Below are 40971 nucleotides of genomic sequence, written 5' to 3'. Positions count from 1 at the left end.
ATATTATGAAAAAGTTATTTGTAGCAGCTATCGTAGCATTCGCAGGATTTACCGCAGTTCAAGCCCAAGCATCAGTTAGCAAAGTAGAAATTGTTAGCGTACAAGATAGCGTCGTTAAAACTCCTATTAAATTAGAAGAATTACCAGAAGCCATTAAAACTGTTCTACAAACAGACCCATATAAAGCATGGACACCAACAGCAGCATTCAGCGTAAAAGATGGCAGCAAGTCATACTTCCAAGTTGATGTGAAAAAAGAGCAAGAAACTGCTTCTCTAAAATTCGATGCTGAAGGTAAACCAGTAGAATAATTTCAAAACACATCGTTAAAACTAAACCAATAAGCCAGATTTATTCTGGCTTATTTTTTTGCCATTTTTTTTTAAAAGTGTCGTTTAAAGAAAATGCCCCAATGGCGGGAACAACGTTCTTTGGCTTTATCGCGATGTTTGGCTTCCCCATCAAACGTAAACTTTAAACAGTTCTAAATATGATATAGAGCTACCTAAAAATATCAAGCGACTTCGACGAGATTACTATCTGACCTACTAACAAAAAACACGCTCAGGTACCTGTTTCTTTCGGTAACATTTTGTAGAGAAACTCCACATTCTCATTTCGAACCATAAAAAATAAAACACTAATAATCAATAACTTAAATAAAATATAAGCTTTGGCATCATTATGAAACCTTATTCAGTATAATTCACAAAATGTATTAACTTAAAATTTAGATATTATGAAAAAGTTATTTGTAGCAGCTATCGTAGCATTCGCAGGATTTACCGCAGTTCAAGCACAAGCGTCAGTTAATAAAGCAGAAGTTGTTAGCGTTCAAGATAGCGTGGTTAAAACTCCTATTAAATTAGAAGAATTACCAGAAGCCATCAAAACTGTTCTACAAACAGACCCATATAAAGCGTGGACTCCAACCGCAGCATTCAGTGTAAAAGATGGCAGCAAGTCGTACTTCCAAGTTGATGTGAAAAAAGAAGAAGAAACTGCTTCTTTAAAATTCAATGCTGATGGTAAACCAGTAGAATAATCAACTATCTACATTTCTTAAAACTAAATAAAGGAAAAGCCAGTTATATAATACTGGCTTTTCTTATTTTTGTATATATGGCATCTGTTTTAATTATTGAAGACGACAGCACTTTCGCTCAAATTATTGAAGGCTTTTTAACCAAAAACAATTTTGAAGTTACCACCGTTAGTAATGTTGCCAAAGCTCTCAAGTTAATTGCCCACGAAGATTTCCAACTCTTATTGATTGATTACCGACTGCCTGACGGCACTGGCATCGATGTACTGAACCACCGACGTGAAACTGGACTAACCGTACCTGCCATCATCATGACTTCCTTCAATGATGTGCGCACAGCCGTAAAGGCCATTCAACTAGGAGCAGCCGACTATATCACCAAACCCATTAACCCTGATGAGTTATTGATGATCATCAGCAATGCGTTACAAAAAAAGGAAAAGCCCAAAACTACTTCGAGCGACAATTTTATTAGAGGAAAAAGTGAGGTAGCCAACCGATTATACCAACACATTGATTTAGTCGCCAGCACCGACATGTCGGTAATTATACAAGGCGAAAGTGGTACTGGGAAAGAATTTGCCGCCCGTACCTTACACCTACAAAGCAAACGCAAAAACAAACCTTTCATCGCCATCGACTGTGGGGCACTATCCAAAGACCTAGCCGCCAGCGAACTATTTGGCCATGTTAAAGGTGCTTTTACTGGGGCCGTTGCCGATAAAAAAGGTTCATTTGAAGCAGCCAATGGCGGCACTATTTTCTTGGACGAAATTGGCAACCTCAGTTACGAGGTACAGGTAAAACTTTTACGTGCACTACAAGAACGTGTGATACAACCTCTTGGCAGCAACAAACAAATTGCGGTTGACGTGAGGGTAATTACCGCTACCAACGACGACTTGGCCAACAGCATGAAAAACGGTGAGTTCAGAGAAGATCTTTACCATCGTTTAAACGAATTCAAGATACAATTACCTCCGCTACGAGAAAGGGGCATTGATTTGGAACTTTTCATCGACCTTTTCGTGAAGCTATCCAACCAAGAATTGGACAGAAATGTGAAAGAAATTGACAAAGACACCAGATCGCTACTGCTCAAATACGATTGGCCAGGCAACTTACGCGAGCTCAAAAATGTCATCAAACGCATGGTACTGCTTACCTCTAGCACCGTAGCTACCGCCGACAGCCTGCCCGACGAAATGAAGATTGCCGTGGCTACCGAAGTGCCTCTAGACAATCCTTCTGACCTGAAAGCGGTTAACGAAAGCAACGAACGAGCGCTCATTACCGAAACCCTGGCCAAGGTAAAATACAATAAATCCAAAGCCGCCAAGCTGCTCAACATAGACCGTAAAACGCTTTACGCCAAAATGGAGCGCTACGGAATTGATTAGTTTTTGAAAAGCCACTGTAAAGCTCTTATCCCCCGAAAGCCCTTCTTTCCGCTGTAGTCCAAAGCTCTCCAGCTCGCTGTGGAGCTGCCGCTTCAATAAGGTTTAGCAAACAAATATTTGTGGTGCTTTGGAGAAAGCACTGGTAGTGCGTTACGGCATGGACACAGCAAAAGAACAAAAAAGCACTAACTCACCTATAACTGCTCTCTCCCTATCAGGGAGAACCGAAGCGCAGCGAGCTCATTGATGCCAAAACACAATCAACAACGATCAATAGATGTCCAAAGGACAGAGAGGGTTATTAAATAAGAAAGAAAAACCTCTCTCTAACTCTCTCCTTAAAAAGGAGAGAGGACTGGAAGTGCGTTATAGCCTCTCTTACAGAAGAGAGAAAGGAAGTGCTCCAAGGCAGTACTCCCTACAACACCCCAAAGTGTTTCAATGCATTCCAAATACCATCACTATCTACGTCATCGGTAATATAATCAGCAATGGCTTTCACTTCTGGATTGGCATTGCCCATGGCTACACCTATATTTACGTGTTTCAGCATCTCAATATCGTTTCCACCATCGCCAAAGGCCATGGTTTCGGCCAAGTTAATACCAAAATGCTCACAAAAAACATCAATCCCTACTTTTTTACTTTGGCCTAGCGGGTTAACATCGGCAAATAAAGGTGTCCACCTAGAAGCTACCGAATTGGGCATTACCGCTTGCATGAAAGCCGCTTCTTGCTCTGGCCCCAAAAAGATATTGGTTTGCAATACCGAATGAACGTCAACATTATCCATATCAACCAAAGGTGGTACTGGCAAATTCAAGTGGGCATACATGCCCGCAATTTCGGGTGTTACATCATGTATACTGATTTGCTTCTCCGACATGAAAGAAAAACTCAAGGCATTTTCCTTCGCATAATTTAAAATCGCTTGGATATCCGCAGCATCAATGCATTTCTTAAACAATACATCGCCTTGCGGTGCTACACAATAACCACCATTAAAGGTGATAAAGCCATCAAAATCTAAATATTTGATATGATCTATGCTGTTAATGGATCGTCCTGTTGATAAAATGGTTTTAATTCCTTTTGCTTGCAGTGCAGCTATCGCTTGTTCTGTTGACTCGGAAATTTGATGCGTTTTAAAACTTAATAAGGTGCCGTCAATATCAAAAAAAACAGCTTTAACGGATGGATTTTGCATATCGCAAAGGTAGCAAAGCATATTTCGGCACACAAAATCAATGCAAAAGATAACATTCCTTTAACGTAACTGCCACCGATATGGTTAGACTTGGTAGTTTTCCTGGCAGATCCAAAGGATTTCTGGTCGAAATTGTTTCTTTACTGACCAGAAAAATATCTTTGCAGGTCGGAAAAACTTCTTTGCTGACCAGAAAAGTTTCCTTGCAGGTCGGAAAAATTGTTTTGCTGATCAGAAAAACTATTTCGCTGACCAGAAAAATATCTTTGCAGGTCAGAAAAACTTCTTTGCTGACCAGAAAAGTTTCCTTGCAGGTCGGAAAAACTTCTTTGCCGACCAGAAAAGTTTCTTTGTAGACCAGAAAAGTTCTCTTGTTGGATAGAACATTAACCCTACTTACGAAGTTTTGACCTTAAGCGGCACTGATACGCAATTTAATAGTCTGCAACAATAACTGTAACTGCTGCATTAATGTGGTGATCTTGGTTTTCAACACTTCATCAATACCGTTTAAATTAGCTACTTCCTGTTCAAGCTGTCTAAAAGCAGCACCTAGCTCTTTTGCACCAATTTGCGCAATACGACCTGCCAAACGATGCACAACCAACCTTGCCTGCGCCTGATTTTGATCTTCAACGGCCTGTTCCAACAATTCCTGATCGTCTTTACAATCCTGCATAAAGCTGGCCAGTATCTTTGCCATCATGGCTTGGTCGCCCATCGTCATTTTATGTAAAGAAGTATCGTCAAAATCCACACTTTGGACCTCATCAGTGGGCAATGCAAATAAGGCTAACAAATCTTCGGCCTTAAAAGGTTTAATAATCACCCCTTCAAAACCCTGATCAAGTACGGCTTGTTGTTCATCAGGCAATACCTGTGCGGTAATGGCGTAATATTTTACCTCCTCTGGCAACTGTTTGCGCAATTGGTGGTGCAGTTCGATCCCTGTTACTCCTTCCAAACGCATATCCAATAACACATAAGCCAAATTTTGGTCTACAGGTTGGGCCAATACCGCCTCGGCAGTACTAAATGTTTTAAAAGGAATTTGATGTGTCGAAAAAATCAGCTCACACAAATCTAAAATCAATCGATCATCATCAACCACCCATACCGCTTTACGATGATCAATCGCATTTTCATTCTCCAAACTGATCGTTTCTGTTGGCATTTGCGCTGGCTTAAATTGCAGGTAAACCACAAAAGAAGTTCCTTTTCCAAGTTTACTTTTAGCATTAATTCTTCCGCCCTGCGCATCAATCAAGGTTTTTACAATGGCCAAGCCTAACCCTGTTCCATTTTGGTTAATCACTTGGTGATTGGGGTTTCCTCCTTGCTCAAATTCCCTGAAAATTTTCTCTTGGTCTTCTTCCGAAAAACCAATACCTGTATCCTCTACCGTAAAGTAACAATGCAGGTTATCGTCGTGCTGTTTACAATCTACCGTAAGTTTCACGTGCCCCTTTAAAGTAAATTTAATGGCATTGCCCAACAAATTGTACAGTACTTGTTTCAACCTAAACGGATCGCCGTTCATCCAATGCTGTGCAGCTAAATTAAATTGTACCAACAGGCTGATGCCTTTCTTCTCCGCAAGGGGCTTCATGGCATCTATCACCTCGTCCAGCAATCTTTTCAAATCAAAATCAGCCTTTTGAAAGCTGAACTCGCCAGAAGTAATGCGGTTATAATCCAATACTTCGTTTACAATTTGCAGTAAATGAACCGACGAGCGATGAATGGCCTCTACGTGTTTCTTATTAGGATTTTCTTGCTTGGCGATAAACTCGGCGTAACCCAAAATGGCCTGTAAAGGCGTTCTAATTTCATGGCTCATGTTAGAGAGGAAACGCTGCTTTGCCCTGCCGTGATACTCAGCCTCTTCTTTCGCCTTTTCCAAAGCTAATCGATATTTGTTGTTCTTGGTAATATCAGCCAAAATGAGCGAGCCCAAAATCAGTGTAATGACAAAAAAGGCAATGATGATGACCTTGATCTGGAAAACACCTTCGTTAACAATCCCCTTAGCCTGCTCCCCATTTAAGTCAATTTGCATAAGAGCCTCGGCCTCCACTTCCTTGAGCACGTTGAGCATTTGCTTGGTTAAGGCACTGCTTGAGCTGGCCAGTTCTGCTTCCTTTTTTAGGAAACGTTTGCTCTTTTTTTGTTGTTCGGTTTCAATAGTTTTAAGGGTAGCCTCAACATTCTGTATCAGACTATCCTGCACCTGCGGATTTAAGGTATCCCGCTTCACCTTATACTCTTCGCTAATGATTTTGTAAACCTCAGCTTTCTTCTTACCAAATAGCCTCGCTAAAAAACCTCTCGATTTTTGTTCTTCTTCAGGCGCTACGGTGGTGGTAGAAGTTGAGGTTTCTGTCGTAAAAACAGCACTATCCGCTTCTCTAGTACGCTGCGTAAACAATTCGTTCAGCTTTCCCACTTCTTCTGAAAACGACTGTGTGTTCACCAAATTCTCTTTTACTTCCAGATAAAGCAAAAATTGCTTGTCCCTATCTTTCAGGAGATTTTTTAAAGTCTTAATCCGTTTCAGCTGTTCGGGGTCATTGTCGTACAGCGTCGTTAGCGTGTCCAGCGTTCGGCTGAGCTTTTGTGTAGCGGCAAAAAAGCTAACGTTGTTTTTGGGTTCTCCCTGTAACTGATCAAGTGAGGCAATTTGGTGCGAAAGCTTGTTGACAATCCGCAGCTTATCATTAGGCGCCGAAATTTTTTCTACGGTGACTAATATTTCGCCAAACACAAACCTACTCACCCCCCATGCCAACAACAGGGCCAAACCAGCGAATAAAAAGCCAAGCACAACTTTACCTTTGGTAGCCGTAAAAAAACGTTTTTGGGAGGGAGCTGCTGATTTGATAGCCATATTAACAATAACCACAAAATACGCACCGAAAGTGTTTTAACTATTTAAAATAATTGTAACAATTCTCCATCAATTATAAATTCAACAAAGGTTGCGAGCCAAGCCTACGCCTTTTATATTTGTGTTATGAACAGAATAGATCGGCTTTTTGGAATTCTTATTTTACTGCAATCTAAAAAGCATGTAAGTGCCGAAACCATTGCCGATAGGTTCGAAATTAGTGTGCGTACGGTTTACCGCGATGTGAAAGCATTGGCTGAACAAGGGGTTCCATTAAGCTTTGAACCCAACAAGGGTTACTTTATTGTGCAAGGCTATTTTTTACCTCCAGTTTCGTTTAATACGGATGAGGCTGGAGCCTTACTCATGATGGAACGCTTTTTAGAAAGCTTTGCAGATAGATCCATCAAACAACATTACCACAGCGCTTTGGACAAAGTAAAGAACGTTCTTAAAAGCAACCAGAAAGAAATGCTGGAAAGCCTGAACCAAAACATTAAACTACAGCTGCCCGAGCGGTTAAAGAATGATTTTGAGTATTTGGCCCAATTGCAAAATGCCATTAGCGCCAAACATTGCATTACCATCGGCTATAAAAACAATAAGGAAGAAGTAAGCAAAAGAGAGGTTGAACCCATCGGGTTGATCTTTTATGCCTTTGGCTGGCATTTGATTGCTTGGTGTCATTTACGCAATGAGTACCGCGACTTTAAGGTAGATCGGATCAAGGATATCACGAACCGTTGCGAACCTTTCAAGAAAGAAAAACACATGCCTTTAGAGGAGTATATGAAGTTTTTACCCGTTGATTTTTAAAAATTAAAAAAATATTTTCATCCCAAAAACACACTGCCATAGGGTTGTCAGTAGCAGGTCGCAACTTTGTTTTAACAAAACAATTTAGACATGAATACGATCAATCAATTAAAAGAAGAGTTGGCAAACGAAACTGCAACTACCCTTAAATTTTTAGCTTTAGTTCCTTTCGAAAAATCAGATTGGGCGCCACACGAAAAAAGCATGAAAATGAAAGACCTTGTTACTCACATTGCTGATTTAAGCAGTTGGCCTAAGTTAGGTATTGAAACCGAAGAGCTTGATTTTGCTACTGCTCCGTACAATCCAGCGACGGCTGACAATAACGACCAATTGGTTGCCTTAATGGAGAAAAATACCAAAGAAAGTTTGGAAAGCCTTTCGACCTTAAGCGAAGCAGATTTAGACAAGCCTTGGATATTGCGCACGGGTGAACAAATTCATGCCGAAATGACCAAGTATGGCATCATTAGGGTATCCCTTAATCAAATTACACACCACAGAGCTCAGCTAGGGGTGTACTTACGTTTGTTAGATATTCCTATCCCAGGTTCATACGGTCCAAGTGCCGATACGTCTTTCTAAATCACTTTCATAACATAAAGGCCTACGAAGTTTGAACCTCTCTCAACACTCTCCTTAGGGAAGAGAGCTAACATAATTGAACTTCGTAGGCCTACTTATCATCATATCCCGATTAGAATTGGTTAATTTGTAAATCAATACCAAAGCTAATCATGGAACTTACTACACGTTTAAATAGATACATCAGCGAAAGCGGACTTTGTTCAAGAAGGGAGGCCGATAAATTTATCGAATTGGGCCAAGTGTTTATTAACGGTAAACGGGCTAAAGTTGGCGACAAGGTAACTGTTGGTGATGTAGTAAGTGTAAATGGGCAAAAAATAGCTGCTCGCGAAGCCGAAAACGTCATCATTATTGCATACAATAAACCTGTAGGGGTAACCAGCACCACCGAAGCTGGGGTTAAAGATAATATTGTGGAACATGTCAATCATAGTGAAAGGATTTTCCCGATTGGCAGGCTCGACAAGGATTCACAAGGCTTAATCTTTTTGACCAACAATGGTGATCTGGTGAACAAAATTTTGAGGGCAGGCAACAATCACGAGAAGGAATACCTTGTTACCGTAAACCAACCTGTAACCGAACAGTTTGTAGAGGACATGAGCAAGGGTGTTCCTATCTTAGGTGTAATGACCAAAAAATGCAAGGTCAAAAAAGAAGGCAGCCATATTTTCAGGATTACCCTTATCCAAGGATTGAATAGACAGATCCGCCGCATGTGCGAATATTTCGGTTATGAAGTGACCAAGCTAGAGCGCGTGCGCATCATGAACATTTCTCTTAAGGGTTTACCTATCGGCGATTGGCGTGAACTGGATGAAAAGGAACAAGCAAACCTTTACAAACTATTAGCAGATTCCAGTTCGGAAACGGCGAAAGCACCAAAATCATCGGTAGCAAAACCATCAAGGAATTTCAGTAAGGCCAAGCCGAATAACGCAGGTTCCAATGTAGACAGAAGATCGAGGTCTACCTCTTCCTCCAAATCTGGCAACAAATCCAACAATAAAAGCACTAAAGGAGGCCACGCCAAATCAAAACCCAACCATTCTAATTCAAGAGGTAAAAGAAGGTAAAAACACACATTTGTTAGCGTTTTTTCCTTGGATAGCTTTCAAAAATCGGCTTTTTTAATTACTTTAGCCAGAAACCACAACAAGCAATCTATGGACGCACTAAACAATCTTGAACCCTTACTTAGGGTGTTTTGGTATTTAGCAATACCTGTAAGCCTTGTCTTTATCATTCAAACCATCATGACTTTTATCGGTGCCGATTCGGGGGATGGCATCGATGCTGATTTTGATGGAGATTTAGATCATGCTAATGCCCCTTTCCAGCTCTTTTCATTCAGGAACCTAATTAACTTCTTATTGGGTTTTAGCTGGACAGGTATTTCATTTTATAGCTTAATCACTAATAAGCCTATACTCATTATCCTTTCTGTAGTGATAGGTGTTGCCTTTATTCTGATTTTCTTTGCCATCATCAGGCAAATACAGAAATTGGCCGAAGACAATTCCTTTAAAATCGAATCTTTACTACATAGAAGCGGTTCGGTTTATCTTCGCATCCCCGAAAAAAGAACTGGTATGGGAAAAATTCAGGTAAGCATTAATGGCTCATTTAGGGAAGTTGATGCCATTACCAATGATGACCAGATTGCCAGTGGCGCTGCCATCAAAATCGTAAAAATAGAAAGTAACAACTTAGTACTCGTAGAAAAAATATAGTATGGAAAACCTTTTACAATCGCCTATTACCATTATTTTAATTGCTGTTATCGTTGTATTCGTAACGCTATCAGCCTTATTAGCAAGATACAAACGCTGTCCATCTGACAAAATTTTAGTGATCTATGGAAAAACTGGAGGCACTTCTGCCAAATGTATTCACGGTGGTGGTGCATTTATTTGGCCAGTAATCCAAGACTTCGCTTACTTAGATTTAAAACCAATTTCAATCGAAGCCAACTTAGTAAACGCCTTAAGTAGACAAAATATCCGTGTGGACGTTCCTTGTCGATTTACCATCGCCATCTCTACCGAAACAGACAGCATGAATAATGCTGCTGAACGTTTGCTAGGCTTAGCTCCTGCCGATATCCAAGAACTTTCAAAAGATATTTTGTTTGGCCAACTACGTTTGGTTATTGCCACCATGACCATTGAAGAAATCAACTCAGATCGTGATAAGTTCTTAGATAACATCTCTAAAAACGTAGATACAGAGTTGAAGAAAATCGGTTTGAAACTCATCAACGTAAACGTAACCGACATCAAAGACGAATCGGGCTACATCGAAGCGTTGGGTAAAGAAGCTGCTGCAAAAGCAATCAACGAAGCTATTATCAGCGTTGCCGAACAAACCAAAATTGGGGAAACGGGTAAAGCTATTGCCGATAGAGAAAAAGATGTTCAAATTGCCGAAACACAACGTGAGCGTGATGTGAAAATCGCCATCACCCAAAAAGATAGGGAAATCAGTATCGCGTCTGCATTTAAAGATGAAGCCATTGGTAAAGCAGAAGCTGAGCGAGATACCCGTATCAAAACTTCGGAAGCGAATGCTATTGCCGTAAAAGGGGAAAATGAGGCAAAAATAGAAATTGCAAGTTCTGATGCCTTGCGTAGAGAGAAAGAAGCAGAAGCATTGAAAATTGCTGTATCCGCAGAGAAAGTGCAACAAGCGAAAGCCTTGGAAGCATCATATTTAGCGGAGCAAAAAGCAGAGGAAGCCCGTTCTGATAGAGAAAGAGCTACACAAATTGCCAATATTGTGGTACCTGCCGAAATAGCCAAACAAAAGGCGATTATTCAGGCACAAGCTGATGCAGAAACCATTAGAGAAAACGCTAAAGGTGAAGCCGATGCGATTTACGCCAAAATGGAAGCCGAAGCGAAAGGTTTATTCGAAATCTTAACCAAACAAGCCGAAGGTTATCGTGAAGTAGTAGCCGCAGCAGGTGGCGATCCAACCAAAGCCTTCCAATTATTGTTAATTGAGAAACTACCAGAGTTGGTTAAAACACAGGTTGAAGCGGTGAAGAACATCAAAATTGATAAAATTACGGTTTGGGATTCTGGCAACGGAACAGGCGAAAATGGAGCAGGTTCTACTGCAAACTTTGTTTCGGGCATGATGAAAACTGTACCACCTTTGAATGATTTATTTAACATGGCTGGCTTAAACTTGCCAACCTATTTAAAGGGCGAGGATAAAGATGCAGAAATTACGCCGAGCATTGATGCAAACAGCACTAACCCTAAAGCGTAAAACTTAAATAAATGCACCTTTTGAGGCTTCGGAATTAGGTTTTCGAAGCCTCAATCTTTTTAAGTAACTTTGTAGCCTCATGCAAAGTACAAAAAAGATAGACATCAGGTCACTAAATCCAGAACAGTTAGCCCAACATTTTAAGGAGATGGGCGAGCCTGCTTTTAGGGCTAAACAAGTTTATCAATGGCTTTGGGAAAAATCTGCTCGCAATTTTGAGGAGATGAGCAATCTGTCGAAAGACCTGCGCAAGAAGCTTGATGATGGCTATGCGATCAACACCGTAGAGATCAGCAATGCTCAGTTTAGCAACGATCACACCATTAAAAATGCTTTTAGGCTATACGATGGCAACATTGTAGAAGGTGTTTTGATTCCAACAGACGAAAGAATGACGGCTTGCGTAAGTTCACAGGTGGGCTGTAGTTTAACTTGTAAGTTTTGTGCCACGGGTTACATGGAACGTAAACGTAACCTCAATGCCGACGAGATTTACGACCAAGTGGTTTTAATTGATCAACAAGCTAAAAAGAACTATAACATTCCCCTTACCAATATTGTGTACATGGGCATGGGCGAACCGTTGCTGAACTATGCTAACGTGTTGAAGTCGATTGAGCGCATTACGGCTCCCGACGGGCTGAACATGTCGTACAAACGCATTACCGTATCCACTGCTGGTATTGCCAAAATGATTAAAAAGCTGGGTGATGATGGTGTGAAATTTAACCTTGCACTTTCTTTGCACGCCGCCAATGACGAGAAGCGACATGAGATTATGCCCATCACGGAACACAACTCTTTAAAAGCCTTGGCCGAAGCCCTGAAGTATTACTTCCAGAAAACGAAAAACCCAGTCACTTACGAATACATTGTCTTTAACAACTTTAACGACGAGATACAAGATGCCATAGAACTAGCCAGGTTCTGTAAACACGTACCTTGCAAGGTAAATATCATTGAGTACAACCCTATCCAATTTGCCGACTTCATTAATGCCGAAGGGGATAAGATCGATGCCTTTGCCGCCTATCTGCGGAAGCAGGGCATTACCACCAACATTAGAAGAAGTCGTGGTAAAGATATTGACGCAGCTTGCGGACAGCTAGCAGTGAAAGAGAAAGCTTAAAGCATACTTTCAATTAATTTTTTGAGTTCAGTGGATGATGGCGCTGGTGCATCTAACACCAGTATTTCGCCTTTTTGATTTAAGATCATATATCTCGGAATGGTGGTAACAACCAATTCTTCATTAAGAAACTTTCTAGTTTCGTTCGAAAGATAATAACTGTTCTTTAAACCTATTTTTTTACTCTGCTGCTTCCAATGCTTATCATTAAAATCGTAGGAAAGAAAAACATAGCTCACTGATTTACCTTCCAGCTCCTTTGCAAGTTTCAAAGCCGCAGGCATATCTTCCATACAAGGTACACACCATGTAGCCCATATATCAAAAACGATTAATTTACTGTCGGCATACTTCCCATAATTAAAGCCTTTGTCGTTTACATTAAAAGCATTAACGGCTAATTTCTTGATATACTTCTTTTTTAATTTCTCTAGCTGTTCCGCTCGTTTAGCAAAATATAGGCCGTACCAGCTCTTTCTGTATGTTCTATTTGCCTTGTTGTACAGCAGCTGATAGAAAGCTAGGTTACTTTTTAGGTCTGATCTTTTTGACAACAGGTACATGGACACGTCGCTGTTAGGGTTGTTAGCAATAAAATTCCTGATTACTATATTGTGGGTTGTTTTACCTAAATTTTCCTGAAACCTTAGGGAATCCGTATACAAGGTAAACAATGAATCATTTTTAGCCAATAAAGCTTTGTCTTGTTTTTTACTGAGGGCTTTAAACTTTGCCTGGTTAACCTCTCTATCTTTTTTTAGTAAAGATTGGTAGTTCTCATAATCGATCTGGCTTTTGGAGCGGCCTAATATCTTATAATTACCAAAATGCAATAAGCCCTCTATCGAGTCGGCCACAACGGTTATCCTGGTCTCTTTATCATCGGTAAATAAATTGATATGAGGCCAGTTTCTGAGCAACAAACCTTTTGCTGTTTTCTTCAGCACAGTATCTTTAAAAGACAGACCAATCAATCTATTATTGGGCAGCTTTGCTAGCATTTCAAATTTTCCGTTTTTAATGGTATCCGTCTTCAGTACCTTATTATCAAGTGTCAAAGCAACCAACACATTCTCCATATTCTTGAATTTGCCTGCTATGGTCACAATGTTTTCTTGGTTGCATGATAGTAGGAAGAAACAAACACTAAGAAGTAGGAAGAGCCTTTTCATTATAGCGAGCATTAAGGTTAAGCTCTAATATAAGCGTTTAACAGATAAAATTATCCCTTAAATTTAGTAACTTGTATCATGTTTACCTTAAAACGTTATACCGAAGATCTGATTAGTCTGCTATTTCCAGAGCTGTGTTATGGTTGCGGAAATTTGTTGTACCATGGAGAAAAGGATGTTTGCACTTCCTGTCTCTACGACCTCCCTTACACTGATTATCATATTTATCCAGACAACCCATTGGCCAAACAGTTTTGGGGCCGCCTGTCTTTAGAAGCAGCCATGGCCATGCTTTATTTTAAAAAGGGCACCAAAGTGCAAAACCTCTTGCATGGGTTAAAATATAAGAGCCAAACCAACATAGGCACCTATTTAGGGAAATTGATAGGACAAAGGCTTTCCAAAAGTCAATTTTATGTAGATATTGATGCGATTATCCCTGTTCCGCTCCATCGAAAGAAACTTAGGTTAAGAGGTTACAATCAAAGTGAGTATATTGCAAAAGGTTTGGCCGAAGAGCTTAAGGTTCCGATGGATACCAAGAGTTTGACAAGAGGTACAGCCACTGAAAGCCAAACCAAAAAAGCTAGATACACCCGGTACGAGAATATGCAAGGTGTTTTTTGCGTTAACCATGCGGAGGAACTAGCTAACAAACATATTTTGCTGGTGGATGATGTAGTGACCACTGGTGCTACTTTGGAAGCTTGCGGAAATATACTGCTAAGCCATGGGGTTAAAAAATTAAGTGTTGCAGCGATAGCATTTGCGGAACAATGAAACATAATTACCTACTTCTTTTAATAGCAATGCTTACTTTGTCTTTTGCGGCTTGCAATAAAGACGAAGACATCACTTTTGATCCAAATGCTAAACTTAATTTCTCCACGGACAGTGTTTTGTTTGATACCGTATTTACTTCCATAGGCTCTACTGTTCGTCGGGTTAAAGTTTTTAATTATAATGACAAGGCTATTAATATTGAAAACATTAAAATAGGTGGAGGCGCAAATTCGCCTTTTAGCATTAATGTAAATGGCCAACAAATGGTTGAAGGTAGGAATATCAAAATCAACGGGAAAGATTCCATCAATATTTTGGTAAAGGTGATGATTAACCCTACTACCCAAAACCAGCCTTTCATTGTAGAAGATTCCATCCTGGTATTCTTCAATGGCAAGAAGGAAAAAATGCCACTGGTGGCCTACGGGCAGAATGCCAATTTCCTTAAAAGTGCAACCATCAACAGCAATACTACGTGGGACAGTAAGCTTCCGTATATCATATACAACTCATTAACCATACCTGAAAACGTTACCTTAAGCATTGCAGCAGGCAGTAGAATATTCTTTCATAATGGTTCTACCATGAACATTAAGGGGACACTAACGGCAGTAGGCACAGCAAAAGACAGCATTTTGTTTGCTAGCGACAGAACAGAACGTATTTACGAAGAAGAACCAGGGCAGTGGAATGGTTTACATTTTTATGGTAGCAGCAAAAACTCTGTAATTAACCACGCCACCATTAAAAATGGGATTGCAGGCATTACGGTCGATTCGCTTTCGGCAAATAGCAACCCGAAATTGGTATTGGCCAATACTGTGGTTAAAAATATGCAAGTAGTGGGTTTTTTGGGTTACCACACCCAATTGGTTGCTTATAACAATCTCTTTTACAATTGCGGCCAATATTTAATTTATGGCATTGGGGGCGGTACTTATGATTTAGCTCAAAATACATTTGGTGCTTTTAACTATAATTTTGCACGTAGAACACCAGCTGTGCTTCTTTCTGATTTTATTAGTACTACTGAATTTGCTTCCTTAAATGCCACGTTAACCAATAACATTATTTGGGGTAGTTTGGAAGATGAGCTTACCGTAGAAAAGAAATCTAGTGCGGTTTCCGTCGTTGAGGTTAAAAACAATCTCATCAAAAGCAGCCAGCAAACTTACGTCAATAATGGCAACTTGATTAACGTAGACCCTTTATTTATCAACTCTCGACAAGGGAACTTTAAGATCAGCGATACCAGTCCAGCAAAAAACAAGGGGATTAGCTTGCTTACTCACCCTTATTTTTCAAGTTATTTATCAAAAGACATCCTAGAAAAAGAAAGATTATTTCCTTCTGAATTAGGATGTTATGAGAAAAATTAATTTTTTTCACTTTTTCAAAAACTTTTCGACCCTAGTTCTCGTTTATTATATCGAGAGCGTTAATTTAGATGGTAAGGGTCGATAGTTCCATTCGGGATATCGGCCCTTTACTTTTAGGATAAATAGTGAGCCAACACCTTCTTGATCTCACTTGGATTGAAAGGTTTCAGTACATGCCCATTCATGCCACTTTCCTTAAATTTATTTTCCTCGTCGTGCAGTGTAGAGGCTGTTAGCGCCACTATGGGCAGATTTTTATAATAAGCATCATCCATTTCTCTAATGATAATGGCCGTCTCAAAACCGTTAATTCCTGGCATTTTGATATCCATAAATACCAAATCATATTTGTTTTTGGTAATGGCTTCAATAGCGTTATAACCGTCGGAAGCAAAATCTATATTTAAGCCCCATTTCATTAAAATGCGTTTGGCGATGAGGATATTAATTTCATTATCGTCAACCACCAGCACCTTCTTCCCTTCAAAAATTACAACTTTAGATTGTTCTGGCAATTCAGTCAGTGGCGATTTTTTAAAATTAATGGTAAACGAAAAGGTAGTACCTTCTCCTTCTGCACTATCTACTTTAATATCGGCACCGTGAAGTTTCAATAACTTTTTAGTAATGGCCAAGCCAAGTCCAGTACCTCCGTACTTTCTTGAAATATCGGCCTTTGCTTGCGTAAACGTTTCAAAAATATAGTCTTTCTTATCAGATGGAATGCCTATACCATTATCATTTACTTCAAAATAAACGGCCAGTTCATCCGCTCCTTCATTAAGCACTTCTACCGAAAGTTCTACTTTTCCTTTAGTCGTAAATTTGATAGCATTACCCAACAAGTTCATCAATACTTGATAAAGTCGGGTTTTATCTGCCAATACTAAAGCGGGCACTTGATGATCAAAGTTTAAACTTAGCTCATTATATTGCTTATGCGCATTTACTTGCAACGAGCTAATGATATCATTGCAGAGGTTTTGCAGATTGACAGGCAAAAATTCCAAATGCAGGTTTCCTGTCTCTATTTTAGTGAAGTCTAGTACATCGTTGATGATATTCAATAAATTCTCACTAGAAAACTTCAGAATATTTAAATCTTCTGTTTGCGAAGGTTTAGGATTGTTTTCAATCAGTAGATGGGTCATGCCGATAATGGCATTTAACGGTGTCCGTATTTCATGACTCATCACCGATAGGAACATTTCTTTTGCTTCACTTAGCTGCAACGCCTGCTCTTTTGCGAAGAGAATATCCCGTTCGGCTTGTTTCCGCTCGGTAATATCGGTAATCAGTTCAATGTAACGTTCTAAAACCCCTTTATCATTAAGGATCGGTGTATTAGAAACAGACAACCAAATGGGTATACCATCTTTCTTCTGTGCAAGTACTTCGATAGAGAAAGATTTTTTATGTTCTGAAGCCTTCCTGGCCTCTAAAATCACCCGCCTGTCTGTTTCATCCGTAGAAAGCACATCGCCCAACATTTTACCTGATAGTTCTTGAGCAGAATAGCCAATCAGTTGCTCCAAAGCTTCGTTTACCCAAGTAATCTCTCCATTTTGGTTACAAATGGTTACACCTGTATGGGTTTTACTCGCTACAGTGGACAGCACCTCCAATTCCTGTTCAACCATTTTCTTTTCGGTAATATCGATAATGATCTCTATCTCCGTTTCCACTTCACCGTCAGCACTTAAAATAATGGTACTATAAATGGATAGCCAAATTTTCGTTTTATCTTTTCTGTACGCAAGAACATCAACCGTAAATGACTTTTTCTCACTGATTAGTTTTCTGGCATTTTCAATCACCGACCAATCAGTTTCGGGGCCTCTAATTAAATCACCGAGTGGTTTACCTTGGATATCTTCCAGCGTAAAGCCCGTAATTTTTGTAAAAGCATCATTAGCCCAACTTACGCGATTATAGTCGTCGCTAATGACCACGCCATTATTTACCTTGCTGGCTACAAAAGACAGGTGGGTAAGCTCTACATCTAATCGTTTCTTTTCGGTGATATCACGCCCATAGCTGTACCAAGTATCTTCTTTAGATACCATGCTCCAACTTAACCACTTGATATGTTTTGCTTTGTCTACTATTCTAAAGTCGAGGAAAAACTGCTTGTTTCCCTGCTTTAACCCCTCTTCAATATGAGTAGCTATCCTTAAAATATCTTCTTTATAACAAAAGCTCCACATGCTTTTTCCCAATACCTCTTGTGGACTGTACCCCAACATGGTTTCAACCGCTTGGTTGACGAACATGATATCGCCATCTCTGTTTAAGATACAATGAATTTCTGGCGACGCTTGAAATACGTTAACAAAATCCTCTGCTCGTTTCGTTTGAGCAGCCAATTGAAGATTTTTTCTGCGAAGTGCTAGTTGGGCGATAATTTGAACAGAAAGGGTTTGTAGTGCTTCAACTTGTAGAGAAGTGAGCTGTCTTTCGCAATCATCTACGATACACAAACATCCCAAAGCGAAGCCTTCGGCATCAACCAAAGGTACACTGGCATAAAAGACCAAGTTCTCTTGCGAAAGCAGTAACGGGCTACCGATAAAATCATCATGTATCCTAATGTCTTCAGCAATATAGAAATCCTGATACATCGCATACTGACAGACACTGTCGCTTCTTTTAAATATGCGCTCTTTGGTAATCAGACCATAAGTGGCCTTAAAAACAATGGTATCTTCAGCAACAAAACTGATATAAGCTTTTTTTACTGAAGTAATTTGGGCGGCAAGCTTTACTAGATTATCAAGCTCGTTTTCAAGACCTTCTCCAAGCACGTCATAAGAATGAAGGGCGGCCAAACGCTGCTCTTCCAGATTATAGCTTGGAGAAGGGACTTTTAGCATATTAGTTAATAATACCTAATATAACTATTTATAAAGTGGAAAACGACTTACTAACGCCTGAACTTTTGTTTTTACGTTATTTAATGTTTGTTCATCTTCTGGATTGGTCAATACCTCGTCAATCAAATCAACGATAGTTGTCATTTCGGCTTCTTTAAGACCTCTTGAGGTAATCGCTGCAGTTCCTACTCTAAATCCAGAAGTCACAAACGGCGACTTATCATCGAAAGGAACCATGTTTTTATTCACCGTAATGTCCGCTTTCTCTAAAGCGTTTTCTGCTAGTTTACCTGTAATATTTTTATTTCTTAGGTCGATAAGCATTAAGTGATTATCTGTACCGCCAGAAATAATGCCGTAACCTTTAGCTACAAAAGCCTTTGCCATTGCCTGTGCATTAGCGCCAACTTGTTTGATATAATCGCCATACTCATCCGTTAAAGCTTCACCAAAAGCGATGGCTTTAGCGGCAATAATATGTTCTAATGGACCACCTTGTGTACCAGGGAAAACCGCCATATCCAACAAAGAAGACATCATTCTCACTTCGCCTTTTGGTGTTTTTAAACCAAATGGATTTTCAAAATCTTTACCCATCATGATCATACCCCCACGAGGACCTCTTAAGGTTTTGTGTGTAGTAGTGGTCACAATATGGCAGTGTGGAAGTGGGTTAGTCAACAATCCTTTGGCAATAAAACCAGCTGGATGTGAAATATCAGCTAATACCAAAGCACCAATTTGATCGGCTACTTTACGGATAAAAGCATAATCCCACTCTCTTGAATAAGCAGAAGCTCCACAAATAATCAACTTTGGTTTTTCAGCCAAAGCAATTTCTTCCAATTTTGCATAGTCAATTAAACCATCTTCCTTTTTTACGCCGTAAAATAATGGTTGATACAGTTTTCCTGAAAAATTAACTGGAGAACCGTGGGTCAAGTGACCTCCGTGAGACAAATCGAAACCTAAAATTTTATCACCAGGTTGAATTACCGCCAACATTACCGCAGCATTGGCTTGTGCACCTGAGTGCGGTTGCACATTTACCCACTCCGCACCAAAAAGCTGTTTTGCTCTGTCAATGGCAATGTTCTCAATCTGGTCTACCACTTGGCAACCTCCATAATAGCGTTTTCCTGGTAGTCCTTCAGCGTACTTGTTGGTCAATACTGATCCTGCCGCTTCCATAACTTGCTTGCTTACAAAATTTTCTGATGCAATAAGCTCTAATCCGTGTTCTTGTCTGTCTAGTTCTTTGTTAATTAAGTCGAAAACTAATGTATCTCTATTCATTATTGGAATTATGTTTGTTCGGTAAAAATACTCAAATTATTAGGTTATACAATGATGTAATTCGTATAACTAAGTCATTCTCATCAACATTGAAAAGGCCCTCTCTGTAATTTGAAATTATTCTTCATAAATTTATTAAACAAAATGCCGTAATTTGTGCTTTTATAATATTACATGGAAGTTAAGACAGGCCCTTTACTATCAACGATAAACTATCCAGCGGATTTAAAAAAATACAACGAGCAGGATCTTGAGCAAATTTGTCAAGAACTTCGCCAGTATATTATTGACGTGGTGAGTGTTAATGGCGGACATTTTGGTGCCAGCTTAGGTGTGGTTGAATTAACGGTGGCACTACATTACGCTTTAAATACGCCTTACGATAAACTCATTTGGGATGTAGGACATCAAGCTTACGGGCACAAAATCTTAACAGGAAGACGTAACCAGTTTCATACTAACCGGATCATTAACGGTATTAGTGGCTTTCCGAAAATCAGCGAAAGCGAATATGATACCTTTGGCGTTGGGCACTCTTCTACTTCCATTTCAGCGGCTTTAGGGATGGCTGTTGCCTCGCATTATAAAGGCGAAAAAGACAGACAACATGTTGCCGTTATTGGTGATGGTGCCATGACCGCGGGTCTTGCTTTCGAAGGCTTGAATCACGCAGGCATCGAGAAATCAAATGTTTTGGTGATTTTGAACGACAATTGCATGTCTATTGATCCAAACGTTGGTGCGCTAAAAGAATACCTTACTAGCATTACCACTTCTAAATCATATAACCGCTTTAGAGATGATGTGTTTAACGTTTTGACCAAACTTTCGGAGCTTGGTCCTAACGCACAGAAATATGTAAAGAAAATACAAAAAAGCATCAAAGGAACGCTACTTAAACAAAGCAACCTTTTTGAAGCTTTAAACTTCAGATACTTTGGTCCAGTAGATGGTCATGATGTAAAACGCTTGGCTGCTATTATTAAGGATTTAAAAGATATTCCAGGACCAAAACTGTTGCATTGTGTTACCGTAAAAGGTAAGGGCTTTGCATTGGCAGAAAAAGATCAAACCAAATGGCATGCCCCTGGCTTATTTGATAAAATTACTGGTGAGATTAAAAAACCAGTGATAGACAAGCCTCAACCACCTAAATATCAGGATGTTTTTGGTCATACCATGGTTGAACTTGCGGAAGCAAATGATAAAATTGTAGGGATCACTCCCGCCATGCCATCGGGCTCTTCGCTTAACATCATGATGAAAGCGATGCCCAATAGAGCGTTTGATGTGGGTATTGCCGAACAACATGCCGTAACTTTTTCAGCTGGTTTAGCTGCACAAGGTCTAATTCCTTTCTGCAATATCTATTCTAGCTTTATGCAAAGGGCTTATGACCAAGTTATCCACGATGTGGCCATACAAAACCTAAACGTGGTATTCTGTTTAGATAGAGCAGGTTTGGCTGGTGCTGATGGTGCAACTCACCATGGCGCTTATGATTTAGCCTTTATGCGCTGTATCCCTAACATGGTGGTGGCATCACCGATGAACGAGGAGGAGCTACGCAACATGATGTATACCGCTCAACAAGAAAACATGGGACCTTTCACGATCCGTTATCCGAGAGGTAGCGGTGTTTTACCAGATTGGAAACGTGCGTTAAATACTTTACAGGTTGGAAAAGGACGAAAAATATGCGATGGAGAAGATGTTGCCATTTTAACCATAGGTCACGTAGGCAACTTTGCAGTTGAAGCTTGCAAAGAACTGAATAGTGATGGCATTACCCCTGCGCATTTCGATTTACGTTTTGTTAAACCTTTAGATACGGCATTGCTTCATGAGGTATTTACCCGCTTTAAAAATGTAATCACGGTAGAAGATGGTTGTTTACAAGGCGGAATGGGAAGCGCTGTACTGGAGTTTATGGCCGATCACAATTACAAAGCAAACGTAGTGAGACTAGGTATTCCAGATGAGATCATTGAACATGGTGAACAACCTGAACTTTGGGCATTATGTGGTTACGATACAAATTCAATTATTCAGGCAGTAAAGAAGATAGCAGTAAGCAGAACCACTAAAATAATGGCTTCTTAGCCCCTGCTAAACTTAACAATTACCATCACATTGGAAAAGCATTCTAAAATTTTTGTAGCAGGCCACCGAGGAATGGTTGGCTCTGCTATTTATCGTAAATTACAAAAAGAGGGTTATCAAAATCTTATCACCCGTACTTCTAAAGAAGTAGATTTAAGAGATCAGCAAGCTGTTGCTGCTTTTTTTAATGAAGAAAAACCAGACTATGTTTTTTTAGCTGCGGCAAAAGTTGGGGGTATTGTAGCTAACAATACTTACCGTGCTGATTTTCTTTATGAGAATCTTGCGATACAGAACAATGTTATCCATCAATCCTATGTAAATGGAGTGAAGAAATTGATGTTCTTGGGTTCTAGCTGTATCTATCCAAAGTTAGCACCACAGCCCCTCAAAGAGGAATATTTATTAACTGGATTATTGGAGCCCACCAATGAGCCTTATGCTATCGCTAAGATTGCAGGTATTAAAATGTGTGATGCTTACAGAGATCAATATGGCTGTAATTTTGTTTCAGTGATGCCAACCAATCTTTATGGCTACAACGACAATTATCACCCAGAAAACTCTCACGTATTACCTGCATTGATTAGGAAATTTGATGAGGCAAAGCACAACGGCAGCAAAGAAGTAACCATTTGGGGCACTGGATCACCAATGCGTGAATTCTTATTTGCGGATGATTTAGCTGATGCTTGTTATTTTCTAATGGAAAACTATAGCGAACCAAATCTCATCAACATAGGTACTGGAGAAGATTTAACGATTAAGGATTTGGCTTTAGCTGTTAAAGAAACGGTTGGATTTGAAGGAGAATTAGTATTTGATACTAGCAAACCAGATGGTACACCTCGCAAGTTAATGGATGTTTCTAAACTCCATGACTTAGGATGGAAGCACAAAATAGCGCTTAAAGAAGGATTGAAATTAGCTTATCAAGACTATCTCAGCAAGAAATAGAAAAGGCCCGATTTAAAATCGGGCCTTTTCTATTTTAGATAAAACTTTATAAGACTAAAAATCGTAATATAAGTTTCTAAAGCTGGTTCGTAAACCAAAAGTCACCATTGCAGTGTTATTACTACCCAAGCTATTCTTTTCTTGTCTCAATACACCACCCAATTCTAGCCTCAAGTTATATTTTGGATTAAGCAAGTAAGCAACTTTTCCTTGCAACATATAAAGTTCTGTTAAAATGCCCTGTCCTACGTGACTTCCGTATTGCACAGACCTAGTGTCGTAGCTCTTAAAAATATCTTTCCCAAAGTTAGCACCTGCAGGGTCTAAGCCATAAGCCGCGTATAAACCTTGCCCTTGAAAATCAAACTTCTTCACACTATAGTTCAGGATTCCTAAAAACTCTCTAAAGTTTGCCCCAAATGGATGTGCCAAAGGCTGATTGTAATTTGAATAGTTAGATAACCTATCGAAGTGAGCATAGGTATAAGGACGTGCCGTATTAAACTCTGCCAGGTAGTTTAAGCTTTTTACTTTGAACAAGTCTGAACCTCTTAAGCCTAGCTGTACCGCCCATTTATTTGCCCAATAGCCATTGCCTTTAAAAAATTCTTTGGCAGTAAATTCATCAAACATAAACTGTCCGTAAACTGCAGTTTTTTCCAATACCTCGTACTTCACATTTATTCCCAGCCTCATTTTGTCTGGGGAAGTTGTATTTGTATTTTCAACAGGTCTTAGGAACATAAACGGATGGATATAATTAAAATCAAATCCTCGTTTACCTTCTACTTCTGCATCAGCCCAGGTTACTGCTTGGAAAAAACCGATCGACAATCTTTTAGTAGCATTCCAATCTAAATAATGCGCAGCCATCCATTTTCCCCTGTCTCCTAGCCTTCTATCATTGGCTAATTTCGGAGCTCCTGGATCAAGCATATACGCATAAATGGTTTGGTATTGTAGACTACCTAAACTAGCCCTTAACCTGAAAAAGGTATAATTTGAAGAAACATCAGAAAGTAAAACCGAACGGTAACCATCTCCAATAAAGTTTTTATCATATCCGAGTGCAAAATTCAGGTATTTGTTAGGGGTATAAGAAAGCAAGGCCGTCACATAAGCCCAGTCTTGCTTATCAGTAGCTAATTTTCCATAACCCTGCCCTGGCACTACTTGATTGCTCACAATATAGTTGTTCACATAGTCAGCAAACTTTCCTTGATTTTCAAAGCCATTCAAATAAAAGGAAAATTTCTCACCTACATTTCCTCCAACTTGAAATCCACGAGTGTTCAACCAAGTTGTTCTGTCGCCTTTAAAATCTCTTCCTATTTGAAAATCTCCAAGGAAATCCGCGTAGATATGATACTCTTCATTCTTCACTTCTATCAAATGTTCCTGAAAAAGTTTTCTATGTACCCAACTTCTTCTATTCAAACTATCAGTACCGTAATTCATCAATGAATCATAGGTCGTTTTAAGTCTCTGATCATCCGAATAAAACCCTCTAATTGAAGAGTGGAATTTGGTATTGGTATCGTAAACCGAACGATTTAGCTTTTGATATAATTGATAGTCGTGCAGTATATTTTGATTTGCGGTTGCTGGTTTTTCTTGTGCCCCTGCGTCTAAAATAAAAAAGGCCATAAATGTGGCCAATATAGTATACTTCTTCATTAAATTTTTATTCATTTATAGCACCATCCAATTCTTCAAAAACTGAATTTTTGCTTTTAAATTCGGTTACGATTTTCTTCATCATGATCACTACCTTTCTATCATCATTGACGTTAGCATGTTGCAATAATGTATAGATCTGTTGTTCTACATCATCAAATACATATTCCCTCACTTTACCAATCATAATTTGCTCATGATGCGTTGGCAAGGTATTTTCATTGTCATTTAACAGTTCTTCGAAAAGCTTCTCTCCTGGCCTTAAGCCTGAATACTGGATTTTAATATCTTGATTAGGAGTCAATCCAGCCAAACGAATCATTTTCTTGGCTAGTTCTACAATCTTCACCGACTTACCCATGTCAAATACATAAATCTCTCCACCGTTGCCCATGCAGCCTGCTTCGAGTACCAATCTACAAGCTTCTGGGATTGTCATGAAGTATCTGGTAATTTCAGGATGAGTAACTGTTACTGGTCCACCCTTCTCTATTTGTTGTTTAAAGCGAGGAATTACCGATCCGTTAGACCCCAACACATTCCCAAAGCGGGTAGTAATGAATTTAGTGATTGGCTTCACTTCTAAATCATTGATATAGCTTAATCCGTTACTAAATATAAAATTCTTTTGTGTTAGAGAGTTATTGAGCGACTGTACATAGATTTCTGCAATGCGCTTGGAAGCCCCCATAACATTGGTAGGGTTTACCGCTTTATCCGTAGATACCATTACAAACTTCTGTACGCCATATTTCACAGAAAGATCAGCAATCATCTTGGTGCCATGTACGTTGTTCTTGATCGCTTCTGATGGATTATCTTCCATTAAAGGCACATGCTTGTAAGCAGCAGCGTGATAGACATAATGAGGCTTGTACATCTCAAAAAGATGCTTCATCCTCTTTTCATCTTTTACATCGCCAATAAACGCATGGAAATTGTTATGCTTATAATTCTCTTCTAATTCTAGATAAACATCATGCAAGGCTGTTTCTGATTGGTCACAAAGGATAATCAATCCCACATCAAATTTGATTAGTTGACGAACAATCTCACTTCCAATAGAACCAGCAGCACCAGTAATTAATATTCTCTTATCCTTCAATTGTGCCTGTAAGCTTTTCACGTCGATCTCTATGGGCTTTCTGTTCAAGAGATCCTCGATATTGATATTTTGTATTTGAGACTTGTTGAGTTTACCACCTTCCCACGCATCAGCAGGAGGAATATTGAGCACCGTTACATCATTTTCTAAACACACATCTACAATTCTATTCTTCCTTTCGGGAGGGATCGTATAAGAGGCAAAAATTACTTCATCAACCTCATGCTCACGAATAAGCTCTTCTAAACGTTGAGCACTTAAGATCTTAATCCCATCGATGGCTTTTCCCACTTTACGTTCATCATCATCTACAAAGGCCATAATGGTTTTATTCACTTTGCCATCGTGGTCAAAAGTTCTCTTAGTGGCCAGTCCAGCCTCTCCTGCCCCATAAACAATCACTTTACGCTTATCAAGGTTTAAGTTTTTGATGTACATGAAAAAATACTTGATCAGTACCCGATAAGTAATCAATAAAAGAAATGAGGTTAAGAGGTTTATGATCAGCACCGTATTAGAAATATACGGATGGTAACCTAGTGCTGTAATGACAAAGTTTAAAAACGAAAATACACCATTGCTTATTAATACCGCAAAAAGTATTCGAAAAGTATCTTGAGCACTGGTATAGCGAATAATGCCCGCATAAGTTTTTACATTGAAAAAGACAATAATGTTAATTGCCGTAATGATCAATATATTTCTACTAAACTCTACTACATTGACGTCAGACAATGCCAAGTTCAACTTAACAGCATATGCCACAGTGAGCGAAACTAAGCAAATGCCCAAGTCTAAAAGAAAGATAATCCACCGAGGGACGATATTTATTTTACCAAACAAAATAGGCTATTTTAAATAAAGGTACAACAAAACCATGGTCTAACAAAATTTTTACATTTGTGAACTATGCTTATCGTAAGAGAGCAACAGCCTTTTTTTCCCTTCAAGCTTGAACCTTAAAAAAAGATATATCACCATAAAGGTAAAGAACAGAAGTAAAGTGTAAATCATAGTTTCGTTAGTTAGTTCAATTAATAAGACATTTATCAATAATTGCGCCACTATATATAAAAACGAAACTAATAAATGCGAATATTTGCGCTGATTGGATAGATATTGATAGAAATGACTCCTGTGCGCCTCAAAAATATTTTCTCCTCTTATTTTACGAAACAACACCGTAAACGCAGTATCTGTTCCATAAATTAATAATAAGAAGATGTAGGATACATTATGCGTTTTTAGAATTAATTGTCCAATTAAAAAGACGATGATGAAAGCAATACTTACGCTTCCTACATCTCCAGCAAAACATTTCGCTTTTTTTCTAAAATTGAAGAAATTGAACACTACTAACGCCAACCCAACGATAATTAAAAGCTCATTGGATGTAAAACTGATTATGTTTTGATTGATATAGTACAGCGTTCCAACGGTTAGTAAGCTGTATCCCCCTGTAATACCGTTGATACCATCCATAAAATTGTAGGCATTGATGGTTGCGATGACAAAGATCAATGCGGTTAACACCCAATACCAACTTAGGCTGAATAAATCCCATTGAAAAAACAGCAACAATACTGAGGTTAGATGTACACTTAAGCGTACTTTATTATTTAACGTTAAAATATCGTCCAAGAAACTGACCGTTGATATTGCCAACAGCCCTACCACGAAATAAATATCCTGAAAATCATTAAACAGTGCATATACTAAAATAGACAAAGGAAAAATAATTCCTCCGCCGCGAATGGTGATACTGGTATGTGAGCTGCGATGGTTTGGTTTATCGATGATATTAAATCGATCTGCAATTTTGAAGTAAATCAGCTCCAGCGCAAAAAAGAGGATGAAGTATAAAATGAAATGTAAATTTGGCATTCGTTTAATGAATTTATTATGCAAGCATAATTTAGTACTCTCGTAGTACTCTATCCCTACTTAAAGGGTACTTGAAACCTACTTGAGAGGTGCTTGAAACTTAGCTGAGTTAGGGATGACCTTTTTTATATCTTAAATGCGTCCAACACGGAACGAGGGGACCAACCCAATACCGATCTTGCTTTATCGTCATTAAATGTTAAGTCAGCTGTAATTTTATGAAGCTTTTTTGAGTTCAACGGAAATTCAGGAAGTAAATCACCTATTTTAGCTAGTCCCATGGCTATACTTTTTGGCATATTAGATACATATTTTTTCCCTAGTTGATTAGCAACATGCTTTGATAGCTCATCAAAGTTTGGATGATAACCGTCCGTTAAGTTATACACACCACCTGTTTCTGCAAGCTTAGGAAGAATTTTTGCTACATCTTCTGCCATCACCATACTCTTACGCGCCTTGCCTCCAGCGATATTAAAATAGTATCCTTTTCTAATTCCTTTGATCATAGCTCCTAAATTGCCAGGAGGATTTGCGCCAACCAAGAGCGGCAATCTTAGAATACCACAAACGACGTTATTTTTAGCGCACCAATCGGCAACTATTTGCTCAGCTTGGATTTTGCTTTGTCCATATGGATCAGATGCATTTAAAGGCTGTTCCTCATCAATATCAGTTCCACTTTCCATACCATAAACCGATACTGAGCTAATGAAGATGAATGATTTAGGTAATGAGGGGGCTCGCTCTAACCCCTTGAGCAAATTTTCCGTTCCTATTGCGTTAACGTTAAAGAATTCTTGCTTTTCGGATTCAGTTTTAGGAACGGAATGGGCTTTACCTGCTGAGTGGATAACTACATTGACACTTGGAATATGCGGAATTTGTAATGACAAATCGCAAATAACGTCAGAATACTTCCGGCCTAAAGAAATCCGGTCTTGGGTTCTTGGGGCGCCAAAAATAGCTCGACCAAGAAAACCATTAGCTCCTGTTAGTAAAATCATTACTTGTTTAATGCTTAATTGAACTTGTTACCAAATGACTTGATGAAGTTTGCAGAAACTTCTTTAATTTCTTGCTCCTTCGCTTTCGGATAGACAAGCAACACATCATCATCTATCACTATGTAATCTTCCAAACCATCTATAATTACTGCCTTATAGTTATTTGCACTAACAATGCAATCTTTCGTATTATTTAAGAGAGTTATTATTATCTTTTTTTAGTTACCTTATGTGGATGCCCAAGTTCCTAAATCACGCCATCCAATATCTGCTGGAATAGTTAATATGTTTGTTGCTTTTTCCATCACTGCAAAATCAATGGAAATATTTTCCGCAGTTGGGTAGTTCAAATTAATAAATTCCGCTTCCTGCTCAGTGCCATAGATAGCCAAACCACGATTAAATAATTCGTATATTAAAGGCGAATGAATTGCTAGTGCCTTACTAAACGACCTTGCCGACCAAATAAATATACCTGTATTCCATAAATAATCGCCACTTTTAAGATATTCCTCGGCTACCTCCAATTACGATTTTTCTACAACTTTACCTCATCTCCTCGCTCCTTGTTCTTTACTCCTTGCTCATTCTCATGCTTGATATATCCGTAACCTATATCTGGACGAGTAGGCTTAATTCCTAAGGTAATCAACGCATTGTTAGCTTCGGCGCAAGTCAATGCCACTCCGACCTTCGACAAAAACTCATCTTCTCTTAAAATAAGATGATCTGATGGAGTGACCACAATAGTCGCTTCAGGATTAAGTTTACTGATTTTTGCATTTGCATAGGCAAGACAGGGAGCGGTATTGTTTCTAGACGGCTCAACGATTATATTGTCCCTGTCTAAAGACAATTGATTTAAAACCAGATTAACATAGTTATCATCTGTTAGGACATATATTTGAGCTGGGTCACAGATTTTCAAAAACCGTGCATATGTAATTTGAAATAAAGATTGTCCAGTACCTAAAATATCGATAAACTGTTTTGGATAATTACTTCTACTTTTTGGCCAAAAACGAGAACCTACTCCTCCCGCCATAATCAATACATATCGATTATTTATAGTCATAATTTGAATTATTGTGTTGTAAAAGTGATTAGCCTATTCCGAGTTCTTCAATCTCGCCAAGGTAAGCTTGTTAATTTTCACCCTTTCCTTATCAAAAAACCAACCCCATTTATTAAAGTAATATATGGCAGATTGCATCCCAATCTTAGTTAATCTCCAAGACTTATGTGATCCTTTTTCAAAATGATGAGAAATGGTAGCTTCTGGGTAAAATATTGTTTTATAGCCGCCAGATATTAAACGCCTACAAAGGTCTGTCTCTTCTCCGTACATAAATATTCCATCATCAAAAAATCCTACTTCTTTAATAGCTGATAATCTAAGAAACATAAAACAGCCCGACAGATAAGGCACTTCCATTATTTTATTATAATTAGTAAACCGCAATTCAAAAATCTGATTACGTTTCTCAACTAGCTTTTTAAATGGATTAAATCTCCTACCTATCCAATCATACGGCGTTGGAAGAAGCTTGCACAGGTATTGAATTTCTCCATTTGGATACAAAACTTTTGGCATTAAATTTCCAACCTCCGGATTGTCTTGCATATAGCTTACTATATTTTCTATCGTTCCCTCGTTGAAATAAACATCTGGGTTTAATACCAAATGAAAATTGGCACCCATTTCTATTGATTGCTTAATCGCTATGTTGTGTGCAGCTCCAAAACCAGGGTTTGATGAATTGTGAATATATACTACCCTTTCATCTTCAGAAATATTTTTAAGTGCATCAGTAGGTGAATTATCAACCAGAAAAAATTTACTTACACTTTTAGATGCCAATCCACTAGAAATTGCCTGAGAAAGAATCGCTATGTCGTTATTATAAAGAACAATTGAAATTACTATCCCCATATTAAAAATTATATCTTCGCCAATAATTCGTCATACTTAGCTATTAAATTCTTGTCATTAAATTTATCCAGGAAATCATTGTCAATGAACTTTCGTCGTTGCGCATCCTTCAAGGCGATGTGTAACTCTTCTATGTTATCTGGATCAAAAAAAATTATGTTGTCACTCTCAAATTCTAAAAAGGCAGGGATTTTTGAAGCCACTACAATTGTTCTTGAATAAAAACTTTCTAAAACTGGCAGCCCAAATCCCTCATAAAAGGATGGAAACACGAATGCAATTGCAGATTCATATAAGCTCTTTAATTCATGATCTGAGACGGTACCAACATTTAATGTATTTGTACCAGCTCTGTGCCCCTTACCCGCCATAACTAATAAAGGCAAGTCTTTTTTAGTTTCAAAAACTTTATATAAAATATTCAAATTCTTATGAGGTCGTGAATTTCCACAATACAAGAAAAAGCTTTTCTTAACAAGATTAAATTTTTTTAATATCCTATCGTCAGAAGTAACGTTTATCTCAGAGTTTTCAGGAATAGTAAAGCTATTTCGCTTCAAAAAATTAAAAACGTCATTACTCGTCGTCTGAGAAACAGATACAATTTCATCTGCAGACTTTAAGGAAAGTCTCACGATAAAGTCAAAATACATAATTTTCAACTTATTGACAATGAAGTTTTTGCTAAAAAAATTTGGAACAATTCTATACATTAAATCGTGTACAGTCACTACGGTTCTAATTTTACTTTTAAATGCCAAGGCCGAATAAAATGGCGCATGATAAAGTAATGGTTTAAGGTTCCGTATTTTAAAGTAAAATAAGAAAAAGTGCACGATGTTATATGGTTTTAAGTCTGTATATATAACCTGGCAATTGCAATAAGTAAATTTCTTGTCGTTAGATATTATACTAATATCTTCTGACCGATATCTACAACTATAATATTTCAGTAAAAATTCTATATATCTTGAGATACCTGTGTTATTGACAGTATCTAAAAGCCTCGCATCTAAAGCAATTTTCATATTAAATAAAAAATTTGTTATAAAGCGATTTATAATATTTTATCTTCTTGGTTGAATAACTTATATTTTTCTTCATTGACGAGCTTTAAAAAAAGCGTAATTAAAATCAAAAATATTATTTGGAAAATTGAGTTAAATAAAAAAATACTAGGGCCATGGCGTATTAGGTGAATATAATTAAACATAAGAATGAATATCGAATAATGCCCGATAAGCCTTGCTGCCAGTACATATAAAATGAACAACAATACAAAATAAATAGAAACAATTAAATAATAATTCCCCCCAAAATTACCGAGAAAATAACTAGCAGGACTTAAGGCTAATCCGTGTCCTACTGAACTAAAATAATAATCTTGTAACGTAGTATCAAACTTAAAAAGGTCAATAGGTTTCTGATTTAACGAATATTCGTACCCCCATCCAACTGTGGCTTGTACTCCCATAAATTCAGAAAAAGAGGTATAAATATCTAATAAGGTATCTGAATTTACCTCATTTGTAGAACGTAGAAGTATTACCGAGATTAAAAATGTAAAACCAAATATAATCAAGATTACTATGCGTTTCGTTGTTAACTTTATTTGAGAGATGTCTAAATAAAACATCAGCAACATCAACGATACAGTAGCAAATATTTTTCCCTGATATAAAATATCAATGGTGAATGACAGACAAAAAAAGATAACAAGGAACTTTCGTCGTCTTAACTTTAGTATCGAAATACATGCAAGTAATAATATGTACCCATATCCAGGTATAAGTAATGAACCTATTCTATCTAACAATTCATTTCTGCTAAACCCAGATAATCTGGCTAAGACACCTTGTGAAATTAAAAAAAGCTGATAAAGACAGTTAAGAAAAAAAATAACTTTCAATACCTTACTGGAAACCGGAGGCACTTTGAACTTTCTCTCAGGAAATACTGACAGTAAAAGCCAAAGAAAAACTACAAGCATAAAGAAAAAAGAGATGCTATACCTTGATACTAAGTTTTGAAATTTTGAATAAATATAAAAATCTGCCCCTACAATATCTTCGATAAATGAGGGAACAATAAAGTATAAAAAAGCTAATCCTATTAATATCAGTTTTGAGTAGCTAAGGGAATAGTTTTTCTGCACCATTTCTTCTAAGATCATCTATAAGTTTTTCAGATGGATTAGCACATACGTTAAGATGTCCATTCCACGCCTTTTTTAATAAACTCAATAATTCATCTCTATCTTTATATCGATTCGACTTTTGTGTGCATGCTCTAACACCGATAATATCTCTGACTATTGTGATATTACCCCTTGCATTCGCTTCTCTAATAACTAATGGCTCACCTTCATATAGACTATTAAAAACTAAAACATCTTCCTTATTTATTAACCTATGCTGCTCACTGTTATCAATCCAACCAGTCAAAATAATATTTATATGCTTAGTACTAGACGAAAAATCCATTAATTTTTGATAACAAGATCCTGAACCAACAACGATTAACTCCTCAAATGGATTTTCTTGATTATCTAACCATTCACATAATTCTAATATCCCTTTGTCATACTCTAGTCTACCAACATAATACAGTCGTTTCTTTCTTATTATTCGATGATTTACTGCTATATTAATATCAATCTTATTAGGAATAATTGTTGTCCTTACATATTTAGAGAAAAACCGTGCTTGAATTCTATTGATTGTAATTATTTCCTTACAAAGGAAAATAAAAGCAATTGAGAGTATATTATATAACACTCCTATATTCCCCCACAAAACTCTTCTATCCACAAAAGCTGGAACGTATACCTTTTTTGACTTTCCAAAAAGAGCTATATTAGAGCTAATGCTAGCTTCCAGCGAACCAGCACAAATTATCGCATCATTAGAGTTTAATAACTCACGCTGATAAAAGTAATTTTTCACTCCATAAAATAGCTGCAGAATGAAATTCCCTTTCTTAAAGAAAGGTTTTCTAGCGACAACAAAGTCAACGTGTTCCGTCGCTGACCATATCTTCTTAAACATCTCCATTTGCTCGTTGTTATTAAAGCAAAAAGATATTTGTCTGTAGTTACCCATAAGCTTCGCCAATTGGATAGATTGAAACTCATGCCCACCGATTACATCACTACAGAAAAAAAACACCACTTTATTCATTTATTTAAGTTGTAGATTTCGCATATGTTTCGACACTACATCTTCTTTAATTTTTTGGAGAAGGACGCTTTCCTTGCCACCCATAAGCTCCTAGCAATTAGCGCATAATGATATATCCCAAGATATCTAGCAATTTTACCAATCAATTTTCCATTATAAAATTTAATCATAGCTTTGATAAAAAACTCGTCAAATACGCTGTCAGGCCTAAAAGCAAAACTTCTCTTTATACCGTCATCCAGAATGACTTCAAATTTATCTGCTAAAACTCCTTGATGATGCCCCGAACCATCTGAGCCTATATTTCTAATTTTTGAATAGGCTGGTACTATGGTATATTGATTTAGATATGTCATTTTAATTCCAAGCCAGGCGTCTGGAAAATCACCATTATGTTTTACATCTCTTTTTAACGCATCAACGATGTAGCTCCCACCTAAATTATTAACCTTTTTTATAGTACCGTTATCAACTAAAAAACGATAATCGTTAGGTATATCTAGTGCCTTATTATATTTTTCTTTCCAAATACCAAATCCCCAAGATAAATTCCAATAATATGTAAAGTAATCACTAGAATTTTTTAGCGTTAAATTATCGTCTATAACCGGGGGGCAGTATCCAGAAACTGAAAAAACTTTTTCATCATGTTCATAATAGTTCAGTGCCTGATTCATGTAATCCAAAAAATTTTCAGAACATACATTGTCATCTTCCATGGAGATAATTTTCCCATATTTATTCACCAATCTTCGCTCCGCTTCCAAAACACTCTTGATTGCTCCATAATTAGTTTCTCTAAATTCTGGTATTACTTCTTTAAACCCATCTATGCTTAAAATAAATTTCCTAATAGATTCTACGGCATCCATATCTTCTTTTCTTCCGCATCCATCAGAAACAATTATCAGGGTACTTTCTTCAGCTAAATAATTAGCTTTTAAAGCATCGACCGTTTTTATTAGGTGATCAATTCTTGTATAAGTGTATATTACTATTGGTGCTAGTGTACTCATTTTCTTTTTAATCGTAAAAAGCTGTATAAATTATTCCTAATTAGTTTCCAAATGAAAACATGTATAGTTTTATTTACATTATAAGAACCTATAATAAATAAAAGTAAGAATGTAAATAGTTGTAATAACAGTACAGAAAGGGATAATCCTAAAAATATAAAGATTGACGATGAGATTAAATAAGCGCCTATACCAATTAATAAATTTAGAATTATATCTATTCCCTGTTTATAAATCGTATATCCTATATATTTCTGCGTGTAATATGTATTTGCAAAAAAAGAAAAAAAAGATAATACCCCAAAGCTGTATGCTAAACCCATTATTCCAAAACTATAAAATGCTATAATTGCTCCTATCTGCACAAATTTCTTAATGATTTCAAGTAAAAGAAATATGTCACTTCTGCCGTATATATTTAGTACATTCAAGTTCATAGCATGTATCGGATAAAAAAAAAGGCCTATACAAAGGATCTTAAAAATAGGTATACTATCGTTCCATTCAATTCCCATAAAATTTCTAATTAAATAAGGTACAACAGTCAAAATTGAAAATATTACCAAGCTAGAAATTAAAGACACTGCCATTATTGAGGTTCTAAACTTATTTCTAAGTACGTGAGGATCGTCAATATGATTAGCAAATTCTGGAAGCGTGACTTTTGAAATAACTGTACTTAGAATAGAGATTGGATAATTCCCCAACGTGTAAGCCCGATCATATATTCCAGTCATCTTAATTGAATAATACCTTCCTATGATCAACTGATAAATATTTTCAAAAATAGTATTTATAAATGCTGAAATTGATAGTTTATAACCAAAATTAAAATGATAAGTGAATTTCACCCAGCTTACTTTTAGTTTAGTTCGCCAACCAGAATATAAAATAAAAAGAATAAGTGAAATAAACTGATTTGAAAGAAATAAACAAACAATACTCCATATACCTAAGCCGCTATTGCTCAGAACAATAGACAGAACGACACTAATTAAGTTACCTGGTAAATTTATAAAAAACATTTTTCGATATTCAAAATGTTTCATCATAAAGGCAATATATACACTTTTAAAGGAAGCTAGCAGTATTCCAAGACTGTAGACAGGCACTAAGGAAGCTAATTTAACATTTGAAAAAAAGCTAGAAATTAATGGTGCACATAAAAATAATATACCATAAACAAAAAATCCAAAGACTATATTCGTAATTAGTACTGTGCTATAATCGACATTATCACAGTTCTTAGTTCGCATTAAAGAATTCGACATGCCGCTATCTGATAATGCAAGCCCAAGGTAATAAATTATACTTAGTATTGATGCAAGTCCAAATTCTTCTGGCCCTATCATCTTAGCAATATACATCGTAATTAAAAAATAAGTACCTCTATTTAACAATATATCTATTGTATACCAAGAAACTGAATTAACTGTTCTGTTGCTCATTTTTTGGTCGTATACTTAAATTGAACACAAAGCGGGTTGTATTCTACCATTCATTTCTAAATGCAAAAAAGATTTTTTTAATTGAACCAAGGTTAATGCACCCTACTTTGATAATCGTTGATTATATTATCTATTTGATCAAAAGATAGATCATTTGAGATAATCAACCTGTCAAGATTGACTTTTTAAGACAATAATCTCTCAATAGTTTTGATTATATATTTTTAATGTCCGTAGGTGCCATAGAAACATTAACTTCTATCATGTTAAAAAAGATTTGCTCTTTTCTTTGACAGATAATAAGCCATACAATTATCTGAATAACCTCGATTCTTCATCTCATTAATTAACGGTTTTATATCATATGGCATTGCTTTCATCGTAATACTTTTCTGATCCCAATCATATATAAGGTAGTTTATAGTGTCGATAAATTTCCTGTTTTGCCCCACGCTTCCAGCATTATATAACACGTATCCATTATTTTTATACTCAAATTGATGATGGGAATGACCTATTATGCAATTGTATGTTAATTCTATATCAGTATCTGGATAGATATATTTATCTAAAATTGTATGTGTACAGGTAAAGTTGTTTAAAATAATTTTTCTCTTAAATTTTTTAATCTCTTCCACTAAACTAAATTCTTTATAGGTAATGTTAAAAAATTCCTTTACCAAAGCATTTTCTCCTGGATAGTAGCCATTGATAAATGCTTCTTCATGGTTCCCCATTATTATAGTTGAACCATAAAGTGAATTGGCCAATTCAACACATTCATTACTCCAGGGCCCATAATTAACCAAGTCACCTAAACAGACATAACTCTCATACTTTTCTTCGGCTTTCAACATTTTTTCGAAAGCAGGGAGATTGCCATGGACGTCACTATAGATTAGAGTTCTCATGATCTATATAATTTTTTAATCCTAGTTCTAAAGTTACTTTAGGCAGCCAACTATAGGTATCTACAGTTTTAGAGATATCAAATTTAAATGAAGGAGAGCCATCAGTTCCAATATATTTTATACTACTTCCTAAAATCGTATTTGTAATATATTCAGCAACTTGATGATTTGAGGTAGAGCTTCCTGAGGCGGCAATGATGATATCGTTTATATCTTTATTAGATACTTCTATACAAAGATCACAAAGATCATCAATGTGCAGATAATCCTGTACTCTCTGACCATCACCATATACGTATAATTCTCCATGCCTTATCGCATTCTCTACCCAAATCGGAATCAATGAATTTCTCTTCATTCCAATTCCGTAAATATATGTTGGCCGAATGATTGAAAAACTATCACATGATTTGATCAAAAACTCTTGTGCTAATTTAGAAAGCCCATAGATTTTCGGAGCATTAAAACATGTATCGACTTGAATTGGCATTGTATGATTGCCATAGACTTCTACACTAGAAAATAAGATTATTTTTTTAAATCTTCCATTTTTAATTAAGGAATATAAAAGCTGGTATTGATCTAAAAATTCATTATGACTACTGTCATGCCCTCCAATTGATATAATTAAACAATCTAGTGCACTATTAGAAATTTGTTGGTACGGAAGAATTTCGCATCCTTTAGGAATTAAATCTTTATTTTGGTGATAATAAGCACACACGTGAGTGCCATTTCTAAGATATTTTTCACACAAGTTACGCCCCAAAAATCCATTTGCTCCTAAAATACCAACCCTCATAGTGCAGAATAATGTTCCTGAGAAATATGTCCTGTTGACTTGAGATGACTGACTAAATTGTTTTCTACAACATGCTCTTTCCAGTATCTTAATATTGTTTTTTCTTCAATCGTATAATTTGGAGTTAGCCCTTTTAATATAAAGTCTGCAATCATTTTTGGCTCATTAAAACCACATAATGTTCGAGAAGCTGTCGTTCCTGAGCAGCGTGCATTAATTTCAAAGATATAAGGCACATTATCCTTAACTCTCAACTGAACATTGCAAGCTCCAAAAGGCTTAATAGCTTCTACAACCCGCCTAACAGATTGCTCAATAAGCTCATCTTTTACAGAAAAACATTTATGCGTATCCCCATCCCTTAATATTCTTCTCATTACAATTACCCCCTTACACATATTGTCTAAATTTACAGAACCACATGTATACTCATCACCTTCAATATATTCCATAACTATATACTTATCTATAGTCGTACCCATATTAGCTCTAATTGCATTCCACTCATCTTCATTTTTAGCTAAAAAAATATTTTTAGATCTAGCCCCTCCAACTTTTTGTTTGATGATAATAGGAAAATTAATCATATTAAGGTCAAAGTCTTTCGCATCTACAGTAGTAGGAACAGTGACACCAGCTTCGGTTAATTTAATATAAGTTTGAAGTTTATTATCAGAAATTTCGATTACTTCTGGGCTGCTCACAACAACTGTTGTTCCAATTTTTGAAAAAAGATCTTTGTTTAATGCAAGCGGCATTAGTTCTGCATCTAGACCTGGGAAAAAAAGGTCTACTTTTTCTCTTTCAAAAATATCTAGAAGTGAGGCGATATAATCTGGATTATTTGCGTAGGGGATAAGATATGATGATTTCGAAGCATACAAGCCAGGTGCCAATACCTCACCATCTAAGGCAATTATATTATATCCTGAATTTTCAAGAGATTTTAAAATACTTTGACCAACACCACCCCCAACTCCACTAACTGCAATATTATACATTTTAACTATTATTTTGGTTTCTTAATATTAATCTACAAATCAAATCAACTTCCTCAACAGTCAAATCCTCATAAAGAGGAAGACACATAACTCTAGAGGCAATGCTATCCGTAACAGGCATTTCAACTGGTTTTAGATAGGGTAGCACACTAGCTAACGAAGGATAAAAATATCTACGAACAAATATTTCATGTGCAGTGAGAGTTTCTATACTTTTATGAAGTAAAGCTTCACTTTCTACCACGACTGGGTAATATGCATAATTTTGAGAAGCGTCATGCCTCCATAAAGGTTTAATTGCCTTAAAGTTTTTTAGCTTTTCGTCATAACGCTCACACAACTTTTTCCTATTCTCGTGGATTTGTGTTATCATTTCTAGATTAGCTAACCCCATAGCTGCATGAAACTCAGAATTTTTACCATTTATTCCTAGTTCACTAAAAGCCTCTGGCCCATCAAATCCAAAATTTCTGATATAAGCCATTTTTTTTAATAGATCAGCTTCTTTTGTAAAGATTAATCCACCTTCAATAGAGTGGTAAAGTTTTGTTGCGTGTAAACTACATGTGGAAATATCTCCATATTCAAATATCGATTTTCCATTTACCTCTACTCCAAAAGCATGTGCTCCATCGTAAATAATCTTTAAGTTATGCTTATCGGCTATTTTTTGTAAGGCTATTACATCGCAGGGATTTCCATATACATGGGTTGCCAAAATAGCAGTTGTTTTGTCAGTAATGGCTTGCTCAATTTTATTTGGATCAATATTTAATGAATGCTCATCAATATCTACAAATACTGGTTTACAATTCTCCCACACAATACAACTTGTAGTTGCTATGAACGAAAAAGGTGTTGTAATAATCTCTCCACTTAAATTAAGGGCTTTAATTGCCATTTGTAAAGCAATGGTACCGTTGGTTACAAATAATAAATGTTTAACATTTAAATGTACTTTTAATTTAAGTTCTAATTCGCTTGCTAGTGGCCCCATATTTGTCAGCCATCTACGATGCCAAATACCATCTAAATATTTTTGATATACCTCTTTAGCTGGTAAAAATGGCTTTGTAACTGGTATCATTGTTTTATAATTAAAGATTAATAATAGAAAATAAAACCTTCTTTATCACAACAACGATAATTGCTAATATAGCTAATATAAAACTGCCAATAATAAATGCATTTATTTTCCCGAGATTGTGCTTATCCAACGGATAAACCGGCTCATCAACTACTTGTATCAAGGGGGTTTCTTTAAGTAAAGCCATTTTACTCATTTCTAAGTTTTTTACCATTTCTCCTAAAATCGCTTTATTCGTCTCAGCAGAAAACTGTGCTCGCTGAATTGGAGCTACACGCTGTACTTGTCTTGTCGGATTTGCATTTGGAGTGGCGTCTGCTACAGCTACTGCACTGTAAATAGCACCATTCATTACTGCCCGTACTGAATCTGTTTTATGCTGGAGTATGTTTACATTATCCAGGGATTTTTTTGTTTTAGTTTGGATATAGAATTCGTTGACATTATCTACCAACTCCTCGTTGAAACGTTTAGCAAAAATTTCATCCTTTGAGTTGACATTAACTTTAATGATACTTAACTTCTTATCAGGTTTGGTTATCGCTAGGCTAGTTTTGTTCAAATCTTCTACAATTTTGCTAACTATACTATCTTTTAAACGACGATGTTGTGCTTCTTTCATATGGCTTAATACTTCACCAACTGTGAACTGTAAACTTTGTAATTCAGGTTTGTCTTTCCAATTTTTACGCATTCCACTGAATTCTAGATATCTTTCAATCAAAGGCTGTTGAGATATACTATCCACTCCGCTTAGCAAAGTCTTCTCCAACATGGTTCTAGATTTATATAACTCTATAATATTTTCTCCTTGGAAAATACCACCGCCACCACCGCCTAAATCTACTCCAGCCATGGACGCCAAGCCCGCCAAACTACCCAAGCCGCCACTTTTCTCACCACTCTCTAAAACAAAAGTAGTCGTAGCTGTATAAATAGGTTTTTTGATAACAGCGTAGCCTAAACCCAATAAACCACCGATAAGTCCCGCGGCAATGATGATCCACTTT

36 protein-coding genes (1 of these 36 cut by a window edge) are annotated in these 40971 nt (G+C 37.1%); 13 read left to right on the top strand and 23 right to left on the bottom strand.

Features of this window, described 5'->3' with window-relative positions; genetic code table 11:
- The 3 genes from DUT70_RS15375 to DUT70_RS15365 all read left to right on the top strand — a co-directional run.
- On the top strand, nt 1–311 hold a 311-nt coding region (locus DUT70_RS15375; protein ID WP_317047821.1), incomplete at its 5' end, for a hypothetical protein.
- A gap of 428 nt (nt 312–739) precedes the next feature.
- Nucleotides 740–1045, top strand: coding sequence for a hypothetical protein (locus tag DUT70_RS15370; RefSeq protein WP_113648251.1), 306 nt, complete (start codon nt 740–742; stop codon nt 1043–1045).
- Between the two features lie 77 nt (nt 1046–1122).
- A complete protein-coding gene (locus DUT70_RS15365) occupies nt 1123–2445 on the top strand; it encodes a sigma-54-dependent transcriptional regulator (protein ID WP_113648250.1) in 1323 nt (440 codons plus the stop codon).
- Between the two features lie 418 nt (nt 2446–2863).
- On the opposite strand, the gene DUT70_RS15360 is transcribed toward DUT70_RS15365, so the two are convergent.
- Entirely contained in the window at nt 2864–3652 is a 789-nt protein-coding gene (locus tag DUT70_RS15360; protein ID WP_205529813.1) for a Cof-type HAD-IIB family hydrolase, read from the bottom strand.
- Nucleotides 3653–4064: 412 nt separating this feature from the next.
- The gene (locus DUT70_RS15350; protein WP_113648247.1) at nt 4065–6539 is read right to left on the bottom strand and encodes an ATP-binding response regulator; all 2475 of its coding nucleotides are present in this window, start codon (nt 6537–6539) and stop codon (nt 4065–4067) included.
- Nucleotides 6540–6665: 126 nt separating this feature from the next.
- Between DUT70_RS15350 and DUT70_RS15345 the strand changes: the two genes are divergently transcribed.
- The 6 genes from DUT70_RS15345 to rlmN all read left to right on the top strand — a co-directional run bounded on the left by DUT70_RS15345 (nt 6666) and on the right by rlmN (nt 12348).
- Nucleotides 6666–7355 (top strand): helix-turn-helix transcriptional regulator, encoded by a 690-nt coding sequence (locus tag DUT70_RS15345; protein WP_113648246.1) that lies wholly within the window; start codon nt 6666–6668, stop codon nt 7353–7355.
- 90 nt (nt 7356–7445) lie between these two features.
- The gene (locus DUT70_RS15340) at nt 7446–7940 is read left to right on the top strand and encodes a DinB family protein (protein ID WP_113648245.1); all 495 of its coding nucleotides are present in this window, start codon (nt 7446–7448) and stop codon (nt 7938–7940) included.
- 152 nt (nt 7941–8092) lie between these two features.
- Nucleotides 8093–9019 carry a 23S rRNA pseudouridine(2604) synthase RluF gene (gene rluF / locus DUT70_RS15335; RefSeq protein ID WP_113648244.1) on the top strand — a complete coding sequence of 309 codons (927 nt, stop codon included), beginning with the start codon at nt 8093–8095 and terminating at the stop codon, nt 9017–9019.
- Nucleotides 9020–9109: 90 nt separating this feature from the next.
- The gene (locus tag DUT70_RS15330; protein ID WP_113648525.1) at nt 9110–9676 is read left to right on the top strand and encodes an NfeD family protein; all 567 of its coding nucleotides are present in this window, start codon (nt 9110–9112) and stop codon (nt 9674–9676) included.
- A 1-nt stretch (nt 9677) separates the two neighbouring features.
- Entirely contained in the window at nt 9678–11219 is a 1542-nt protein-coding gene (locus DUT70_RS15325; protein ID WP_113648243.1) for a flotillin family protein, read from the top strand.
- A 79-nt stretch (nt 11220–11298) separates the two neighbouring features.
- The gene (gene rlmN / locus DUT70_RS15320) at nt 11299–12348 is read left to right on the top strand and encodes a 23S rRNA (adenine(2503)-C(2))-methyltransferase RlmN (protein ID WP_113648242.1); all 1050 of its coding nucleotides are present in this window, start codon (nt 11299–11301) and stop codon (nt 12346–12348) included.
- On the opposite strand, the gene DUT70_RS15315 is transcribed toward rlmN, so the two are convergent.
- Complete coding sequence (locus DUT70_RS15315; RefSeq protein ID WP_162926638.1) at nt 12345–13520, bottom strand: TlpA family protein disulfide reductase; 1176 nt, start codon at nt 13518–13520, stop codon at nt 12345–12347. The two genes, rlmN and DUT70_RS15315, sit on opposite strands and share 4 nt — an antisense overlap.
- A 78-nt stretch (nt 13521–13598) precedes the next feature.
- Between DUT70_RS15315 and DUT70_RS15310 the strand changes: the two genes are divergently transcribed.
- Both DUT70_RS15310 and DUT70_RS15305 read left to right on the top strand, forming a co-directional pair.
- Nucleotides 13599–14300: a ComF family protein gene (locus DUT70_RS15310; RefSeq protein WP_113648240.1), complete on the top strand. Its 702-nt coding sequence runs from the start codon at nt 13599–13601 to the stop codon at nt 14298–14300.
- On the top strand, nt 14297–15682 hold the full coding sequence (locus DUT70_RS15305) for a hypothetical protein (protein WP_113648239.1): 1386 nt from the start codon (nt 14297–14299) through the stop codon (nt 15680–15682). The genes DUT70_RS15310 and DUT70_RS15305 overlap by 4 nt, the downstream gene beginning before the upstream one ends.
- A gap of 113 nt (nt 15683–15795) precedes the next feature.
- Here the strand turns inward: DUT70_RS15305 and DUT70_RS15300 are convergent, their stop codons facing one another.
- Nucleotides 15796–18555 (bottom strand): PAS domain S-box protein, encoded by a 2760-nt coding sequence (locus DUT70_RS15300; protein ID WP_113648238.1) that lies wholly within the window; start codon nt 18553–18555, stop codon nt 15796–15798.
- A 24-nt stretch (nt 18556–18579) separates the two neighbouring features.
- Nucleotides 18580–19851 carry a serine hydroxymethyltransferase gene (gene glyA, locus DUT70_RS15295; protein ID WP_113648237.1) on the bottom strand — a complete coding sequence of 424 codons (1272 nt, stop codon included), beginning with the start codon at nt 19849–19851 and terminating at the stop codon, nt 18580–18582.
- Between the two features lie 174 nt (nt 19852–20025).
- Here glyA and dxs point away from each other — a divergent pair, with 174 nt between their 5' ends.
- A complete protein-coding gene (gene dxs / locus DUT70_RS15290; protein WP_113648236.1) occupies nt 20026–21954 on the top strand; it encodes a 1-deoxy-D-xylulose-5-phosphate synthase in 1929 nt (642 codons plus the stop codon).
- A gap of 30 nt (nt 21955–21984) precedes the next feature.
- A complete protein-coding gene (fcl, locus tag DUT70_RS15285) occupies nt 21985–22911 on the top strand; it encodes a GDP-L-fucose synthase (RefSeq protein ID WP_113648235.1) in 927 nt (308 codons plus the stop codon).
- A 54-nt stretch (nt 22912–22965) separates the two neighbouring features.
- Here the strand turns inward: fcl and DUT70_RS15280 are convergent, their stop codons facing one another.
- From DUT70_RS15280 to DUT70_RS15205, 18 genes are all read right to left on the bottom strand, one after another.
- The gene (locus DUT70_RS15280; protein WP_113648524.1) at nt 22966–24588 is read right to left on the bottom strand and encodes a gliding motility protein RemB; all 1623 of its coding nucleotides are present in this window, start codon (nt 24586–24588) and stop codon (nt 22966–22968) included.
- Between the two features lie 7 nt (nt 24589–24595).
- The gene (locus DUT70_RS15275) at nt 24596–26536 is read right to left on the bottom strand and encodes a polysaccharide biosynthesis protein (protein ID WP_113648234.1); all 1941 of its coding nucleotides are present in this window, start codon (nt 26534–26536) and stop codon (nt 24596–24598) included.
- 51 nt (nt 26537–26587) lie between these two features.
- Nucleotides 26588–27577, bottom strand: coding sequence for an MraY family glycosyltransferase (locus tag DUT70_RS15270; protein ID WP_113648233.1), 990 nt, complete (start codon nt 27575–27577; stop codon nt 26588–26590).
- 125 nt (nt 27578–27702) lie between these two features.
- Nucleotides 27703–28584 (bottom strand): NAD-dependent epimerase/dehydratase family protein, encoded by an 882-nt coding sequence (locus DUT70_RS15265; protein ID WP_113648232.1) that lies wholly within the window; start codon nt 28582–28584, stop codon nt 27703–27705.
- Between the two features lie 14 nt (nt 28585–28598).
- Entirely contained in the window at nt 28599–28718 is a 120-nt protein-coding gene (locus tag DUT70_RS21560) for a hypothetical protein (protein ID WP_394342356.1), read from the bottom strand.
- A gap of 93 nt (nt 28719–28811) precedes the next feature.
- Entirely contained in the window at nt 28812–29111 is a 300-nt protein-coding gene (locus DUT70_RS21500; protein WP_262512183.1) for a sugar phosphate nucleotidyltransferase, read from the bottom strand.
- A gap of 11 nt (nt 29112–29122) precedes the next feature.
- The gene (locus DUT70_RS21495; protein ID WP_262512182.1) at nt 29123–29629 is read right to left on the bottom strand and encodes a sugar phosphate nucleotidyltransferase; all 507 of its coding nucleotides are present in this window, start codon (nt 29627–29629) and stop codon (nt 29123–29125) included.
- A 63-nt stretch (nt 29630–29692) separates the two neighbouring features.
- Nucleotides 29693–30517, bottom strand: a complete 825-nt coding sequence (locus DUT70_RS15255; protein ID WP_113648231.1) for a glycosyltransferase family 2 protein — start codon at nt 30515–30517, stop codon at nt 29693–29695.
- Nucleotides 30518–30525: 8 nt separating this feature from the next.
- Entirely contained in the window at nt 30526–31545 is a 1020-nt protein-coding gene (locus tag DUT70_RS15250; protein WP_113648230.1) for a glycosyltransferase family 4 protein, read from the bottom strand.
- A 29-nt stretch (nt 31546–31574) separates the two neighbouring features.
- Entirely contained in the window at nt 31575–32690 is a 1116-nt protein-coding gene (locus tag DUT70_RS15245; protein ID WP_113648229.1) for an oligosaccharide repeat unit polymerase, read from the bottom strand.
- The gene (locus DUT70_RS15240) at nt 32650–33696 is read right to left on the bottom strand and encodes a glycosyltransferase (protein WP_113648228.1); all 1047 of its coding nucleotides are present in this window, start codon (nt 33694–33696) and stop codon (nt 32650–32652) included. Before DUT70_RS15240 ends, DUT70_RS15245 begins: the two co-directional genes overlap by 41 nt.
- A 35-nt stretch (nt 33697–33731) precedes the next feature.
- Nucleotides 33732–34712, bottom strand: a complete 981-nt coding sequence (locus DUT70_RS15235; protein WP_113648227.1) for a glycosyltransferase family protein — start codon at nt 34710–34712, stop codon at nt 33732–33734.
- Complete coding sequence (locus DUT70_RS15230) at nt 34709–36160, bottom strand: lipopolysaccharide biosynthesis protein (RefSeq protein WP_113648226.1); 1452 nt, start codon at nt 36158–36160, stop codon at nt 34709–34711. Before DUT70_RS15230 ends, DUT70_RS15235 begins: the two co-directional genes overlap by 4 nt.
- A 266-nt stretch (nt 36161–36426) precedes the next feature.
- Nucleotides 36427–37071, bottom strand: coding sequence for a metallophosphoesterase family protein (locus DUT70_RS15225; protein WP_113648225.1), 645 nt, complete (start codon nt 37069–37071; stop codon nt 36427–36429).
- Nucleotides 37052–37873: an NAD-dependent epimerase/dehydratase family protein gene (locus tag DUT70_RS15220; RefSeq protein WP_113648224.1), complete on the bottom strand. Its 822-nt coding sequence runs from the start codon at nt 37871–37873 to the stop codon at nt 37052–37054. Before DUT70_RS15220 ends, DUT70_RS15225 begins: the two co-directional genes overlap by 20 nt.
- Nucleotides 37870–38874 carry an ATP-grasp domain-containing protein gene (locus DUT70_RS15215; RefSeq protein ID WP_113648223.1) on the bottom strand — a complete coding sequence of 335 codons (1005 nt, stop codon included), beginning with the start codon at nt 38872–38874 and terminating at the stop codon, nt 37870–37872. The genes DUT70_RS15220 and DUT70_RS15215 overlap by 4 nt, the downstream gene beginning before the upstream one ends.
- 1 nt (nt 38875) lies before the next feature.
- Complete coding sequence (locus DUT70_RS15210) at nt 38876–39961, bottom strand: DegT/DnrJ/EryC1/StrS family aminotransferase (RefSeq protein WP_113648222.1); 1086 nt, start codon at nt 39959–39961, stop codon at nt 38876–38878.
- A 10-nt stretch (nt 39962–39971) separates the two neighbouring features.
- On the bottom strand, nt 39972–40971 hold the 3' portion of the coding sequence (locus DUT70_RS15205) for a Wzz/FepE/Etk N-terminal domain-containing protein (RefSeq protein ID WP_113648221.1). 104 nt of this gene lie beyond the right edge of the window; 1000 of the gene's 1104 nt are visible here — the last part of the coding sequence; the start codon falls outside the window, past its right edge; its stop codon occupies nt 39972–39974.

Source organism: Pedobacter chitinilyticus (genome assembly GCF_003313385.1).
In the GTDB taxonomy this organism is placed as follows: Bacteria; Bacteroidota; Bacteroidia; order Sphingobacteriales; family Sphingobacteriaceae; genus Pedobacter; species Pedobacter chitinilyticus.
This window is presented reverse-complemented; position numbering and strand designations above follow the sequence as displayed.

Coding starts and splice junctions, on each gene's coding strand:
- DUT70_RS15310 (WP_113648240.1), top strand. CDS start 13,599: ATGTTTACCTTAAAACGTTATACCGAAGATCTGATTAGTCTGCTATTT.
- DUT70_RS15270 (WP_113648233.1), bottom strand. CDS start 27,577: ATGCCAAATTTACATTTCATTTTATACTTCATCCTCTTTTTTGCGCTG.
- DUT70_RS15305 (WP_113648239.1), top strand. CDS start 14,297: ATGAAACATAATTACCTACTTCTTTTAATAGCAATGCTTACTTTGTCT.
- DUT70_RS15225 (WP_113648225.1), bottom strand. CDS start 37,071: ATGAGAACTCTAATCTATAGTGACGTCCATGGCAATCTCCCTGCTTTC.
- DUT70_RS15365 (WP_113648250.1), top strand. CDS start 1,123: ATGGCATCTGTTTTAATTATTGAAGACGACAGCACTTTCGCTCAAATT.
- rluF (WP_113648244.1), top strand. CDS start 8,093: ATGGAACTTACTACACGTTTAAATAGATACATCAGCGAAAGCGGACTT.
- DUT70_RS15250 (WP_113648230.1), bottom strand. CDS start 31,545: ATGAAAATTGCTTTAGATGCGAGGCTTTTAGATACTGTCAATAACACA.
- DUT70_RS15265 (WP_113648232.1), bottom strand. CDS start 28,584: ATGATTTTACTAACAGGAGCTAATGGTTTTCTTGGTCGAGCTATTTTT.
- DUT70_RS15360 (WP_205529813.1), bottom strand. CDS start 3,652: ATGCAAAATCCATCCGTTAAAGCTGTTTTTTTTGATATTGACGGCACC.
- DUT70_RS15300 (WP_113648238.1), bottom strand. CDS start 18,555: ATGCTAAAAGTCCCTTCTCCAAGCTATAATCTGGAAGAGCAGCGTTTG.
- rlmN (WP_113648242.1), top strand. CDS start 11,299: ATGCAAAGTACAAAAAAGATAGACATCAGGTCACTAAATCCAGAACAG.
- DUT70_RS15220 (WP_113648224.1), bottom strand. CDS start 37,873: ATGAGGGTTGGTATTTTAGGAGCAAATGGATTTTTGGGGCGTAACTTG.
- DUT70_RS15315 (WP_162926638.1), bottom strand. CDS start 13,520: ATGAAAAGGCTCTTCCTACTTCTTAGTGTTTGTTTCTTCCTACTATCA.
- dxs (WP_113648236.1), top strand. CDS start 20,026: ATGGAAGTTAAGACAGGCCCTTTACTATCAACGATAAACTATCCAGCG.
- DUT70_RS15330 (WP_113648525.1), top strand. CDS start 9,110: ATGGACGCACTAAACAATCTTGAACCCTTACTTAGGGTGTTTTGGTAT.
- DUT70_RS15215 (WP_113648223.1), bottom strand. CDS start 38,874: ATGTATAATATTGCAGTTAGTGGAGTTGGGGGTGGTGTTGGTCAAAGT.
- DUT70_RS15340 (WP_113648245.1), top strand. CDS start 7,446: ATGAATACGATCAATCAATTAAAAGAAGAGTTGGCAAACGAAACTGCA.
- DUT70_RS15345 (WP_113648246.1), top strand. CDS start 6,666: ATGAACAGAATAGATCGGCTTTTTGGAATTCTTATTTTACTGCAATCT.
- DUT70_RS15240 (WP_113648228.1), bottom strand. CDS start 33,696: ATGAATAAAGTGGTGTTTTTTTTCTGTAGTGATGTAATCGGTGGGCAT.
- DUT70_RS21495 (WP_262512182.1), bottom strand. CDS start 29,629: ATGGCGGGAGGAGTAGGTTCTCGTTTTTGGCCAAAAAGTAGAAGTAAT.
- DUT70_RS15350 (WP_113648247.1), bottom strand. CDS start 6,539: ATGGCTATCAAATCAGCAGCTCCCTCCCAAAAACGTTTTTTTACGGCT.
- DUT70_RS15255 (WP_113648231.1), bottom strand. CDS start 30,517: ATGGGGATAGTAATTTCAATTGTTCTTTATAATAACGACATAGCGATT.
- DUT70_RS15210 (WP_113648222.1), bottom strand. CDS start 39,961: ATGATACCAGTTACAAAGCCATTTTTACCAGCTAAAGAGGTATATCAA.
- DUT70_RS15245 (WP_113648229.1), bottom strand. CDS start 32,690: ATGATCTTAGAAGAAATGGTGCAGAAAAACTATTCCCTTAGCTACTCA.
- DUT70_RS15370 (WP_113648251.1), top strand. CDS start 740: ATGAAAAAGTTATTTGTAGCAGCTATCGTAGCATTCGCAGGATTTACC.
- glyA (WP_113648237.1), bottom strand. CDS start 19,851: ATGAATAGAGATACATTAGTTTTCGACTTAATTAACAAAGAACTAGAC.
- DUT70_RS15235 (WP_113648227.1), bottom strand. CDS start 34,712: ATGAGTACACTAGCACCAATAGTAATATACACTTATACAAGAATTGAT.
- DUT70_RS15280 (WP_113648524.1), bottom strand. CDS start 24,588: ATGAAGAAGTATACTATATTGGCCACATTTATGGCCTTTTTTATTTTA.
- DUT70_RS15325 (WP_113648243.1), top strand. CDS start 9,678: ATGGAAAACCTTTTACAATCGCCTATTACCATTATTTTAATTGCTGTT.
- DUT70_RS15230 (WP_113648226.1), bottom strand. CDS start 36,160: ATGAGCAACAGAACAGTTAATTCAGTTTCTTGGTATACAATAGATATA.